The sequence below is a fragment of the Tissierellales bacterium genome, from assembly GCA_025210965.1.
Classification (GTDB): Bacteria; Bacillota; Clostridia; order Tissierellales; family JAOAQY01; genus JAOAQY01.
The window spans coordinates 57,672-115,342 of the sequence record JAOAQY010000181.1 but is presented as its reverse complement, the minus strand read 5'-3'; the positions used below and the strand labels follow the sequence as shown (position 1 = coordinate 115,342).

Here is a 57,671-nt window from a genome sequence, read left to right as displayed (position 1 = left end):
GGAAATAAAACAAAAAGTAAGTATTTGAAAAGAATTGATGATATAAGCATACTTGATAATTCTCATACTTTAAATAACTTGTTTTTTATTGATGAAGATATTGCATTTGAACTAAACAATAAAACATGGGAATATTGTGAACATAGGAGTTTAAGTCAAAGATTCTATGAACAATGTTTACAAAAAAGTGTGGAGTCTGAATTAGAAGAAATTTTAAAATCCCAACCAACGTGTGAACTGGATGTTGAAAAACTGTTTAACCGATTTAATATTATGGATCAGGATAATTTCAAGATTTCAAGTTCAGATAATGTTATAGAAGTCAATCTTTTCGATAGATACAATCTTTGTTTTGATATTGATGATCTATATTGGCTAGAAGTTATTGATCTTTTAGCTGAATAATTTTTTAAGACGATTTATTCGTCAGTTATTAGTTTTTATGAAGAGGGTCATAGTGATCCTCTTCATTTTATTTATTAAGACGGCTATCCGTCATTTAAACTTTTTTTAAGACGTTTATACGTCATTCAGGAGGAATTATTATGCATAATGTAAAGGAACTAACAAATCGTTTTTCGAGGACTGTAGAGAACGAGAGTAAAATGGGATTTTATCCAACTGATCCCGAAATAGTTAGGATGGAGATGGAACTTATTAATTTTGAAGTAACTGATATTGATAAGGTTTCTATTTGTGACTTTTCTGCAGGTGATGGTTTACAGCTATATCAAATGCGTGAATTTATTAAAAATAAGAGTCTGACACCATTTTCATATCTAAATGAGTTTGCAAAGTCAAGGTATGAAGAGGCTATTGAGAAATACTCTGAAGAGGAAAACTTCTTTTTCTGCAATAGTGATATATTTACACTAAAATGCAGGAGTAAGCAAGGTCGTAGATATGAAACTAAGACTATGGCCATCGTAAGGAATAATCCTCCATATGGTTTTACTAAAAGGTACGAAGAGAGAATAAGAACAGAAGAATTATTCTTTCTAGAAAACGATAAATATCTAGTTGAAGGAGGAATCCATATACTAGAAGTTCCTATAAATACTTTAGCACATTATCCGGGCTTGATGAAAAAGATAACATTTAGATATGAGAATATAAATATCTATAAGTTCCCGGAAAAAGTATTTAAAAAATTTGGTCAGATAGTTCTAATCGGGACAAAAAAATCAAAGAATTGTTCTGATATAGAACTTGCTGAATACTGGGTTGAAAAATTAAAGATAGGAGATATATTATCACTAGACCAAGTGAATGGACCAGTAGTAAGTTTATCTGGATCATCACTTAAGAAAGCTAAAGAAGTTAATGTATTTAGGGATGGTAAAATTGATGATATCTCTTTATCTAAGGGGCTATTTTCAGAGCTAGATAATTTATTAGCTAAAGAAAAGGAAATGAACTCTTATGGTTCTATAAAAGTTATTCAAGACGAGACAGCAATAATTGAGCGTTCTGTAGGACATAGAGCTTTAGAACTTGCTTCAGGGAAATTTAATAAAATTTGTGGTGATGTTTTAATTTACGGCTTTTCTGAAAAGAAAGTAAGAACAAACGTAGATAATGAGGATAATAAAGAAATCACCACAGAGACAGAGTATTTAGTCTCTGGTATAGAAATCACTAATAAAAATGGAAATGTTATTAGAAAAGAATCTATTAATTAGTGAATAGAGGAATAATACTTAATATTAAATTTTATTAAGACGGTTTATCCGTCATTGGAGGAATTTTAAATGACTAAGATTACAAATACTCATAACGCTATCAAGAGAATTATTATGACATTAGAAGGGTTTTTAAAATCTAACAAAATATATAACTTTGAGATTAATCATTTTGATGATCAGCTTAAGGAAATAAAACGTCATGGTTATGAAAACTTGGATTTACTGAATAATCTATATAAAACATTAATTAAAAACAGAGATAAGAGTTCAGATGAATTATATGAACTTAAGACTGAAATAAAAGAAGCCTTAGATTTTTATAATACAGAGATAGAAATTTTGTCAAAGTATATATATAAGACTTTAATTATAGGATCGTATTATTATAAAGTTAAGACTTTATTAACTGATACTTATAGTGGAGATAGTACTGTAAGGTATGTGATAGCTTCTTGTCAATCTGAACAAGAGATGAGGTCTTTATTGGCCAACCTTCAGAAAGGTACAAGAAGTATCCGTGTTGGTGGTAATTATGATAGAATCTGCTCTGTTAAGAATGGTTATAGAGCACTTTATCTTAGGACAAAGAATGAAAATATTGGAGATGGAGTTCATGCAATTATTTATAATGAATCAGATTCAATATTAAAAATTCATAAGGATAAGGATCTCGTAAATGAGGTGTACAAATTTGTACTATCAAAATACAAGACTGGTCTATTGCCTGAGTGGGGGAAATATATTTATGATAAACTTGTAGAAGAGAATATGATCAGAATTTGTGATGGTTTTGATTATACTGGAAAGGCACCAAAAGTAGTCATTTTTTATGATGAACTTGATACTAACTTTTTCATAAGGATTAAACAAGAGGGCCTATCTACTGGAAAGATTAGTTTACCAGTAGAAAATAATATAGCTTTTAATCAGGATGCTACGTTTTATGAGTTGGTAACTGAATATGTACTACCATATCTTCAGGATGAAAACTTACATTATAACGTAGGAGACAAAATAGACAGTATAATAGCAAGTAAAATAGATATAGGAAAAGGCAAGGTAGGAAAGCTATATCCAAGGCAACAAGTTATAGCTCAGGGATTTTTAGAAGCTATAAGGGATGGTAAATACGGTTTTACATTGAATGGAGACATGGGGATTGGCAAGACTTACATAAGTGGTAAGTTAGCTCTTGCGGTTGTTCATGAATTCAATAATAATTTTGTAGGTCGTATTGCTGTATATTGCCAAGGACAGCTTATTGAAAAATGGAAGAGGGAGATAATACAAGTTTCAAGACCATTAGGAATAACTCCAAGTTTTATCACTCTTAATAGTTACATGGATGTTAAAAAACTAAAGAGGAAACCTATAGGTTTAGAAGTGTTGTTAATTCCAAAAGACAAAGCTAAGAGGAACTATCAAGTTGAAATGGCTGTCAGAAAGCCTTATAACTCTTCAATAAATGATTTAAGATGTCCTGATTGTGGCGGTCATATTTATTCTAATTCAGAGTATATATTTGATATTGAGAAATGTGATGAGTATTTAAGTAGAGTTCTTAAAAATCGATCTTCTCTATATTCAAAATGTAATCACTACATTAAAGTTGATGGAAGTCCGTTAACTAAGTGGGAAATTGAAAGGATAAGAGAAAATCGAATCAAAGTACTGTATGAGGATGAGTATAGTACTAATGTTTATTTCGATGAAGATGGATATCCTCTTCAGGGCGAAGAGTTAAGAAAGGTAAAATCGTATAAAGAATCAGGTTATACGATAGCAGTAAGGAAATGTAATGCTTCATTATGGACTGCTAAGAGAAAGAAAGGTTATAATACTTTCAATGCAGTTGAAATGCTAAAAAAACATATTGGAACTAAAGCTATTGATATTACAATAGCAGATGAGGCCCATTTATTTAATAGAGAAAGTAACCAAGGGATGACTTATGCTACTCTTGTAGAAATTTCTAAAGTTGCAGTAAATCTTACTGGGACACTTACCGGAGGAAAAGCATCTGATTTATTTTATCAGTTATATAGAATGTACCCAGATAAGTTGAAAAAAATGGGATACAAATATTCAGATGTTAATCTATTCATAGATCATTATGGTAGAAGGGAAAAGACTACCAAACAGTATTATTCTGAATATAATGCTAGTGGTAAAGGGAAGAAAATATCAGGAGCATGGCAAGAAAAATCGGGTATTAGTCCTCTTCTGTATACTAATTTCCTTAGTGGAATTATGATTTCAAGAAGTATAACTGATATGGACCTTCCTATGCCGGAGTTAAAATTCTTTAAACATGAGATAAAAATGTCTGATGAGTTAAGAAAGGCATATGATAGGCTGAAACAAGCATTTGTTACTTTTATGAGAGAAAACAAAGGTGTATCTCTTGGAGGATCATATATTCACAATCTATTATCATATCCTGATAATCCTAATCAGGAGCCAATATATGTAGATGATACTAGACTAGTGGCCAATCCCGAAAAATTAGATATGGATCAGTTATTTCCGAAGGAGGAAAAACTGCTAGAAACTATAAGACAAGAAGTATCACTTGGAAGAAATACTTTAGTCTATAGTATATACAGTGGAACTAAAGGTGTAAGTAAAAGATTGCTTGATATCATAAGTAAGGAAGGTATCAAAGTGATTGAGCTTAAATCTACTGTAGCAGTAGAAAAAAGGGAGGCTTGGATTGAAAAGAAATACCAGGAGGGTTATGAAGTAATAATAACTAACCCAACTTGTGTACAAACAGGTCTTAATATTACACAATACCCTACAATATATTTTTATGAATGTGGATATGATATTAAAGTCTTGAGACAGGCAGAAAGAAGAGCTTGGAGAATGAATCAAGACAAAGTTTGTAAGGTATACTACAGTTATTATGTAGATACTATTCAGGAAGATGCTATGAAATTAATCGGTAGCAAGAAAAAGGCAAGTCTGGCTATTGAAGGTGTATTTTCTGAAGACCTTCTATCTTCAATGGGCTCCGATAGTGATGATGGAGCAAAAATGCTGTTCAATGTTCTTAAAGGCAAAATTAAACTAAAAGAAAATGAACTGGATGCATTTAACTTTGAAGAGGAAGAAGTGATAATACCTGAATACACAGAATCAGTAGAAAAAGTGGAAAAGTCAGTAGGAGATGGAGAAAGCCAACAACTGAGTCTTTTTACTTTGTCTTATGAGGATGTTAAGGAAGACAAGTATGTCAAAAAGAAAGGCATTGTAGAGGGTCAATTATCTCTTTTTGCAATGTAAATAATGCTAGTGTGGGTAAAACCTGCACTAGCTTTTATATTGTAGAGAAATGTAAAATTAAGTAATGACTAAATATATATATTGTGTTATAATAGGTTTAAATAACATTATAAGGAGGGGGACTTGATGCATTTATTGGTAATGATTTTTATGTTATACTTTGGATGGAAAATATTAATGAAATCATTAAAATGGATATTTGTAGTTGGCATTATTTTTCATGTAAGTGCTAATGTCTTCGATGTATCATTTATAGATATGATTAAGTTATTTATATAGACTTTAACCGGGGATAGTATTTAAATAATAAGATTAAAGGAGAGAGCTTATGAAAGTAATAATGAAAAAGGTAGGGGAAGAGTTAGAACCTATAGAGGTTTCTAATAACTTGTCTGAACTACAGAAATTAGTTGGTGGATATATTGAATGTATTGAATTATTTGATTCAGTAGTTTTACTGTGTGATGAGGATGGTTCTATGAAAAAGCTACCTGTCAATTTTTCTATTAGAGATGTAGCATTGGTGAGAAATGTAATTTTTCTAAGACTGGAAGATGGTGAGTTCACTAGTATTAAAGAGAATGATTTAGAGACAATTAAAGACTTATTACAATAATTTATATTGACATTAATAGATGTAGTTTTCTGGTTTAAGACAAAAAAATTGTCTTAATTTAGAAGGTTACATTGATTTTTTTTGATAGAAAAAGCACCTGTTGAGTTTTCGCAATCAAGTGCTTGACTATCGTTACTATTTATCTTTAAAACTTTATTATTAATACACTAACAAACTACCTTTCGTTAAATGGGTTTACTGTCGTAATAATCCTAAACCCACCTTCTTGACAAGTGTGATCCTTTTTTACCTTCCCTCTAGAATGTGTTTTTGCATAATCAGACTGATACTTAAATGAACCACCTGCAAGTTCAACAAACTTTGTATGGATTTCAATAGTACTTGTCCAATTCCAGACATTACCTGACATATCTAAAACCCCATATTTTGATGATCCTAATGGAAACAATCCAACTGCACACGCTCCATAATTAGGTTGGTTTACATGTCCTTTCATTTCATCAAACTCATCGCCATATGAAAACTCCCTACCAAACTCACCACGAGCCGCTTTCTCCCACTGCTTACTACTTGGCAAATCAATTATCAGATCTGTCTTTCCTTCAAACCATTTACAAAATGCTTTCGCTTCATACCATGAAACATCTACCATAGGATAATTTAAAGATTCATCAAGGCTGATTGCAAATTCTTCAAATTCTCGTATATGATTATCTTTTTTACCAAGCATCCAAAAATGCTCAGATTTATATTCCTCACTTAATACAAAAGTTCTAAACTGATTTCTAGTGACTGGGTATCTAGAAATCCAGAAACTTGGGAGTGATTTTCTTTTTTTCATTGATGAAAATAAAAAATCACCCTCAGGGATTTCAACCCAATCTATGTCTGGTAGACCAGAATCGGTTAACGATACCCCAATTCTCGGATCATCAATAGCTAATTCAGATCCTATCTCTAAGCGTGAAGCATAATCAAGATTAGGAGAGCAAATTTGCATCAATCTCTTAGCGCTATACTTTTTTCTATCGCTTACATGTTCATCTAACTTTAAAACTTTCTCTGCAGTATCTTTGTAAAGCTTTATTACTGGGTGATACTGATACAAAATGTCATTGTGGTCATTTAACTTACCATAAGTATCTATAAGTTTATTTATATCATCCCATATTAAAGGATTATTATCACGCTCATCAGTGATTCTCTTGTATGTTAGCTCACTGCTTAATCTAGCAACTTCAGTCTCGAAATACTCTCTTGCAACATTAAACTCATTTGTTTTCATCAAATCATACTTCATTTGATTTAAAGCGTCATTCATCTCCTCGTGTAATCTAAGATTTTTTACTCTTATCATTTCATTTATCTTACTAGTAAAATCGTCACAATATGTAGTAACTTTCTTATAAAATTTTTCATTCATACTAATTCCAAAAATTGTTGCTAACTCACTCATAACAGCCTTCATATCTCTAGTTGACGATATCGGTCTAGCTTTTGTAGAAATAAAAGGTGTTCCAGAAATATATTTTTCTATTGAATTTACAGGTAGAAATAAAGGAAATGTTTGCTTTTCCAAGATTGAACTAGCCCCCATTTCGGTAATACAATACTTACTATTAAAATAATTACCTGTGATAATTATTACTACTACTTCAGACAAGTTCAAGTTTTCCTCGATTTTCTTAACAATATTATCACCAGTTTTTAAACTTGTATTATCTGATGTGTAAAAAAAATCTTCCTCTTCACTAAGCTTTAGTATTTCACAAAAAAGTTCTACTAGTAAATCAACAAACTCTCTGTCTTTTGATGCATGACTAATAAATATTTTCTTCATGTAATCCCTCCATTCATTTCACCTGATTATACTGTTCTTCTATCAAATTATACCAATTATTAATATAAACTACTAGATGCATTCAGGAATTACAAAATAGTACACACTAAAAAATTAGCTTTTATTTAATTACATATATTATTTTACCAATTTCATTAAAACAATAGCAACGCTTTTTACTTACAAAAGTATCTGGTGGTTGGGATATTGCAGATGATTCTATTAGTGTAACTGATAGGGAAGTTGAATATTGTTGTATGGGATGGGCACCAGGTGGTTATGCTGATTATCAAATAGAGGAAATATCATCTCCAGGACTATCTTTTAGTGAGAAAACTGGATTTAGTGAATATGTTACAGATGATATCATTTCATGTAAGTCTAAGGCAACTCTTGAACGTGGTTCAAGTTCTTGGACACTAAAAATAAGGGTAAGGAAGTAGGATAAATCGTTTTAATCAACCATTTTAATATGAGGCGAAAAGTTTCGCCTCTTTTTTTATATTAATAATACTTTCTTGTATATATTATGATAGTTTTGCGGATTTAAAGAAGAGAAGGTATTAGATTCCTAAACTATCCAAGAATAGTTCAAATCTTTTAATAGTAGTTTCGACTACGTCTATCATTGAATCAAAAGTAGATTCGATTTCGCATGCGATATCATCAGTTTTAAAGTCAATAGATTCTTCGGAACCATCAGATGCATTACCATCCGAATTAAAAGTCATATAGCCATAGTATACTTCAATTTCTCCAGAACTAACTCTTTGTCCATCAACTGAAAACCAAATTTCTAAAGTATTAGTTTCATCATCTTCGGGTTCTAATTCTCCATCGACTTCAATTTTTATTGGTTGTCCATATTGGTTTTTCATCAATAGGATGTTGTCGATATCCATATAGTCATTGAAAATAATACTATCTAGTGAATCTTCTAACAATTGAGGGTTTCCAAAATACAGCTTAATATAATCAGATATTGAATCAATAGCATTCACTTTGTTATAAATTATAGGGAAAAATTTGTACTTATCATTATATAAATCTAATTTATCTTTGAGATCATTAAAACTAATGTTTGATAATTCATCGATAGTATCATCATAAATCTCCAAAAAATTTTGTACAACTTTTTCGTATTCCGAAACTTTAGATTCAATGAGCTGTATAAAATCTAAGGATTCTTTCATTTCAAAAATACGTTCATAGTATGCATCGCAAGAACCAAGAGGGGTTAATCCAACAGACTCTCTATCCATATTAATTTTATCCATGATTAAAGTTTTTCTTTCTTCCTCTTCCTCAATTTTCATTTCTGCCCAAAGTTCATTAATAATACTTATCTTTTCTGCCTCATGTTTAAATTCATCAAGAATAGTTTTAGTTAAGCGTATGCGATACTTTACAACTTCTTCTAATGATCTTGACTTTAAACTTTCATAAATATCTGGATGTAATATTTCTTTCTCATCTTTTTTAGTTCCTTGTGAGAAATCTGCAGTATTTCTACTAATAAAAAAAATTTTATCATTATCATTATCAATATCTATGAAATCCTTAATATTTACTAACGTTTCCACTATTAAAGCATCTGCAGATGAATCTTTATTATCTATATGTGCAGGTGCCTGTTTATATATTCTTCGTCGATCAACTCCTAGAAGCATTTCTCTTGTTTCTATTATTTCAATACAGTTTCTATGATTAAAGATAGAATTAATCTTGCCTATAGAATTTATTATAAAAATTCTTTTATGTACATCAAATTCATCATCTAGTTTTCCCATTATCTGATTTACTGAAGATAGTTGGTCGTTGAATTTTTTGAGTAAATCTACATGATTTATCCAGAATATTTCTTTTATATTTTTTCTGGCATCCTTAACAGCTTTTCCTATCTTTAATATTTCACTTTCGATGTGTCGTTTTACTTCTTCCTTAACTATTTTGGGTAGTATAATCTTTAACATATCATGTTCGAGTAATTGATAAATTTCTTCAAAAGACCCTGCTTTACTAGTATTATTTCTTGATACAATCATATCTATGTAAATATTAGTATCTAAAAACATGTATTTCATATTATCCCTCCTGCTATTTAAAATAAAAATAGATGAACATAAATGATATATGTTCATCTCATGATTAAATATTAGTCATTATATCTTGGATCTAGGTTAGCATCTATGCCAGTAACTCTTTGGTCAAGATCTTTGTTTCTTCCGTCCGAACCATACTCTTCTTCCAAAGCTTCATTTATTGCTTCCAAATTGGCACGTTTTCTCTCAATATCATTCAATTCTTTTTGTGTAAAAGTAATTTTTACAGGTTTTTTCTCATATAAGCCATAAAATCTCCCTTCGAGTACAAGACAGTAAATTTACAAAATAATAATACCATCTTTGTAATAGAAAGGTAAAGTAAAGTTTTGATAATATGTCAAATACAAAAAACTTAGTAGTGACTTTTATTAAGCGAAATTTATTATATTATTGCTAATCGAAATCTTACATGTTTTTTCTGCTTTGTTTTCTGAAGATAATTTTTTTAATAGCTGTTCTAAATTAAAATAAGAGTCAGATAAAGCAACTTCATTTAGTAGAAAAATATGATTGTTAATATCAAGTATAAGAACATTATCCTGGTACTGCTTGAATTTTATCTTTTCTATGTTTTTTATGAACTTTAGGGAAGTACTCTTAAATTCTAACTCATTTATATCGAAAATAGAATTTACTATATATAAAAGATCCTCTTCAGTTAATAGATTTATCAGTATCCATGATGAATCCAGAAATAATTCTTCCATCTGCACTGAATCGTCATACTTAGATAATCTAATAGTATAATCTATATTTGAAAAAAGTGGGGTAGGATTGATGATTAGTAGGTCTGATATATCATGGTGTTTGTTATTTGCCATGCATAGGGCTTCATATAGCAAAATGAATGAATTGATTTTATTCTGTGAAGTTTCGATAGAATACTCATTATTTTTTGAATATAGCCAATTTAAGAGCCTTAATCGTCTTTGAGTTGTATGTTTCATTATTATCCCTCCATCGTGTTATAATTATATCTGTAATAAAAAAAGACTCCATAAGAGATGGAGTCAAATTCTATAAATCCTAATAGTTAAGCTAATTTAGTATAAATAATTTTGTTTCAATTCCTGAATAGTTAAACCAATTGAATATACATATATTTTAGGATAATAAGCGATAAAAGTCAATAGAAATTATAAATTTTAAAGCTATTTAACTAATTATATATATTTGGTATAATGATAAGTATAGAAAATAGGAGGTAGCTATGAAGAAAAATGTTAGTTTGATAAGCGTCATGATTATAAGTGTCCTTATTCTTTTAATAGTTCATATTTTAGGAGTATTTGGTGGTGTTTTAGATATAGCGATTATGAAATATTATGAGGGCGATATTAAAGAAGAATTGGTTCAAGTGTTGAATGAGTCACAGGATGATATTGTTATTAACGGAACATTTTTAAACTTATATTTAGAAGGGCAAGGAAATTCAGTTATAGAAGACATTAATAATAAGAAAGTTAGATTCACAAGGAATAGCGAAGGATATGAAGTGACAGAAGATACATCAGGTAAAAAGGAATATGAGTTTCAAACTGTTAAAAAAATAGCTAAAGTGAGAAAGATTAGGAAGCTTTCTTTTTATTTTATAATTGCTATTGGTATAGGAGTATTTTATTATTGGTTAAGCAAGAGGAAAATAGTGTATAGAATAGATAAAGTATAGAGTGAATTAAGTTTCTGTATATTCAATATAATAGTGATCGATAAGTAAAGATATACTTAAGTCTAAACCAAATTAACATGAAATGGTTTAGACTTTTTTTATTCTCTTCACTGTATCTCTAATTTTTTCTAATGTTAAATAGCACCAGAGTATAGTCTGTGATTTAGGAGATAAAGTTGTAAAGTACTACAAGTTTTTTTAAAATATATGTAAGAATTATATTCCATTAGTTAGATAATGGTAGTATAATCTCGAGTTTGACACTTTAAAGACATAAAAATCGTGAGAACCGTGTATTTTAAATGGTGTTCACGATTTTTTATATGTGCAAAAACTGCGTACCTTTTTTTATTTTTTTGTGTGCTTTAAAATTTTTCTCATTTTTTTATGATCAACAATCTCAAAATCAGTTCTAAATCCAAAGTATTCATGGAGATCATCAGTTAAATCATCTCTTTTGTAAGTTGGAATATATCCATTACGATGTGATTCTAAAAAGTTGAATCCTTGTAAGGTAGTAATTATTTCAGAGCAAGTATATTTGTTTTTTAGTTTTTCGTTTAAAATTCTATAAATCATAAGTGCAATGAAACATGTAATAAAGTGAGCTAAAATCCTGTTATCGTTTTTGAGGTATACTGGTCTTGCTTTAAATTCTGATTTCATGATTCTGAATGACTCTTCTATTTGCCATCTATTTTTGTTTACTCTGATGATTTCAGCAATATCATCTTCCAAGTTAGTGCAAACTCCGTAAAAACCATCGTAGATAGCTTCATCTTCAATTAATTGAGCGTTTATTTCATGGACGTTTTTAGTTGCTCTTTCCCCGTCTTTTGTTTCGCTGGTTGTTCTAATAAGGCGTTTGAAATCATTCTGTCTGGCTTTACCAATATTCTTAGGATTCGATTCAATTAACTTTACAGCTCTTTCTATTTGCTTATAGCGAATATGCCTTTGATAATCTCTAAACTTAAAACTATGAGTTACGATAAACCGTTGTTGTAACTTATTTTCATCAATCCATCTTTCTTTATAAAAGACTTTAGCTTTTAAGTCTTTAATGGTTTCAATATCCTTAACGGTTCTATGTTCTTTAGACTCCAGTTCTTCTAATATGGCGCTGACTTGCTCAATGTTATATTCTTTCTGATCGCCTTGTAAATACCATCCATTTGGATCAAGGGCCCATTCTTTTAAGTGTGACTTCAATTTTTTTATAGATTGAGTCGTAATAAATGCTCTTCCATCTTTATCATTATATTTGCGGTTAGTTATAGAAGATAAGCCAGCATCGGTGCACACAACAAACTTTGAAAGCTTAAAATCTCGGTGTAGTTTTTCTTCAAGAGGTTTTAAGGTAACTTGTTCATTGGTATTTCCGGGAGTAATATCAAAGGCTAATGGAAGGCCGTTTCCATCCATGAATAAGCCCATTTGAACAATAGGATTAGGTCTGTGCTCTTTAGAACGTCCATACTGTTTAAGGCCGTCACTCTGAGCGATTTCAAAGAAGAAGTTAGTGCAGTCATAATAAAGAACTCCCTTGTTACGTTTTGAAACTTTACTACTATTTTTATAGAGTTGGGATTGAATATAGTCATTTTCTTTAGCGATTATATCGAGGGCTCTATAAATGTGATGAAGTTCAAAGTTAGGTTGTTCAATGAAATTCATAGAAGATTCAAAAGTAGCCAATTTAGAGTTTGGGTAAATAATTCTACTGAATATCAATCTTGATAGGATAGAATTTAAATCATAAGTAAAATTATATTTTTCAGCGATTGTGTTGCAAATCTTATCAAGTCCTAACTCATAGTATATTTGCTGTAAAAAAAGATAGCCACCATTAAATGAGACCTGTTTGCCTTTGGGAATTTGTTTTGAGTTAGAATATTTAACAATTGTTTCTTGCTTGCCAAGTTTTTCTTTTTCATTGAGTTCCTTAATGTAGGATTTAGCCCATTCATAAGGATCTTGTCCATTTAGTTTTTCACGTAATGATGCTTCGGTACCAAGTTTTTCTACAATTACAGACGTGTTGGATTGAGTTTTGGGGTTATAAACCGATTTGATTACATATAAGGATGCTGCATTTTTAGATTTCGATACTTTAAGTCTCATTGAAAACCACCTCTTATTTATATTATAACACAGTACGAGAAGGTGCGATATACTAAAGTGTGAAATTTGACAAAAAAATAAAGCTATTTCAAGCTTTTCAAAGATTTTTGAGAGATAAAAGTGTCAAACTCACGTCTAATTTTTTCTAATGTTAAATAGCACCAGAGTATAGTCTGTGATTTAGGAGATAAAGTTGTAAAGTACTACAAGTTTTTTTAAAATATATGTAAGAATTATATTCCATTAGTTAGATAATGGTAGTATAATAAGATATAAACAATTTTATTTATTTAAGCTGATTCTAGATTGAATTGGTGGAGTTTTTAGCAGAGTTATTGATAGATTTCAATAACTGGAGTTTTTATTGTTGATCCCAAGAATTTTAGTATATGATTCTGAGGGATTATTTTTTGTTTTTGAACAGTATTTGTTCGAAATTTTATTAAGACGACTATTCGTCAGAGGAGGATTTTTATGAAAATCGAAGGGTTATTTGGATTTAGTAATGTTGATAACGTTAGTTTTAACTTTTCAGCGAAAGAAAAAAAATCAGTTGAAGAGTGTATAAAGAAGATTAAAAATTACTTTGATATTTATTATCTTAGTATCGTATCTTTTAAAGGAACTATAGAGATTCATTTCTATGATAATGAAGATACTAAAGTAGGCCTATATTTAGACTTTGATAATAGAAATTCAACTTTTTTTTATGAAGGTGTATCAGGTTTCCAAAAGTATTTTTGTCAACAGGAAAACCAAGGAGAGACCTCAAAAAAATATGATGTAGCTTTCAATGTAGTAGCGAATTGGAAGAAAATAAAAGTAGAGTTGGATTCTTTCATAAATAGAAGTAAATCTATCGAAAGAGTTTGCAAAGAATTTGAGGTTTAGTTTATAAAGACGATTATTCGTCAGAGGAGGAATTATGATGAGTAGAAAGTATGATTTGAACAAAATCAGAGATAATTTTGAGGTTCGCATTCTTTATAGTGAGTCAAAAGAGATAAATGAAATGGTAGGAACGCATAAATCTGATGGAATTAAGGTGCTTGAAGAGGCTTTGAAAAAGTGTTCACAAGAGTTATACGGAGAAGCAGGTTATTATAAAACTGGCTTTGAACTATATTATTTCGGTGGTCAGATTGCCTCGGATAGATTGTATCTAGGTGATTATGATTATTCAAATAGTGGAATTCTTAGTTACCTTAGAATGAAGCATTTTGAAGTAAAAGTTCTTAAGGAAATTTTCGAATTTTTATTTTTCATATCAGAAGATATCAGCGATGATACTATAGAGTTATTAACTCAGAATGAGGATCTTGAGAAAATCAAATTTTAATAAGACGATTATTCGTCAGTGGGAGGAATTTTAATGAGTAATAAGTATAATTTAAAAAAGATAAAAGAGAGCTTTAAAGTATATATTGGTTTTACTGAAAGTAATGATGTATGTTCGGTTGAAGGATTTCATACATCGGAAGCAGTAGAATCTTTAGAGGAATTTTTAAAACTATGTTCTGATAGACAGTTTACGAAATTAGGTTACCATAAGACAGATTTCGAACTCTATTTATTAGGTTCAAAATTCTATAGTGGACGTTTGGATATAGGAGATAGTGATTATTCACATAGTGGATTATATCAGCATATAAAGAGAATGGTTCCTTTATATGATAAATCAGATGATGAAAAGAAAAAGATCCAGGAGATGTTTGATTTTTTATTTTCCTATACAGATGAACTAAGTAATACAGTTATTGAAAGCTTTTTTGATGAAGAGGAGTTAAAATTATTAAGAGTTTGCTAAGACGATTATTCGTCAGTGGAGGATTACAATGAGTATTTTCACGAAGTTCGATATAAAGAACATGGAATTTATAGTGAGTGATGAAGCCGAGGAGCAATTAGTTAATTTATTTGCAAAGTATAATTTAGCTCAAGTTAAGATGGATTCAGAATATATGTGGAGGGTTTATTTTTGGTTGTTATATTTTTTTGGCAAAGAGAGTATTATTGTCGGAAAATATAAAGAATATTTTTTAAGACGATTTATTCGTCATTAGGAGGGTTTTTATGTTAAAAAAGCATTTGTTAAGAGATAATCTAAAGGTGGAAATTATTCTAAGAAAAAGTGATAAACTTAATTTTGAAGTACTATTCTATTATAATAGTGAAATCTATAAGAAAGAACTTCTAGAGGTAGACAGGTTCTATAAAGTTATTGAAAAAAACTTGTTTTCTGATAAGTCTTTAGAGGAGATGTTATATGACTATTATCGTCAAGCTCTAAATGATTACACTCAAAAGCAAGATGTAAGTGAGAAATCTTTGGAATCTAATAATATTCTAGAGTACAAAATTGAGTTGTTAGGCTATTTAACTCATAAGACTGAAAAACTATCGTCAAATTCTCTATTATGGTTTACATCAGATTTAGTAGAACTTGAGAAGTTAGGTTTGTACACTGGTTATAAGTATTTTGTATATAAGCAAGAGATTAATGCCCCAAGTAAATATTCAATTGATTTAGAGGAGCAAATGAAGTACTTTTTATCTAGTGAAAATAAACTAGGAAATGCATCTTTAGGTATATCTAAAATGCACCGCGGAAGACCTGCGGAAATAGATATCCTATATAAGGATAATAAAGGTGATGTAAAATTGTCTATGGACTATACGTGTTTAGACCTTTATTTATCTTCACCTAAAGAAGTTTTAGATGAAGTTTCAGAAATTCAAAAAGAATGGATGAATCAATCAAAGCTTTATATAGACGAGGTTAATAATTACTAAATAAGTTATAAGAAACCCCTTTTCAGCAATTTGCTAAGGGGTTTCTTATTGCTAAAGTATTTAATAAATAGTATAATAAGGTATAACATTTTTTATTTTTTAAACTAATTCTAGATTGAATTAGCGGAATTATTAATCAGTTTATTGATAGATTTCAGTAAACAAGTTTTTTTATTTAAGATCCCATGAATTTTTATTATACATTCAGAGGGGTTGTTTTTGTTTTTTGGACGTATGTCTAAGACTTTATTAAGACGATAATTCGTCAGTAGGAGGAATTTTATGAATTTACAGGAATTAAGAAAATTAAATTTAGAGTGTTCTCAAGAACTTACTTTGTCCATGGTTGAGAAAATTAACAATGAACAAAGTAGAATTTCTAATCGAAACTGTGATATACCACAGTTAGGTGATGTTGTTTTTTGGGGTGACCGAAAATATTATATTACCAAAATTTTTACAGACAGTGGAATTTGTCATATTGAAAATTATGATGATATACCATTTATATCAGTTGTAAATGGTAATACTTCTGTTAGCACAGGAGGAATTCCTGGTACTTTTTATGAGATCATTCTTGATAGATTAATCAAGAGTGGTAAAGAGTTTAAAATGTTCAAGAGTTACTTTAACTGCTTTACAAAAAGTAGTGATAAGAAGTTAGAAGGAAAGCCTGAAGACTATCTTGTTTTCTACAAATTAGAAGTTAGCTCTTGGAATATTAAATAATTCAATTTTTTGAGACAGTTATCTGTCGTAGTAAAGTGTTTTTGAAGAGGAGTTTTTACTCCTCTTCAATTTTTTTATTAAGACGATTATTCGTCAGGGGAGGAATTTTATGAATAATTTAGTTGAGAAAGCTAGAATGAAGGGTTTTAATTCTTTAAATGATTTCGAAGTGGTATCTTTAATAACTTCTATAAATCAAGTTGATGTTCTAAGTAAGTTTAAAAGTTTTGATGACTTATTTAATAATATAGACAAGTTGAAAATAACGGAACTTCAAAGGCAGAAGCTAAGAGCACTGTTTGAAATAGGATTTAGAATGAAAAGTAAAATGGCTTTTAAAAAAGTTATTAAATGTTCTAAAGATGTAGAATCTATTTCGCTTGATATGAGAAAACTTGAATATGAAGAATACAGAGTGTTGCTTTTAGATGTTCAAAAAGAAGTTATTAGACAAACTAATATATCTGCTGACAATATATCAAGAACTTTTCCTAGAATAGTATTTAAAGAAGCAATTATAGAAAATGCTGATAGCATGATAATTGTACAGTATTCGAAGAAATCTGATATAAGTCCTTCTCAGAAGGACCTAGACCTCACTAAAAGATTAATCGAAACTGGTGAGTTGGTGGGCATTGATGTAATAGAACATATAATCATCGGAAGAGATGGTTATTATAGTTTAGCTGATGAGGGTTATATGTAGAAGATTTACCTAGTTAATAAGAAGACAATTAAATGTGTTTTTTAAGACGGTGTATCCGTCAGTGGAGGAATTATAATGGAAAATATAATGATTAATAAAATCTATTCAGTCTCGGTTGGAAAAACTATCTATCCAGAGGCTGAGGTTTTATCCTTTTATAAGGACAAGGTTCGTATAAAGGTTATAAAGGGCTGTAAAAATACAAAAGTTGGTTCAGAATTATATGTTCATAAAAGTCAAATTCTACCTCGTATTGAGGTGAATGAATCAAAGCAGTTATCCTTGTTTGAATTATTGTAAGAATTATTAAGACGATGTATTCGTCAGAGGAGGAATTATAATGGAAAAAGGTAATTATGCTAAAAGTACTCATATTTGTAGTCAGTGTGAAAATGAAACAGATTACCCGGTGATTGTAGACTGTGAACCAAAACCTGAAATATGGTGCCTACAATGTGGAATATCTGAAGGAATCACTTTTACGCTCCCAGAATCATTGGAAGGAAGTAGTGATTTAGATATAGCTCGTGACTTTTGGGGAGTATCTATTGAAAATGCATATGACAGAATTGAAGATGATGAAGATTTTAGACATCAAATGGGTGACAAAGGTATATATTAAGTTGGAAGGGTTTATAACTATAAAGGTTTTTTTAAGACGTAGATACGTCAGAGAGGAGTTAATATGATAAATACTTATGAAAGTTTAAAAGAGAGTGTTAAGAAGGTAGTTACATTATTTATGTTTGATTCTTTTGGTTTTCCAATATCAATGCAGGGCCAACTTGTGTCTGTTGACTATAACAGGAATGAACAATTTAACTTAGAAAAAATCATTGTAAAAATTGATCCTATAATTGATGATATAAAAGTTATAGAAATCAGAGAAAGACAAAAGTTCATTATCTGGGAAGGGTGTGTTCATCCGGACACTGACCAATATAAAATATCTGTAGGTTCGGATATGAGGCAAAGTTATTTCTGTTTTGATAAAAGATATATGATTGATGGATTAGATTCAGTCGAAAAGGAACCAATCATTAAAAGATTCTGATTACTAAACTTAATGCTTAAGGAACTTTAATTTATTAAGACGTATATACGTCATTGGAGGGTTTTTATGAATAGAGAGATTATAGAAAATACAGAGAGTATGTTTATTAATAGTTCAAAAAATGTAGTTGATAAAGCGGAAAAAACGAAGACATATTGTAACAACTATTTTAATTATGATAGGTATGTTGCAAATTCAATTCTAAATGACTTATCAAGTTGGTTATGTGAATCTAACAGTGTTAGTATTTCATATGACTTAATTAGAAGAGACTATGTTCAGTGGGAAAATAAGACCAATGCTGAAATAAGGTCGATGTTAGAAGAGGATAAGAAAGGTGGCCTATCTTCCTTTGTGCTTGAACTAGATGACTTTGGTGTTGATTGTACTTTCATCCATGAGAATGATGAAGAAAAATTTGAAGATGGAAGTTATTCTGGCAAAGATGGTTTATGTATATATATTGCAGACAATTTATTCTATTCTAATTACGATGATTTTTATCGTGGAGAATCCGGATATTATAATTCTGATGATGAGTTTGACAATTTAGTAAATATTAAGCCATACTTTGATAAAATAGAAAATCTTCACCAATTATCAAAAAATGAGCTGTTGGAAATTATAAAAAAAACTACTGATGCAGAAGATGATTTTCACAATATGAAGATTGATTATATATACACTCTTATTTACTCTTTAGAAAAAGAAGAGTATAAGGGATATATTAAGGATGAATTAACATTTATCAATCCAACTACTAGAGAGAGATTAGTAGCTTATAGTTCTGAAAGTTCAGCTGATGAAGTTTACTCTACCTGCCAACTACTTCAAAAGGAAAATTTCTTGGATGAAATTATTGTTCTTATTTCAGATAAAGAAAGAATAATAAAATCAATCAGAAGGGATTGGAATTAGAATTAGAAGCATACATTCTATATTATACTGATATTAAGAGACTGTTTTATTATAGTCTCTTTTTTTTAGTCACATCAATGTTGTATACTGTATTATATATGACTAAATTACAAAGGCCATCGTTTATTTGAAATGGTAGCAGGACTAATAATAGTATTTTCTATATAAATATTATAAACTATTTCAACTAAATATATATGATATAATCAAAGTATCATATTTGGAAGAGGTAGATAATTGATGTTAATAATTTTTATGATAGGATTACTAATTGGTACATTTGTTAATACATGCATAGAAAGAATCCCGTATGAACATGGAGATAGTTATATTTATTCAGTATGTCCAGTATGTTATGAAAAAATCAAGTTTCCTGAAAATATTCCTTTCATAGGACCATTTTTTAATACTTGGAAGTGTAATAGTTGTGGAACGAGATTGTCTGTTAGGAAACTAATTATAGAGCTTATAAACGGTGTTTTGTTTTTGCTTGTTTACTATACATATGGTAATTCATTATCTTCATTATATTTTATGATAATGTGTTCTATACTATTAATAATTTTTGTAATAGATTATGATCACATGATAATTCCTTACAGGCTGAATTTTATTCTTGGATTTATGGGAGTAATAAATCTAATCATAGGTATAAATTCTGTAGGAGTAAAAAATGCATTTTTAGGTGCAGGGCTAGGTTTTGGTTTGTTCTTATTAATAGCAATCGTTACAAAAGGAGCTATGGGTGGTGGTGATATATTATTAATGGGTGTACTTGGATTAAACTTTGGCTATAATATTATATGGTTAATCATTATGTTATCATTTTTAATTGGTGGCTTTTTTTCATTACTAATATTACTTACTGGGATAAAAAGTAGAAAGGAATCTATTCCATTCGGGCCTTTTATAACTATTAGTACAATCCTTGTCATATTACATGGTAACAACATTTTAAGTATGTATTGGAGTATAATGTCGTAAGTTACTGTTGAATGGATAGAAGGTAAAGTTGGTATCATAAGGACAATAATTTAAGATTTATAGTAAGAAGAAGAACAGAAGTTACTAGCTGGTCTTTTTTCGCATCCTTTTAATTTCTATGAATACCATTTACTAGTAAAGGATAATTCCTTATGATATTATTAATTTAAGTGTAAAGGAGGCGATAACATGATATGTTCTAATATTGAGTACGGTGTTTATATTGATTCTAGAGAGAAGGACAATGATAGACAGTTTATAGAAGTACTTTTTGAGGAATTTCATCAAGAAGGATTTATGATACAAGATATTATTGTTAATAAAGATGCTTTAGTAGATAGTGTGAAAGTAGATGAATATGTGGTAAGGCCAAAATTAAAAAATAAAAAAAATAATGAAGTTATAGTAGTATTATCGGATTGTATAGTATATCAAATCGGAAGTAAAATTGAAAATGGTAAATTAAGAGAAGTAAATAATGATACCGAAAGAAGTAAAAATATTATTCATAGGATTATAAATAAATTAGATAACAAAGTAACTAAAGTTAGTTTTACGAGTGAGTCTTTTGTAGAAAACAAATTCTTAATAGATCCTAAAGGGTGCAATAGCTTTTTGAGTGGATTGGCTTCTTTAAAGAGGGAGAATAAAGTACAGTTTAATGAGCAAATGGGCGATGATATAATCAATATATGTCACAATTCTTTTATGTATGATAAAATTATGAAATTCTATTCCAAAATGAATAGTCAAATATTTGAATTCAAAGGTACCAGGATCAATAATGATTTTAATATAGAAATTTTAAATGATGAGAATTATTATGAAGAGGAAATAAACTCTTATTTTGATAAGTTCATAGAGCTTAATAATAAGATAAATAAGGAGATAAGATATGAGTGATTACGATAAATTCATACTCTTTAATAATAAGGAAAGTAAGAAAGAATCAGTTTTTAATGATCTTTCTGATGATAAATCTAAAGAAAAATTAGAAGTAAAAGATATTGTTTCAGTTCATGATATTTTTGATAAATCGCATTTTAAGATAGTTAATACAATTGATAGTGCAGAGAAAAATAATGAAGATTTAGTTAGTATATTATTGGATGAAATCAAGCACAATAATGATTTTGAACATGAGCTACATAGAAAACAACAAAGTATAAATAATACTAAGGAATTAAAGTTAAAAAGGTCTTTATTACACCACGAAAAGAGTTTAAAACTCAGACCTGAATCCAAAATATTGAAAGTTTATAATAGTGAAACAATTGAACAACGTAAAGAGGATTTCAATACTCTATTTATGGAAGGTGCTATATTAAATAATTATAAGAATACTCATCAGAATAATAGTAATGTTGAAGGTATCGTTTTATATGAAGAGAAGGATAACTATATTGATACAGTATATATAGAAGCAGAAAGAATGAGTAAGGAAATTTATAGGAAGATACAAAGGGAAGAATTTGAAGTTGGATATTTTTCAAAAACTGGACAGTATTTTAAGGAGAAACTAGAGGCGAACAGGTTAATATCAATGACTGCACTGAATAAATGCTTAATGGATAATTTTGAGAAAAGCGATATAGTGTATGGGATTTTTTCTATTATTTCTGAATTTGAGTATGAAGAAATGTATCCTGAAGCTGTATCAATGCTTCTAAATGGCGGTGTGTATGATGATGATAATGTAAAGGAAGCCGTTGTAAGAATTTTTGAACATTGGTGTAATGAAGATTCTCTTAGGTTAATACAAAAAGTTAAATTTTCGGATCCTTGGCTAGAAGATTACAAAAATGAAGTAATTGAAGATATAAAGGAGAGTATTTAATATGATTGCTCTTATCAGAAAAGTAGATAGTGGAAAGTGGAATAAACATATGGATAAATATGTTAGTGATAAAGAAATTGCTCCATATCCAATTACAAATGATATGAAAACATGTAAAGACAATACGTTGTCAGTTTGGGAAGTTGATATGTCAAATAGAGATGAATTCGAAAAAGTTATATTAGCTATCGCATCTATTAGAGAAAGAATACAAAATTTAGACTTAGCAATTATTAGAAGAGATGATATAAGGGATAAGGGATATATTATTGATGATTTCCCTGGAGAATCTCGAATTGATAAATATAATGATTTTCATAGAAATTTGAAGGACCTAAGAATGGACCAAGTTATAAGTTTATCTGAAGATATAATCTTGTCATTGAAGAATAAAGTTGCAAATAATGTTGATATAATAAAGCTTATAAATGATGATGGAAAGATTAAAGAACCTAAAGTTATAAGGATAAGAGAAAAGCAACTCCTCGAAATGTTTATTAAGAGAATTGAGGACCATGAATTCTCAGAAGATGTTTTAGGAGAAAAGTTTAGGAAACAGATTAATATGCATATTGAAAAATTAAATAAAAGAAATGTGAATTGATAAAAGGGTGATAATGTCATCCTTTTTTTATTATAACAAATATACTAAATATATATATTGTGTTATAATTACATTAAGTATTATGTATTAAAGGAGGGGATTTTATAGTTTGGTGGATAAGAGTCTATGAATATAAATACGAAAGAGATAAAGATTTAAAGGGGATCATGTTAGATGAGTTCTATTTAAAAGATGTATCCTCTAGAGATGAAGCTAAGAAACATATTAAAGAAAAGTATGATGAAGAGTTTTATAATGGAATTAAGTTCGCAAAACCAAGGAAGAAAGACGGTGTATACAGTATACTTATGAAGAGCGATAACTCTTTTTATCACAGATTTTATGATAAAATTGATACATATTGCTTCATGTGTCATAGTAAAATTGAGGGTAAAGAAGCAGACTACTATAAAAAAACGATTGAAAGTGAAGATTACTATTTTTGCTCAAGGGAATGTAGGGATAAGTATAAGGCAACTGTTTCTAAATATAATGAAGGAGAATATCAAGTAAAGTGTATTCCAGATAACATGTATGGTTATATTTACTTGATGTACAATAAGTGTACTAATATTTACTATATTGGCCAGACACAATTCCTGCCTTTTTTTAGATGGCAAGAGCATATTAAGACCGGAGGGAAGGGTCATATATCAGATATGGTCTTTAGTATTTTGGCAGAGGTTGGTAAAGATTTACGATTAAGTAATGATGAGAACCAGGATCTACTTAATGATATTGAGTCTTGGTGGATAAATAAATTTATAGAAGAAGGGCAAGAAGTTTATAACTTAACTATACCTAAGATAAAAAACTCAGACCTAATAAAGAGGTTTAGGAAGATGATTAAGATGGAAGAGGGGTTAATAAATGAAAATATTTGATAGTATTTTTAAGAAGGATGAGAGTGATACTCATAACGAGAAGGTTGATAATATCGTTGAAATTTTATTTAGTAAGAGATTAAACTTAAAACAGAGGCATGGTTTGTTGATAGGAACTTCAGGTTCGGGAAAAAGCTTAGCTTGTCAAATGGAAATAGAAAATATTATAAAGAGAACTAATGATAAAGTGATAATACTGAATGATGATACTGATTATAAGCAGTTCAGTGAAAACTATGAAGATGTGGAATATGTAGAATATTACGATAAAAATTTCAGCTTTGAAAACCATTTATCAACTGAATCTAGAGTAACGATTATAGAAGCTTCCAATAGAGATATAGACATAAATAAAGCAATGGACTATATGATTAAAAAGATGAAGTTTAATAAAGCAAATAATGAAAGTACCTGGCTATATTTAGATGTAATTGACATCATATATGATAAGGAAATTTTCTTTAATTTAATATACCAATGCAATGAGAATGACGGATATTTGACTATAGTCGATTTTGATGTAGAGGAATGTATCGCTAAACTATCATCAAGAAATATTAACCAGTTCTTTGAATACATTAGAATTTTTGTTTTACTCAGACGTAATGATGTTTTGAATAAGTTAGCAGAACGACTTTCTATAGATTCTAGTCATTTAGACTTTGATTCTGTTGAAAATAGCTATGTAATAATAGGGAATGAGCACTCGCTTATAAATCATGTTATATAGATGTTTGAAATTATATTTTTATGAGTACAATAATAATAACTTTGTGGTTAGGAAATGATGAAGGTAGTTAGATATCATATATTAGCTAAAATAGAGTTTTTATATATTATTGATGAAAAAGGTGAGTGATTTTGAAAAAATCAAACGATAGCAATTTTAATGATAATATAATTGGAAATAAGAAGAGATATATTGTTGATATTCACAATCATCAGGGGGAGTCAGTATATATTAGTGGTGATGAGTTTCATAAGTTAAAGATTAATAATGTTATAGTAACTTCGGTAGAGCTTGCAAATTGGCACATTAATAATAATATAGAGTTAGGTAAAAATTTTAGTTTTTATAACATTAATGATATCTATTCCTGGACTAATTTGCTGATAGAAGAAATCAAAAATTCATTAAAGAAAAATAGAAAACTAGATAAAGTGAGTATAATATATCTTGAGAGTGAGGAAATAGTGAAAAGATTGCCAACGGACCCAGTACTTAAAGAGTTATATGAGATTATTATTTCAAATTGTAGTATAGTTGAAAAAGTAAAAGAGTTATAAGCTATATCTATACTGTACAATAAAAAAGGCATTAAAAAAGCACTCGTTTTAGAATTAACGAAGTGCTTTTTTAGTGATTAATTTCATTTTTGTGCATCAATTATATTATAAGAGAATATGGGCTACTATTTTAAAGATTCCCCTAATAATACAAATTGAATATGAAGAAAACAAAAAAGTCCTTGGCTTCCCGGCGTAGATCCTTTACTGAAATCTCCATGTGAAATTCATGTTTATTATATCACTTTTTATGTTTATAACAAAAACTTAAAAACTCACCGAGACATTCCGTCCTGTGAGCGATGATAGGTAAAGGAAAACCTCACTATCAGTTAAATTATAACACTCGTTTTTGGGTATGTCAATTATAGTTCCAAAAATTTTCAGTTTATTAAAAAGCATCCAAACCAACTTAAAGAAATTAGTTCTATGACAATTTTGTTTCTAGGCAAAAAAAATAAAAGTTCCTCGCCTGCCAGCATCGAACTTTTATTAATAGTAATTATATTAATACTTCTACTAAATCAGTATTAATACATATAAAGTCGTGAGTTTCGCGACTTTTTTGTTTTTTGCATAATTTAATGCATCTCTTAATCAATAGAATACCATAAAATATCTACAATGTATACTAACCATTCTTAGTAATAAACATAATTCAGACTCTAATAATATTTTTTGAGGGAGGTGAAATTATGAAAGAAGAACATATTTTTGTTCTATGTCTTTTAACAATAATGCGAACATTTCAATTTCTTGAAAAGCATCCAGAACAGCTTAAAGAAATTAGTTCTATGACAATTTTGTTTCTAGACAAAAAAAATAAAAGTTCCGAGCCGGTAAGCATTGAACTTTTATTAATTATTCTTATATTAATACTTCTACTAAGTCAGCATTAATCTATAGATAATATAACATAAAGAATGTAGCTAATCAATACTAACTCAGGATTATTATGCACTATTCATACTTTGGTGAAGTAAAATAGGAACACTATGTAATGATGTTACTGGAGAGGAAGGGGAAACGTTTGTTTATATTAGACATCAAATACTATTAATAAAAAGCCATGGACAGCACGTAAAAACACTTTAGACTTTCACCAAGTATTTAAGCAATCACTCATGAGCTCATGGAGTAGAAGAGTACAATTTGAAAAAGTAATCAATAACTTCTTAGAAAGATTAAATGTTCGCTAAAATTATTACTTAGTACAGACTTGTGGCCCTGCAGACATAAAAGAATCACCAAAAAACTATGCGACACTGCCTATAGTAAATTTCTCCTTACCTACTTTGACATACTGGTGCGAATATTTCAGCAAATGCCACCTATAATTTTCATTCAAAAAAAAATCTTTTCTCTTTCTTTTTTCCCTTTTTAATTTTCTTTTTATTCTTTTTATTTTTTTGCCGGGGGAGGTGAGGGGCGAAACTACGGTGATTCACATGATCTATGGAAACTGTTTTTCATCTATAGGCAGTGTCGCATAGTTTTTTAATGTGGTTTGTAAAACCCCTCACACTTATGCATATATCCTATATAACTTTGCATCCGTGAAGAGGGGCCATTTCTAGCTCTCTATATATTTAATTTTGTATTCTAATGGTAAGTTAATTTTGCTCTTAATTTCTTTTTCCATATTTACAAACTCTGAAGAGGATATTCCCTCCAGGAACACTATACCTTCATATGTATATATTGTCGCTTTTGGAGAACCAGGACCTTTTAGATTCTTAATATCTAATCTACATTCAGATATCTTAATTAATTCAATAGTATCCTTTTTTAGTACTTTTAGTTCATAACCTAGAATACTAATTATCTTATCAAAGACTTCAAGCGGAAGCTTATTTTCTCTCAAACTCCTCTGAACACTTTGATATGATCTTCCTATGAATTCTTCATTGTCCTGGACTAAATCTTTGATGGTTCTGTACTTTTCATTATCAAATGCTATTATTCTCAATAATTCATCTCTCATATTCAAAATTCTGGCACCTCCTTTTATTGATTTTATATTAGCATATTATCCTTTTATTTACAATTGAAATTGTATATTATAGCCGTAAAAAAGTAAACAATCAGCACAGTTTAGTATACAAATTCGTATATTATAAGTGCTTTTTGTATACAAAATTGTATATTCTGAATATACAGGTTTTTATGCCATTTTTTATGTCTTTTTATTGCTTTTACATTTTATTTATTCTAATTGGTCTATTAACTAATGTGATATAATTCTATCGAAAGGAGATGTTACTTTGAGTGACTGTAGAAGAAGAAAAATGGAAGAAATAATTTTTTATGCACATAAAGACCCTAGCAAACAAACCTTATTAAATCTAATTGATAATTCAAAATTAGGAAGTACATATCGTCTAAGTAAGTATATTAATGAACCTATGTTACGTTCAACTAAAAAAAATGGATTTGATTTTCGTATTGCCTACGAATTTACTGATCAGTATTCTAATAAGTACTACCTGAAGAAAGAAGAAGCGATTTTCTTTTCATATTTCAATACTGTAGTTAATGCAAAACCAAATGTTTTTTCAGATGGTTTCATCGGAATTGGTGAAGACTTGAGAAAAATGAAATCAGTCATTGTTTCTCCAGACATTTATTTAAGTTATGATGAAGTAATTGAAATTTTTGGGAACTTGGATAAAATGAAAAAATTGTATCACTAGCTTATTATAAAAAGCTCATCTAACTTACTTTTACCACACGGTATAAGAGAGGAGATGTGCTTTTTATTATATTATCCTATAAAACCTTTATATAAGTTTTTCCGTGTATCAGTTAGCTTATATATTGATGGATTCATTATTTCTATTGTATACCTTGCTATTAACTCTAAGATAATGTTCACATTATTAATATGACTATAGTTTCCTTCATAGTCATATGTTATAGCAAAATTGCTTTTTCCTCCATGTGCTACTCTATTTCGTCCTGTTTCATAGATAATAGCTCCAAGACTTTTATTCTTCAAATATTTATGATTGGACCATTCTTTAATAATTTTTTTCGACTCCTTCTTTAAAGCTATTAAAAAATTGCTATGTTCATTCTTTATTTTATAATCACCAGGGTTTACTTTTCTTGCCCTATATGGCCTAACCATATATAATGTTGAAAATTGATGATTCATGGCTTTATTGTAGTAGTATTCTATTGCATCTCTAGGATTATATTTCGGGGGTCTAATTTTGGGTTGATAATGAACAGCTGCTGCATACTCAAATACCCTATATAGAAAAACACACCTTGGTAATGGTTCAAATTGTTTTAAAGAATCATGGTATGAATCTAACATCTGTGGATGTGATAACTCCTCAATTTCAATCAAAGGAAAGTACTTTCTATTTTTGAAAACTGGTCTACATAGATAACTAGTTGAATGTAACTCTTTATTAACATATTCCTTATGTCTCAATGTCAACATATCAGTCAAATCAAAATTCTCATATAACACATCCAATTTATTATTAAAATAAGGATTATCAGTGCTTATGTATAATGGTTTACCAAAGTAATATGCAATTATATTAAGAAGGGCTCGTTTTTCATTCACCTTTGTGTCTTCAGGAGATAGTAAACCAAAAGTATGTGGAGCTACTCTATCTATAACTATACTCTTATATAAATATATATCACTATCATATCTAGACTCAAAATCGGAGCCGATAATTTCTGGATTGCTCAAAGTGAAAAAAGTTGGATATTTATTAAGCATATACAAGTTTTTCTTGGTATCCTCAATTACTCCTTCGAAAAATTGCAAAATAGTACTTCTAGCATCGTTCTGTTCAAACCTTGGCTTGAGTGAATCGTTAATTTTTACTGAACCACTTTTTATTGAAATACAAGCTCTTCTAGATACTTTCAATTTGCTATTATAGATTTTTTTTAAGCACAATATATACTCATTATCAGTAATACTATCATTACTTCTGTGTTTGTTTAAATCTACAATAATTTGCCTATAACTCCTTATTGAATAATCTCCGAGATAAACTGAAAGTGTATAATTATTTTCGTCTAAACACTCAAATGGATTATTCTCAATTGTATTCTCAACTACAATTATTCTTTCTTCTATTCTCTTCAGCATTAACATCTCCTATTTATACATATTTCCTTAATTATACAATAAAAAACTAATGCTCAATAACTTTTCGAGCATTAGTCACAATTAATCTTACTTTATTACTTGTCATACTTCACTTTAACTATAGGTTTATTCAATTTTGATAGATTTTGAAGGATATCAATAGCTTTTCGCACCATAGAATCCCCTTGATCTACTAAATATTTGTGATTCTCAATCGCTTCTAGTTCAATTATTCTGAATACTTTTTTGAAAATATTTACATCATAACTACCATCTAGTTTAACTGCTATCTTATTGCCAGTACTTAAAAGAATATAATTAATGTAATTAACAACTTCAACAAGTTCTTCCTTTTCCTCTTCAGTGCATTCCAAATAAAATCTCTGGCATTCACCATCCTTAACTAGATTAATTCTTTTTTTTGAATCGATGGCACTTTTGACTAAACTAAAAAGGGCCCCATAATTGTCGTGTAAAACTAAACCATGGCCTAGTGATTTAACAACTATATTTCCTGAGATCTCAAGAACCTCTTCATTGGTTACTAATTTTGCTGAATTAAAAATTGGATCCGCATCTAAGTTACTAACTTCAATATAATTTTCGACAAATCTTAAAAAAGGTATTTCTATTAGTTTAGTATCTCTACCTAGGAAGTACTTTATAAGATTATTTTCATAAAATTTAATTTGCCTCTTCAATTTAAGTATTTCATCGTCCGAATAAGAACTCAATCTTTCAACTTTCTTGCCAGATAAGTCCTCTAAAATATTTACAAGTATTTCAGCGTATCTCTGCTTTTTAGCCTTCATATTTTCACCTCAATTTTATTTGTTTCTTATGTCACTATTATAACACAATATATATGTTTAGTTATAACATTTTTATTATTGACTATTACATTTTTATTACTTAAAATTTAATTATGAATGGAGGACAACAATGAAATTAATCATCTGCGAAAAAAGTAATGTAGCGAAAAAAATAGCAAAAGCTCTAAAATGTACAAAGTCAAATAACTACTATGAAAATAATGACTACTTAATAGTAAATGCGAGAGGTCACTTATTGGAGCTATATGACTGTAAGGATTATGATGATAAATTTAATATTTGGCAACTAGACGATTTTCCATATATCCCTACAGTCTATAAGTACAAACCAATAGACGAAACAATCAAACTATTAAACACTATTAAGCAACTTGTAGAAAGAACTGATGTCACAGAAATTATCAACGCATTTGATAACGATAGAGAAGGTTCCAATATATATAGAACTTTACATGAATATTTAGAAATTAAAAAGCCTGTTTATAGAATATTGGTTAATGAATGGACTCCTTATGAGATCAATAAGGCTCTTCATAATATGCTTACTAATGAAGATTCTTTACCCCTGCAAAAGGCAGGAGAGTGTAGACAGCTTACAGATTGGACCATTGGAATAAATCTCACTTCAGCTGTAACTACAAAATATACAGTGGGTAGGGGAATTCCATTATCAATCGGTAGGGTTATTCTTCCTACTTTATATCTGATATACCAAAGGACGTATGATATTGTTAATTTCTCTCCGGAAACACACTATGAGTTAGAAAGTGAATTTAGTTTTGGAGAAAATAGTTTCAAGGGAACTCTAATAAACAATGAGGGGAATAAGAAGTTCCAGGAGAATGAACTAAACTTGATCAAAGGTAATATACTAGATAAAACAGCAGTAGTTGAAGATATAACAAAGAAAAATTCATCAACTTCTCCTAAGTCTTTGTTTAATTTAAGTGATTTGCAAGGCTATATTACTAGTAAGTATGATAATTGGACTTCTACTAAGGTTTTAAAAGTCTTGCAGGGAATATATGAAAATGGATATGTTTCTTATCCAAGAACTAAATCTAGACATCTAGAGAGTACACAAGAATTTATTAGCCAAACTAAAAATGTACTAAATGCCCTAAAAATATCAGAATGGTATAAACAATATACAGATGAGATTATTTTTACAAAATCTTATAAAGTTTTTGACTCTAGCAAGGTAGAAAGTCATGGTGCAATAATTCCAACATACATCGTTCCAAATGAACTTAATCAAGATGAAAAAATTCTTTACTCGGAAATATCAAAGAGATTTGTATCACATTTTATGCCTAATTCAGAGTATGAAAATACAGATATCACAATTAAATGTGAACAACATATTTTTATAGCCAAGTATAAAAAGAATATAAAAGAAGGCTGGGAAAAACTATATCTAAGCTCTAAAAGTAAAACAGTTCCGTATCTAAAAAAATTAGAGAAGGGGAGAGTTAGTAATTGTGATGTATTGGAAAAACAATCATCTCCACCGAAGCCTTATACTGAAAAGTCACTACTTACCGCTATGGAAGTGTGTGGCAGGAAAATAGATGGTGATATTACATCAGAGAGTAATTCAGATATCCTTAGAGACGTACTAGAAGGGTATGAGATAGGGACACAAGGAACTAGGGGGGCTATTATAGACCGCTTGATTAGAAGTGGCTATGTAGAAAGAAAGGGCAAGAGTTTTAAAATTACAAAACTAGGCATAAATACTATAAAAACTTTATCTTTTGTAAGTTTTATTAAACCTGAGTTTACAGGTCAAATAGAAAAAGCACTTAATAATATTTCAAAGAATAAACTTTCTGCAGAAGTTTTTATGAAAAAGATTCATGACTTAGTAGTCAGGGATGTGGAGAAAATAAAAAGTTCTCCTGATTTCATATTAAAAGACTATATTAAAGAAGAAAAGGAGTTGATAGAAATGAATGAAATAGGAAAATGTCCTATATGTAAAAAACCCGTAATTGATAGTAGCAAAAGTTTTGCCTGTAGTGGGTGGAAGGAGGGTTGTAATTTTAAGATTTGGAAGGATAATAAGTTCTTAGAAGGATATAATGCTAAGATTAAGAAAACTGATGCTAAGAAGCTTTTAGAGTCTTCTGAAGGAACTGTAATTAGAGCAAATTCAACTTATATCAATTGTAGGTTGATTAAAGATGGTTCAGATTATGTTGTAAGATGCACAATAGAAGATGCATCCAAACATGAAATAGGACCCTGTCCTAAATGTGGAAAACCTGTTATAGAAGGTAGTAAGGCATTTGGTTGTTCTGATTGGAAAGAAGGGTGTGACTTCAAAATTTGGAAGACTAACAAGTTTCTTGAGTTATTCAAAACAAAAGTCAGCAAATCTTTAGCTAAAGAATTATTAAATAATCCTGGTATTACTAGGATAAGCATTGGATCAACATTTATTGACTGTAAACTAGTACAGAATAATGGTAACTATTATCCTGATTTCAAAGTTGATGAAAGTGAAAAAAAAGGCCTAGGCATCTGTCCTGACTGTAAGGGAAAGGTCATTATTTCTAAATCAAGTTACAAATGTGAAAATAACTGTGGCTTTACAATCTGGAAAAACAACTTTAAACTAAAAGAGTATAAGAAGAAACTATCTGAATCAATAGTTAAAAAACTCTTATCAGATAGAAAAATTCCTATAAAAGGACTGACATCTCCAAGGACACAAACAAAGTTTGATGCAGAGCTTGAATTGGTAAAGAAAAATGATAAATGGTATGTTAACATTGTTTTTGACTATAATTAAACAGAAAACATAGAACAGGATGGTGATGTAAATTAATAAATTTATGAACATAATATTTGGTAATAACTATTCATTGTATAAAGAAATGATAAACCAAAAGATTTTGTTTACAGCTATTCAAATGTTCTTACTTGTAACTTTGGCATGTATATTATTACAAGATTATGAAAAAACATTAAATAAGGATAATGATTCATTTGATAAATGTCTGCCTTTATTTGTGACGAGTTTTGTAATAATAAATTATTCTTTGATATTTTATTACTGGTGTATCGTAATAACTCCATGGCAATGGTTAAAACAATTATTAGGAAGTGGGCTTGTCTACATTTTATTACTTCCGGGAATCGGTTTACTTATCAAGTATTTCGTTAGTATAATATTAAACCAAAAAGAGAAGAAGAAGATTAAGGATAGATTTAAGTATGGAAAAGACAAAATACTCTTTACTAAAGTGACCACACTTACTACTTTGTTAACTATTATATTAGTCTCATATTACATATCAGATTATACAATAACTTACTTTGTAATGTCTATAGTAGTTGGCAAATATTGTTATTTCGACACAAAAATTATACTTCCACCGAAAGATAAAATTATAGCAATATTTTTAGAAAATGTTATTATAGTTTTTACAGGTGTTTTTGTTCTTGCTATGATTTTTGCTCCATATGTTTTAGTGGAACATACTAAAAACTTAAATATTGCAATATCTTCATTTATAGGAGGTGTTATAGGAATTCTGATTTCTATATTGGGTTTAAAGTTAGTTATTAGAGGTCATAGTAAATTTAATAAAAAAGGAAAACTAAAATCAGTTAGTCAATAATCTAATATATTTAATGTCCAAAATATATAAAATCAGACTAAAAATATAAAGCATATTAATCAAAAAGAGATAATCACTAGATTATCTCTTTTTATCATTATATTTAAAACCTTTCATAGCTATTTTTTTGCTTTCATCACTCATTTCTGCGTAAAACTTTCTTGTAGTTTCTACAGTAGAGTGGCCTAATACCTCTGCAACAAGCTCAATATTCCCATACAATTCTAATAATTGTGTAGCAAATGTTCTTCTGAAAGTATGAGGTGTGACTTTAACGTCTAAATTAGACCTTACAGCATACTTATTTAATGCAATACTAACACTTCTTGAATGCATTCTTTTCTTTTGATTAGATAAAAATAATGCATCCTTATATTGATCTGGAATATCTTCCATACTTATTTTTTTTCTCCATTCAATATATTCACTTATTTGAGGGATTATCTCATCTGGTACACCAATTTTTTCTTGATCTCCACCTTTTCTTTCAATTATCATAGCTTCTTCAACAATACTGACATCAGAGATATCTAACTGTATTAACTCAGATATTCTTATACCAGTGAATGCTAACAACATAAGCATGGTTAAGTCTCTTAATTTAACTTGCTTATGCCTTTTAAGTAAGCGTGTATCATTAGGATCTATTCCGATATCATCTACAATAGTGCTCAGAAGTAGGGAAATATCCTTCTCTGATAAACGTTCTTTAATTTTCTTCTTCTTCTTAATTGATATCTCTACATATTTTGTAGGATCTTGAATTTTGTATTTTCTACCAAGATACTTATATAGCATACGAATGCTAGCAAGTTTTCTTGATTTACCTTTTTTGGAGTTTGTAAAATTCTGAACAGTTTCCTCACCATCTTTCTTAATAAACTTCTTGTTATATGATGTAAGATACTCTAAAAATCCCCAAATATCGCTTTCAGTTATATATTCATTGCTCATATCATCAACAGTAAGCTCACTGATTTTTGTTTTCTCTATTTCGGGGAGAAGTAGCATGTATTCAAAAAATAGGGTATAGTCCTTTAGGTAGGCTATTTGGCTACTTATAGCTAGTTTTTCATGTAAAGACCTAATGAAATCAACAACAAACTCTGGCATAGTTCTTAATCTTCTAGATAATTCTTGATACTTTTTATTTTCAATATCTGGCTTCATAAAAATCTCCTTATCATTGTAAAAAAATGTTAACTTTCAGAAAATGTCGTTTTTCGGAAAGTTAACATAATATAATTATGAGTAGTTTTGACAGGGGAGTCATTACTCTTCTATTATCTTTTCTTTGAAAATTTTCATAATTCTAATCTTACTCTCATAATCTAGTAAAAAATGATTCTCCTTCTTAAGTAAATACTCAAAGATTGAATTAATTATTAATAAACCACAAACTACAACAAACAGTAGCCACATTTCTATGTTTACTCCTGTTGCCATGATTGTTATGATTGCTATAGCAAACCCGAATATAAACGTAATTAATGAACCTTGTAAACTATTCAGTTTTTCAACACTTAACTCCTTTTCAATCTTTAATAACTCATATTCAGTTAGCTTAATATGATATTTATCCTCTGAAGTAGCAGTTATATTATATTGATCCATAGATTTCTTTATATTTTTAACAACTTCTTCATATTTCTCTAATGATATTTCTTCCATCAAAATCATTCCTTCCTAATATTAATTCTGCATTTTCTTCAAGAACAGCAATTTTTAGGATATATTCTTCAAATAACTTCTTGTCTTTGTCTACATCTATCTTCTTTCTAACAGAATTAATAATAGTTAATAAAATTCCACTTGCAAAAAGTAGATACTTTTGCAGATTAGGATACTCTACTAAGTAATAGAGTGGTACAAAATAAAACATTATCCCCACAACTATTAGCGTAATAATAAAATATATAGCCATATCGAAAACTACCGGAAAAGAAATATTTTTATTTTCTAGCAGAGACAATCTTGCTCTATTGATAATTATAGCTTCCTCGTATTCTTTTTCATTTGTTATTATACTTTTATATTCAGATAATAACTTATGGTACTCTTCATTAAATTTACTACGTTCCATCATTGTTCCTCCTGAATCCTGTTATCCTTTAAAGTTCTAAGATAATCATATTTATAATAAATATCCATTCCTTTGTTTACATCCTTAACAATTTGTATCTTTTGAGCTATATAGAATATTGCTAAAGGTACAAAAATTAAGAATATAGATTTAGTAAAAGCAGATATAATAAATGTTATAATAAATAGCAGTCTGATACTAAACCATCTCTTATCAGGATATACATTTAAATACATCTTATTATATTTCAACCAAGTGAGTTCGTTAAGTCCTTTGTTTAAATCAAAATCCTCAAGTGAGTTGCCATACTTGCTTTGTGCCTCTGAAAGGGATTTTTCTCTACTGGACATTGCTCTATTTTTATTCATCTAAGTTTCTCCTTTCAGTTTTTCTATTACTCCTGATGGCTTTAATTCTTTGTAATGCGAGTGAACGTAGTACATTTTCTGAGTATGTTGTTTTATTTCGAAATATATTTTTCTTAATATAGTAAACGTAGTAAATTATTGAAATGATCATAATTATAATAGGTGCTGTAACATGAATATACTGACCTAAAATAACAAATAAACCAACTATTACAATCCGTAAAAATTGTGACTTAAAACTACCGCTTAGAATATCACTGTGCTTATTCCTGCCAACTTTTAGCCCTTGTTCAAAATTTTGTGACCATATTTCTGTTTCGTTTTCTGTAGTGTTGTCCTTATCCAATAATACAGAATACTCATCAAAGAATTTTCGGTAATTTTCCAAAATTTCTGCATCTGATATACTTATACTTGTATCAAAAAAACTCAAATTAACACCTCCACATATTATATACTTATTATACCATAAAAACTCTATTGTGTGTTGTAAAGTTTCAGAAAAGATACGTTTTCGGAATGTTTTTCCTTAGCTTTCTTTACCAATCTATTTTTATTGGACTCTGCCCCTATTTATAATATATCTAAATACTTTATCCTCTATAAGCCTTTTGATTTCTCTTAAATTACTATGAACCATGAGTTCCTCTACGTACTCATTAATATTAAATTGTGATATATCAACTTGTAATCGCTCTTGAATATCATTTAACAATTCTTCAGAATAATTAATAATGAATCCTTTTTTAGTTATATTATTTAATTGCTCAAAAAAAACTTTCATATCAAATCTTGACCTTAATGGTTCTGGTATATGATTCTTAAAAGTTGTTTTATCTAAATTCGAGGTGAAAATTATAGTGTATCCATTTAAGTCATGAATTTCTCCTTTTCTATCTGTAAATTGTCCGTCCTCTAACAATTCATAGAAAAAGTTATATACGGTAGAGTCCGCTTTTTCAAACTCGTCTATTAAAATGATCCTTGAGTCAGAACTCTTAATTTTATTAATAAGCTCTCCTCCTTCATCGCTTCCGATATAACCTAATGGCGAACCAATTAGACTGTTTAAAACACCTTGTGATGAATAATTTCCAAAATTAATTTTCACCTGATTTTCATTAGGATACATTATTTTTGATAGCATTCTTGCTACTTCTGTTTTACCGATTCCAGATGTTCCACAAATGAATATTGACTGAATTTTTCTTCTTCCTAGCTTATTTAAATAATAAAAGTTGATAAATGAAATTTTTAAGTCTTCTTTAAATTTGTTATGTCCATAAAGCTTCTTTGAGAACATATCACAGTTTTCGACTATCTTTTCAATTGACATTTCTTTCTTCTCTACTACTTCCTCTACTTCTACTAATGTCTCTTTCATTTCAACGATATCTGATAATGATTTCACTTCATCAAATACAAAAGGAAAACTTGCAATAATATCTTCTACTTTTGATTCATCTACTATATACAATATTTCTTTAACTTTAGGAATTTCTCTAAAAAATGTTTCTATCATAAAACAGGAAAACTTATTTTTAACTAGATCTTCCGCAAGACTTGTTAAATCAATATATACAATATCTTCAACCTCCATAATTTCTGATAAATTCTTTAGAGTCATATTTAAGTACTTATCAAAAAATATCGAAAAACTGATTAATGATTCTTTCTGAATCACATCTTTTATTATTGCTACATCCTTATAACTATATAATACCGGTTCGAAAGTATATGTTTCACTACTTAGATTTTTGTTATCTGATAAATCAATTACTTCATCGAAGAAATTAAATAGATCTTCTACTAATTCTTTATGAAGGTCTTTTCTAATTGAGAAAAAGGTTTCATAGTCTAGTTCCGATAATTTTTCGTATATCATTCTTTCTACATCTGTGAAGAAATATTTACCTTTCTTTTTATCCTCATATATACCTGTCAAATCTATTATCTTATCATCATAACCATATCCATATTTAGACTCATAGTTTTCTAAATAGGTTGAACTAAAGCTTACCACACTACGATTCTTATATTCTTCTTCAACTTTTTTTAAATTATTTTTATCATAAACTATCAAATTACAAATCATCTCTAGTCCTCCGTAATATTGATTTCTTGAATTATTGCTAGAACATCTATATAATGATAGATCCCTTCTGTTTTTTTGTGATGCATGTTAAACTCTTTAAAACTATCATTTGTTCCTACAATACTTTTATCTGGTATAGGAAACTCACTCGATGATAAATCATCCCCTTTAGCTGTTACACTAATTACTTTTGGAGTACTTTGATTAGTATCTGACATAGATTGTAAAAACTTTGATGAAATGCTATTAAACCCACTAAAATCAACTTCATCCCTGTATATTCCGACTACACTAAGCTCACCAAATTGTAGATCACTATGAGAGTAGTCATTTTCAAAATGTTCCTTCTTGTTATACGGGAGCCTAATTATATAGTTCTTGTTATCTACAGAAAATGTATAGTCAAAAGTAAAATCACTTAACATTTCTTCTATAACTCGATTAATATTTAAATCTAACTCATCAGGAAATAATTTTTGGTTCATATTACTATCTTTAAACACATTTAGAAATGTAATAGTATCATCAGCATTTATTTGTTCTAAACTTATATTATTAAAAAGAACAAGATCTCCTTTTTCTGCAGAATTATTATCTTTATTATTTTTTTTGACATAAGAATATATTTTCTTCAACATAATAGATTTAGTTATCTTTACATCGAATTTTTCGAACACAGTTTTCTTAAAATTCTGCTCATGCTCATTATGTACACCAAATACATTGTTCTTCTTACCAAACGATAAATTTCTTCTGTTCTTTATCTTCTCCTCTGAATCTCTTTGATTTTCAACAGATTTCATAATACGATTATCTATAAGCATAGCAATTTCATGTACTTTTGAAGTATTTATATAGAATAAATTAAAAAGGCCCTTAGCAGATTTGTTTCCTTCTCCCTGCTTCACTTTATTATTAATAATCTCTTCTTTATAAATTAATAAAATAAACAATGTGAAAACCACTGATATACATTTGCTGTAACCATTATATAAAGACTTAATGATTGGAAAATTAGAATATACAGCTAGTATTATTATTGACAAGGCCGACCCATAAATTATGTCATAATCCTTTGATAAATTTTTAAATATATGTTTAAAAATGTATAATATACCCAATGGTAAAATTATTATCCATCTTTCTACTGATGTTCCTACTAACAAAACTATTATGTTATACGATTCAATCGTAAACCACGAAGGTATAAATAACCATAACACCGTTTTTAACAACTTATATAATTTACTTAATAATGTTCCTTCTACTATTCTCATAGACATTATCTTCACCTCTCATAATAAATTTCTCTATATTGAAAAAATATAAAATAGCTTCAATTAGATTATTAATCACTCCTTCTGCACCTTATAATCCTAAGATTGTTCTAATTACTATTCTATCTATAGCACTCACTTTAATCACTACTTTTCAAAATAGTTGATTCCAAAGAATGATGTTTATTTTACATTAGAAATACTATTTACTTATTTTGTATAGATTTTAATGAGTAAACGTAGAAAGAGCCATTGGATTTCTTTCTATAAATCCAATGGCATTTTTCATTACATATAGCAAATTTAAGGTAAAACTTTCCATAGTCTTAATAATCAATTATTTCTGATTATGAAACTAAATAATTTGTTGATAAACTCTCTATGTATGCCTTATAATGTTTCATTGCTTCTTCATTACTTCCTTTTTCAATAAGTTCAACAGAGTATTCTACTAAATCCTTAAAAATAGACGTCCAAATTTCAGAATTATTATCTAAGGTGTTGATTTTATCTGTTATTAATGGTGCGATATTATAATATTTGTCAATCAATACCTCACCATCTACACGAGATTTCATATAAGTGTCCCGAAACCCTCGTAAAATTGTCAACTCATAGCAATCATCCGGCAGACCCAATGATTTTACACAAGCTGTTGTAATAAAGCATCCGGATCCTGAACTTGAACCTGGTGTTTCACTATCTGTAGTTTTTCTAACATGACCGTTTTCATGTACATGAGGTGTATCTACTCCACCGTGAGATTTTCCAATACCATCATATCCTTTAACTTCTTGAAATCCACTTGGATTACGGCTATTCTGCTCATAAGTTCGATAATTTGTTGTTGTACCATCAGAATCCTTTTTAAATGTAGAATGATCCCCAGTAGCCTTAGCACTTGGTCCAAGTTTATTTGATGATCTACTCATAATATTCCCTCAGAATTCTATACTATTTTCTATAAGTTATATTTTTGTTCATTATATAACTAACTATATATTAACATTTTTTTCAATTAAAACAAAATGAATTATAATAAAAACTCATAAGAGCTCAGATTTTTAGGATTCAAACAGACTTAAAAGTATTGGTTTAATACTATTAATATTGGTTTTTCTGCTATAAAAGTAATAACACCACTAAAAGTGTAACTATACAATATAGTGGCATTCTACTATTTCAATATTAATTTTGATTATTCCTTAGTAAAGTAAATGTGCTCTATTTTCATATGTCTCGATTAAAGCAATATCTTTAAGTGAAAAAATCCCTAATATTTCATCCTCTTCATCTAAATAATCTGTAGGATATAATGTTAACTCCTTATTTTCACTCAATAATGTTGGTATACCGATTATTGTAGTTCTGTCTTTTAAAGTCAATCTACAAGTCCATCCCATTTGAATGATTCTATTAATCCATTTTATTAAACCTTTATTTTTTGAATTATCATCTTCAGTTTCAAAATTTAGCATTTTTATTCCCTCTTCAACTATAGTAATCTATTGAAAGAAAACTATAAGTAATTCTTAAGAATACTTGTTTACATTATTTTTATTACCATCTCTTCTTTTTTATATCCCTAGTTTCTCTACCTCTTTGTGTTGAAATAGCACCGCCTGATGCAAATCTTGACATGCCACCACTAATAGAACTAATACCAGATTTATGAACACGTCCATGAGATAACTTAATTAAAGTAATTACGATTATCAATGGAACAATTCCTACCATGCTCAAATCTCCACTTGTTACTTTGACAATGCTGTAAGTAATCGTATTATGATAATTATATGAACTATAAATAATAAATTTTAATGAAGTAAAAATTAGAAATAGTGTTGTAAGAAGTAATATCATAGGATGATTAGTGTTTTTATGTGAACTAACTACTAACAATCCCAAATCAATAGTCACCAATAAATAAAATAAATCGGTAAATAGAAATATAGTGCTTATTAAATAATCAGGAATTGATATCCCTATATAGACTAAATAAAAAATAATTATACTAACAACTAATAATGTTAAATATGCCAAAATTACTGACCTTTTCCTTCTCATAATAACCTCCATTATACTTTCTTATTAAATCTATTAACCACATTACTACAGTTTTCATTTAATTAAAATATTCTACTCTATTCCAGTAAATTTTTATCACGGGCTAAATTAAAAAGCTCTTGTATCTCCCATATTTTTTTAACTGGAATTAACTTACTATATTTTTTAAAGAAATCCCTTTCAAACATTCTTATGCAGTCTCTTTTGTAATCCTCATATACTTTTACTTTTGAATAATATAGCTCTGCTACTAGTTTCAAAGTATTATCTATCATTTTTTTATCAGAAGTACTTAACGGTACAGAAATATCATACACATCTGAATGATAATCTCTTATGCCTAATATCTGGTATAATTTATCCAACGAATTCCATATGCAAAATTTTTGAACTTTTCGTATTTCATCTGGTTTTAAATATATTATTGAAGTTATATAATCAATTAATAAATCAGCAAAAATATCTCTTCGTTGATCGGTATGTTCTGGCATTGGCTGAATAGACAACTCTGTCATCAAACCGAAATTTTCTTCTAGTATAGTATAATTATAATCTTTAGGAGCTTTTCCTTCTTGGACTAATAATGATGATTGATATTTTAAAATAAAGCCTTCTAAATCACTATTATATCCTGACTTAACGCGGTACAATTCTTCTAAGAATACCTTTCTGAATGTATTTTGTTTACCTTTTATTAATTCGAATATCGGTATAAGATTTTTTGTTGAGAAAGATAATGCCCTCACCAATTCTGGGTCAATTATACCTAGATTCTCTATTTGATAAATACCATAGTCTTTAATAATGAATTCTTGTAGATTTTTTATATTCCGGTTAGTGTTTATGGCTTCAACTATATAATCTTTACGACTGGTATTCTCTATTTCAAATGGTTGACTTTTTTCTATTTCTTGTCTTATTTCAATTAAAGTATTGTACTGTTCTTTAATTCTAATAATGTCATTTTTTAATGTAGAGTATTCTTTCTTAAGATTCTCCAATTTATCTTTATCGCTCTTTAGACGTAAGTATTGCTTCTCTTTTTCCTTATAATCTTTATAACTGTTATAAAAATTTATAAAAGGTTCAATAAATGATAATTTCATATTGTTACCTTCCTCCCCCTAATGATTCAACTTAAACTTATTAACCATAGTACTACTGATATCGTTAGAATTTCTCTTACTGCTAACCATGAAATAAATGTTGGGTACTTTCTTTCAATTTCAAGTGCACTGTCTCCTAAAATGCTTAAATACTTTATACATTCATCATAATTAGTTGTCTCTAGATCAATATAAGAACTTGTATTTTCAATCTCATATTTAAGTTCCTTCAAATAATCTTTTTTTGAAATCACATTTAGTATCCATCTTTTCTTCTCATTAAAATCTTTAACGATTTCACTTTCTAACTCTTTGGTAGCCAAGCTATTATGATTTTTTACTATCTTTTTTCTATATCTATATATTTCTCTTATTAATTGATTTAAGGCTATTATCTTCTTTCTAGTCTTCATTGGTATAATTAATTGCATGATATCTTTGCCCCCTATTTTTTATATTTATCATTAATTCCTATAAACTTATAGATTACACCCTTCATATCTTCAAGTATTCCTAGCTCATACTCCAGTTCAGAAGTATAGATCTTCTTTACCCATGGGTTTCCCTTTTCATGTCCATACCCTTTAAATATATATCCTCGACCATATAAAACATCCTTGAAATTATAACTATTATATGCCAGTATATATCCCTTAGATTCTACTTCAAAGTCCCTACTCTTAAAACACTTTAGATTTTCCTTGGCAACTATTTTTGAAACAAATGTAAATTCTTCAATTACTTCATCTGAAGATAATTCTCTACACCATGATTGTTCTATAGGAACATATTTATACCCTCTTCTACTCCATGTTTCTTTAAGAATATATGAGTTATTAATTTTAATGATGTATGTATCTGGTTTATACTCCTCTTCTGGAGCAAACTCTTCTTCTATTGGTCCATGATGTTTTATTAGGATCCTGATGTCTCTAATGTGTTCTAAATCATCATTTACTATAATTCCCATTCTAATTGAAGTTTCTAATAGCTTTTTATATATCTTATAAAAGCTTTTCTTATGTCCTGTTGTCGAGAATAGACTATACTCTACATTGTGAGCTAGTTCATGAACACACGTTTTTACTATATTATTAGTTTTTCTACTATGATTAAACACTTTAATTTCAGACATTGAACCATCCTGCGGATACGTCCAATGTCCATGTTTAGAATTAAGTTCCTTATTTATAAGAGTAATCCTATACTTATTAAATTCAACCCCTGGATATGTTCGTTCAGCTATTTCATCCAACATATGTTTTACCAATAAATTTAACATAGTTACTCACCTCTTATTACTGCCCCACATCTCATTTGATAAAATAATCCTTGTTTAGAGCTTTATTTATCGTTTTACCTAGGACAAATTCTTTATTAACCTCTGATTCTAGAAGGTTTACGCTCTCCGTGTGTAATTCTAACCTCATCAGCATTCATACTTTTGAAATCAATAATATTACTCAAATCTTCTTCATCGCTAACCTCTTCATCACAAAACTTAAACGCACTAATCCATTCTTTAATAGCTGATAAGCCAATGACATTCTCCTCATAAAGTGCTTCATGGTTCTTACTAGTAAACGTAATTTTTGATTGTAACAAATCATATAGCTTTTCACTGCAAACATCGCAAATCTTTATTGAAAATATATGACTGTGTTTATCTTTAATGCTATCTCTTATTGATAAAGAGACTTCTAAATTTCCTAACTCTCCTGGTACCATAAAAATAATATTAATTTCACCTTTATTATCCCTGACCCATACATCTAAAAAATCTATGTATTCAAAATCATTTCTAACTATATTATCTAATGATTTTAGTTCTTCTATATTTTCTTTAACAATATGCATATTATAACAACCAGTAAACATAACAACCTCCTTCTAAACATACGTTTGCTTTATAAAACAATTATAACACAATATATATATTGTGTTATAAGATTTTATAATATTAAGTTTTATTTTGTACTATGATCAATATTACTTAATTAATATAAGTAAATTTATATTTTCGTTTGTTTAATTCTATTACTCATGCTAGACAAATACGAATCGTTATATAAAGACAATATCATTGTATCTACATTATCTATATCACTAATATCAATTAATTTACTCTTATTTGGTGATATTTTATACTCCTTGCCATACCATATTTTTTCTACTCCAGGAATATTAACAACAGTTTTTCCAGAGTAATAAAAATCTGGTAGCGATTGTACAAAATTTTTATCATCCGAAAGTGATTCTTTTTCTACATATGTTCTTTTAAAAAAAGACAGTTGCAGATCTATAACTTTACCCTTATATACATTAAAAACGGTAGGAAACCTTGTTATAATGCCATGATATATTACATATAACGAACCCTGATATATTTGGGTTTTTATATCAAAATTGTGGTATAGTAACCGTTGAACTATCATTGGTATGTATTCTCTATTATAATTATCTTTTAAATTTTCACTTAAATACTTACTTGTTTTTTCTAAAAACTGCATGTCTATTCTTCTTAAGCTCCTTAAGGCCTGTCTTCTACTACTAATATTGCCCATTATAAAACCTCCATATATACTACTATATTTATTCATAATGTTATTTTAACATAGTTTTATGAGAATTTACTTTTACTTTACTCAATTCTTTTTTTCAGATGGTAGTATATAAAAAAGGCATATTGCAGTAATTTTTTTCCTTGAAAGGAGATGTTAAAATGAAACTTAAATCTGTATTATCAATATTACTATTACTTATGTTATTCACAACAAGTAATACATACGCTGAATACAATGGAATCAACTTCACCGGGACTGAGAAAATCACATTTGATAATCAATCTGATTTTCTATACTTTGAGTTTGACGAAGTATCTAATGCAAAAGAGTATGTTATAGCCGTAAAATCAAATGAAAAAAAAAGTCGGAAAAAAATTAATAGTATATACTAAGAATCCATATGCCAAACTTACTGCTAAAGATTTAAAGCTCTCTTCAAGAAGAACTAACAATATAAAAGTTTGGGTTGGAGCATATAACTATAATAATGAAAAAATTGCTCAAAGAACTACTTACTATTCTGCTTCTAAATCTACTACCACTGAAAAACTTAGTAACCTTAAAAATGATATTGAGGAAGTATATCAAGAGTTACTTGAACAACTTGAGCAAGTAAAAGAAGATATAGAAAAGGTTGAATTTACTATTCAAATTTTAACTGAGGTACTGGATGTTGCTGATTCAAGTTTAGAAATGAGTAATAACTCAATTGACAAAGGTATTCTAGACGGTTTAGATTCCATTAATGGCCTCTCTATAGTTAAGGGGATAGATGCTAAAATCGAAGTTCTAATATCTACCTTATCTATGGCTCAAGACTTGGAAGATGCTTTCAATTATAGTAACCAGTCTAGAGAATCTCTTGATAACTATCATACAAAAAATATTTGGCTCTATAGAGATATGCAAGATGCTATCTCATCATACGAAGAACTAAAATTACTTCTTGATGAATTTTATAATCTGAGCAACGAATATGAAAAGTTAGATTATAGCTCAAGAAAAATAAACTTCTATGATTCAATTTACAAATATCTATAATACTCATTATATAAAGAAAGAACAATTCCAATAGAAATTGTTCTTTCTTACTTATATACTTTTAAGATTACTGACAATAGGATTGAAAATAAATATAAAATCCTTGTCCCCAAGAATCTATTAGCCATTTGACTTTGTAATCAAACTTTTTAATCAAATGCTCATAAGCTTTCGAGTTAAGCAACTTATCAATACATTCTTCAGGTTTGTTTAATCTTTTAAATTCTTCTACCTCACAGAGATCTAGTGTTTCATCATCTCCGTAAAACAATGTAGGTAATATAAATTCATATATATCCTCTTCATCTGTTTTTTCAAAAACATCACGAATTTCAACCACCGTACTAGACGACCAATCAGTTCCATCTGTATCTTCATCAGCAGTTTTTAAATAATAACAATCATCATATGGAACATGACATATTTCATAATTCCTTATACAATATAGTGATTCACTCATTCTACTTATCTCCTATTTTATACTTCATAACTATCAAATGTTATGGCCCTCTTGTCTGTTACGATAACCTTCTAAAAATATTATCGTTATTGCTGATAATGTATATGCTAGTGCAACTGTTTTGATACTAAATATCATTTCGTTATATGTTATAACTCTTTCAACAATAGGTATATTGATTTTATAACCCATTTTATACATTATAATTAAAGACCCACTTATAGCCCCTACTGGTAAAGTACTACTTAAAATAATATTACTATTTCCGTCCTTAGTGTTAATAGTTGCGAAAATTAACGCAAACTGTAATATTACACCCAAATCCCAAATCGTAGATATATACCATCCAAGGGCTAACATAAACAGTCCTAAAATTATGACTTTTATTTCTTTATTTCTCATAGCATAATTCTCCTCTTTATTCTCTTATTTTAACTTATAATTTATTTTACCTGGCTATATTATATACAGTCACACAATTTCTGCCTTTAGCCTTAGAAATATATAGAGCTTTATCAGAACACTCTATAAGCTTTTTACTGCTCAGTGCGTCACGAGGATATTCTGACATTCCAAATGATGCTGTAACAAAACATGTTTCTATCTTACCATCAACTTCCATTGAAACAGGCATTTTAGATAAACCTTCTCTTAGAATTTCTAGTCTAGGTAATATTTCTTCATTCTTAGATCTAGGGAAAAATAACATAAACTCTTCTCCACCATACCTAGCTATATAATCTGTATCTCTAAGGTTATCTTGAAAATACTTAGCTAAACACCTTAATACCTCATCACCAAAAAGATGGCCATAGGTATCATTGAATTTTTTAAAATAATCTATATCTAACATTACAAGTGTATAGGAATCCCCAGAATTAATATGTATTTCATTTTCCTCTTCCATATGTCTAAGCATATATGCTCTATTATATATCCCTGTTAAACCATCTTTAAGAGCCATAGAAACAATCTTATCATCATAAATAAAGTTTTGAACTACCATACTGGTATTTTCAATAATTATATTAAAAAAGTCCTCTTCAAAACCTTCCCGTGGATTCGTATTATTTGAATTTTCTATTACTAAGGCACCTATCATACCTTCATTGCTTTTTAATGGAATCATATAGTAATATTTTATCCCTCTTCTTTTTGCAAAATCATATTCTAATTCCATATTAGAAGAGGAATAAGCAATCGCCTCTTGACCTGCAGTAAAATTATTTATACTTCTTCTAGTAAAAATTTCTAACTTTTTAAGTTCTTCAGGTTCTCTAATATTTGATGAAACAACATTGAAGTCAGAACGATCATCTACCAATAACAATGTGCAATAATCTACATTAAAATAATTACAAAAGACACTTACCAATTTATCACATGATTGTTTTATAGGAGCCTTTTCCATTGATACAGCAAGTATTTTAGAAAGTATTATATTCTTTTCAGTATCCACAGCTTTTTCTCTATAAATTTTACTGTCCGCATCTATCTTCTTTATTAAATTATCTTTCTTTTTTAGTACCATAGTTTGTATAAGTACCACTGCTGATAACCCTGCTACTGTATATAACATTAGTCACTCCCCCATAGAAAATAATCTTTTCTATCACCATTTTTCGCTGTCCATCTACTACTAATATTATTTCTTTTGCACATTGTATATGCTTCTACCCCTAAATAGGCCTTTGTTTTCTGTAGATTTTCTTCTGAAACTTTTTGATTAACATGTTTATTGTCTAGCCATCCGAAGAAATATATTTTATCTTCATTATTTCTTGTATCATGTCTTATACCATCACTAGGTAAATACTTTTTAGTGCTGTCTACATTATGAGGAATTTTTCTATTTAACAATTCAAAAAAGTAGAATGGCTTAAACTTTCCATCTTTACTAAATTTTAGTTCAAGAATTTCACAAAGTTTTAAGTATTCTTCAATATACTCTGTAATTTCAAATCCCTTTTTTACCTCTTTTTCAAAATAGAAGTTTTTTTCTAAAACTCCAAAAGATAATTTATTTGGGATACAATCGATAAAGTATAACACTTCAAATTCTACTTTATTATAAACAAATTTAAACTTACATCTCTCCAAATTATTTTTACGCATATCAGCATACAATGGTTTTAATCCATCTAATATCATATATATCACTCTCCCATAATTTTTTTGTATACCATATCATAATTTATCTACATCAATAATTTCAAGTTTTATTTATTATCTTTATTCAAATTCTCTAACCCAAAGGCTATAAGCTCATTTAATAGCTTATTATTTGAGCCGTCATTATTCTCTTTATATCTTTTATACTTAATTGTGTTATCTAGAGTTAATTTTAGTAATACACTTTTCTCAACAAGCTCTTTAATTACTATGCTCTCCTCTTCTTCTGATAATTCATATTCAATTTCACTCTCAGATAATGATAGTAATAATTCGTTATAGAACTTATTAGGTGCATCCCGATAATCAATTTTATCAATTCTCATTTCAGTAAAAGTAACAATGATCATGTTTTCTCTAAGAACAACTTCATAATTTATTTCAGCATTCTTTTCCTTAATCTTTCTTAATATATCAGCATTATCTTTATCTAATCTTAACGATATTTTCATGTAGTCCTCCTTTCTATTTAGCTATCTCTTTATACGCCTGAAAATTCTCCTTACATTAGGATCGCAATCACATAAAGCATCATAGTCTTCAGCAAAGTCTCTACAAAAATACATTAACCGATTATCATCAGACAATACATAATCAAGTACAGTATAATGACTTAATTTATCTAAAATATCATATTTAGGTTTCAATTTGTTAGTCTTTAGTAAATACTTTAGAACTTCTTCCTTTAAAAAATATTTGTTCTTATATACATCGTAAGAAAGAGGAAATAATTCTCCTTCAGTAATTGATTCTCCAAATTCTCCTTTTGAACCCCAAGTATGTAAGGTACTTTTTGCAACTGCACCATCACCATACCTATCTAATAACATATTAATACTTTGATATGATATATATTTTTTTAATTTCTCCTGTTCTTTTATGATCCCTTTTAGAGTATCAAAAATAGCTTCAGCTTCTTCTAATTTCTTTTCTAATTTTTCAAACCCCTTAACAAATTTCTGATTCTTAATGATTTCTTCTGCTTCATCTTTGCTAAGAATTTCAGTATCTTCAAATATATCTAATACCCTTCGCTCCAAATCCGAAGAATCTACTTTATTGAAATTAAACATCACTTTTACATTCCCTTCTTAAAACTAAGTCTATGTTCATATTAGTCAGCATAACTAACTAACATATTTGACAATATTTCTTTCTGATTTCTTGATGAGTCTTTTACTTCCGTAATAAATAATTCATAGGTCAATAAATTTTCTTTTATACGATCCGATAAATCATCATATCTATAACCTGCGAATAAATAATCTGAGAACTCATTTAATACTATTTCAGAATTTACAAAACTAAGTATTATAGCAATTAATTTTTCTCCATAAATTATTTTTCTTATTATCTTCAATTCATCTGGTATCGTCTCCAAAGTTAGAATTATTTGTGGAAGTGGCACTCTATGAATAATGCAACTTATTACTTTATAAATTTCTTCATCTGTAATAGTCGATATGCTTTCTTTATAATCGATATCTATTTGATTGCTATTATACCAATTTAAGAAATCTAATACGCTGTAGATTCTCTTACTGATTTTATCTCCATAATCTACTTCAACATTTGTATAATTAGAGCAACTTGTTTTATCCATTAATATCTCCTCCATTTCTGAAATATATGTATGTGTTCGTTTTAAATACTACTAATATTATATCATAAATCTTATCTACTATATATAATGTTTCTTGTTTGATAATGTTATTCCTTAAGGTTATAAAAACCGAATTTTTATACAAAACTATAATTTCTTGTTAGCTGTTTTGTTTTTTTGTAGGAATTAGAATATAATATTCATAAAGATAAAGTAGGGAGGGAAATATGAACGAAAAAGAATGTATCTATGTAGGTCTAAATAAAGCAGAGCCTGTTATAATTTATAACTTTTTTGATGATTCGAATAAAAGTTCTAATACCATTTCAATTGGAACATCAGGAAAAGAAAAAGATCATAAAATATATATAAATAATGATATTATAAAGTAGAAAGTCTATAAGATTAATCATATTGATTTCATCTGTTATTCTGGGGCTGTGAAGCCCCATTTTTAATCTAATCATAAATGCTATAATTTTCATGCATTCCAATACTTAGCTTTCACTATTATTAGAAAATCCCTTTTCACTGCTCCCTTTTGGTACGTATATATCAATACGCATAACTATACCATTGGTTTCGGTAAATTCTCTATACCTCTCATCAATTGTATTCATAAATATTTTTGAATCATCTATTCTTTTTTTCCATGTTATTCTTATATGAGGTGTATTAGTATTTTCATCATATTCATAGTAATTAACATCATCTTCGCTAAATTTTACTGCTTTGCTACACCCCTCTTTTAACGTTTTTAACATTACAACATATTCTTCCTCTTCTTCAACTTCTCCAGAAATACTAAGAATACTTCCTAACATAGAACCTTCCAATTGCGTATCCTTATTTATAGATTCTATCTCTATATCTTCTTCAAATATCACCGTATTTGAAGAGGACTGGTAATCAAAAAAATGATATAAAATTGATACTATAATGATTACCACCGCTAAACCCATTTCTATAGATAATTGATTTGAACTTCTCATATAACTCTACCTCACCTTTTCAGTTTATATTGTTACCACTATCTTTCTTTATCAAGTTAATTTACTTGAACTTTTACTACTTCAAAACAAAAACCCTGGAGGCATAAAAAACACAAAACCAATATATGGAAAAATAAATAATGCCATGATAAATAAAACAAATCCGATAAGTTGTTTGTCTATTAGATAACAAAAAAGAATAAATGTAATACATGAAAGTATGAATATGGCTGTTGTTATAGCTCCTTGACTTGGAATATAACTATAATTCATATATTCTCCTCCCTTTATTTAGTTTCGAAAACCATTTTTACTAGTTTATTACTCATTGCCTAACCTATAATTATTTTAACTACAAAGTACACAAAATAATTTGTAGTAATATATGAAGAAGTTAATACCGCTCCTACACCAATAGAAAATTTTATAATATCAGATAAATCTTCATTAGACTTGATAAATATTTTTTCGAAAAGCATCTTTATGACTTTATACAATACAGCACTAAGTAATATCGTAGCTAAAAGAATAGATATTTCAACAATTGTGTTATCTAAAAATCTACCTTTGTAACTTTCATTTAATTTCTCCATGTACTCACCAAAATCATCATATAATGATATATTAGGTTTGAGTTTTTTCTCCCTACTTTGTTCTATCAAATAATATACGTTTTCTATATTAAAGATTTTTGTGAACTTAATAAGAAGAAGAAGAATTAAAACCACTGATAAACATACTATAAGAAAAAGTACTTCCATATCATCACCTTCTTTCTTAAAACTTTAATATCAATAACCTATGAGTTGTTTTGTTTTTCAAATCCTCACCCTCCTTTTTGCACTTTGTAATATATATAATTTCGTTTTATACAGATATAATTTTACGATATAAATCGAATTATGTCAATATATAACGTTGTAGTTTTAATTCTTGCCATAAACATTGATAAAACTAACTTTCGCTATATAGAATCAATTTTACAAAACATATTGATAATTTCCGTTATCAATATGTTTTATAGTTTTTCCAATAAATTAGTGTTATAATAATATATAAAGGAACGTTAGTTCTGATAAATTGATTATTAATCATAATTTTACTAAATATAGGTTTATAATGATAATGTTCCAAAATAGTTCTATATATGGATAATTGCTAATTATGTGATTTTTTAATTTTAATGAGCATTCAATAAAACCGGAAATATTAGATAGCGGTATTTGTACATCGTCAAAGACTATAATTAAAATTGCTTTTAACCTGTTCAATAATTATCCCACAGATACTTTACTCAATTGCTTTGATGGTTTAGATGATTACAATTTTAGACTTGTTATGAATGCTATATTATTAAGATTAAGTAGAAAGGAGTATTTGAAAATAGATAATTATGGACCTATTAATAAAATATAAAAAACTAATGAGAACTTTAAATATCATATGTATTCCATCTATGATAATTGGAGTTTCAGCTATATGGTTAAGATATTGTTATTCCCACTTAGACACTATTCAAAATGATTTGTATTGGCATATCGGTGGAACATTAATATGGGTTGTCAGTATATTTCTATTTAGAGAATACTCTATACAGGCCTTAATGGTTGACACTCAACTACATAAGGAAAAACTTCGTTACTCAGTGAGAAGAAACACTACAGATGTAAAACATAGAAATAAAAATAACAATTTATAGGAGTGATTTTAATGAAGCAAATAATTACATACTTCGGAAAGCAAGTATGGGCTGAATGTGATAGAAAATGCAATAAGGCCTGGGGCAAATCAAGTAGACCTAAATATCTATTAAACAAAGAGGATCCAGATGAATTTTGTTATGCAACTGATGATGAGTTAGGCCAAGCACCATTAAATCCCGGAACATACGAGAACGGTGAAGCCAAACAATATTTCGGTAGTGAACTTAATACCTGGTGCATAAGAGAATGCGAGCGATGTTCTAAAAGTTCAAGTCTCGAAGAGGATCCGATATTATCTGATTTTAGCAAAAGAATTTATAATAATATAGATAAACACATCATTGAAGGGGAATATGTATTTGCATATTTATATAGAGCCGATGGTATGCATTCACCTATGATAAAGATTAAAAGTGATTATGTTAGTGTGTTTGAGCTAATTAAGCGTACTTCTAATTGTACAAAAGTAATATTTACTGACAGAGGTGACAATTTAGTGATGGAAGTAATTGATGGCCAAATATATCGTTCTCTCTCTGAACAAATATATAATTATTATCAAACTTATATTCCACAAGAGAAGTTTGACTTACAGATACTCCATTGGGGAGTGGAAGATTCAAAAAATAGAAGAGAAATTATGGAGCCATTTTTGATTGAAAACTTCGGAATTGAAAAATTAACTAAATAAAGGAGTTAAGTATGAACACAATTAATAAAAATAGTACAGAAACGTTCTGTTTCGCAGGTTTCGGATTATTTATAATAAATATGGCGATTATCTTACTAATTATACACAACAGTATAGAAATAGTATTAATTGTAATGTCTATAGCATCAAAAGTTCTATATTATATCGAAGCCAGTTATTTGATATTTGGATTGGTGAATATCTTAATGTTGTCTAAGAGACATAAATTAGCTAGTAATGGAAGTGGTGATATAGATATTACAGGTATCACTAACAATAGAAAGGCGATTTCTATAGCAACTTTAGTTGTATTTCTTTCAATGGTAATTTCATATGCTTTATTGTTAGCAAACATTTAATTAGAAAGATAAGCTTTAAATAATGAGGTGATATTTAATGAATTTACCTATTAATAATATTCAGTCTGTTCAAAATGAGTATAGTAATAACGATCAGGCTATTTTGAAGATGTTTTATAGAAACTTAAAATCTGAGAATACCAGGAGGAGTTATAAAACTGCTATATCAACTTTTTTCAATTTCGTAGATAAACCATTAGCAGAAATAACTCTTAATGATATTCAAGATTACCTTGATACTCTAAAAGAATCTAAAAAAACTACACAAAGTCAAAGGATTAGTGCAATTAGTTCTTTGTATTCTTTTTCAATAAAAATCGGTTACCTAAGATACAATCCGTTTCTAGTGGTTAATAAACCTAAGCCCTCTTCTCGCCCGATAGAAAAATTTCTTAGTGAAGAGGAAATTAAAAAGATTTGGGAAGTATTAAAAGAAAAGAAAAGAAATGCTGTCATTGGTTCTCTTCTTATTACTACAGGACTTAGAGTAGCTGAATTATGTAATATTAAAATGAAAGACTTTTTCACTGATGACTATGGAAACATAGGCATTTATATATATGATACTAAAGGTGAGAAAAATAGAGAGATCAAAGTTAGGCCAGATGTATTTGAATACATTTATGAATATGGAGACTCATTAGACCGTAAAATAAGTATTCCTGATATTAAAAACAATGAGTATCTTTTAACGACAAGAACTAATAATAGAGTTACTGAAGACTATATAAGAAAAATTATTAAAAATGCTAGTGCTAAGGCAGGTATTAATAAGAATGTAAGCCCTCACTGGTTTAGACACACATCTGCATCTCTTTCAATTAAGAACGGGTGTGATATTGCAAAGGTTACTGAAAACTTCGGATGGAGTAGTTTAAAAGTAGCAAAGAGATATTTGCATAACATGGATAGGCTTACAAATACATCTGTAGATTATGTCCAAGTTAGCTTGGATTAAAGGGAGTGTTGTAATGTTAGAAATGAAGCGTTTATCAATTGATGAAGTTGATGACTATTTAGAGAAAAGAAATGATATAGAGTACCTTCCTTCTGGAAGAAGTGAAAAGTACGAACAATACTTTTTATTTACTGAGAAAAATGTAGATATTGGTTTTTTAGCAATTGATACAGAAGAGGACAAATTTATAGATAAAATATGTCATTTCGAAATATTTAATGGATTTAGGAGAACTGGTTACGGTACTAAAGCCGTTAAATTAATTATAGAAAATTTTGGTCCCATAATAGAAGCAACCCCTGCTAATACAGAAGCTGAAATTTTTTGGTTACAATGTGGGTTTAAAGAAAGTTCTGGGACATTAAGATACTATATAGTATAAAGGAGGCAATTATGGATCCCATTAACGATAATTTTTCAAACCCCTTAGAGTTTTTTAGATTAAATTTTCCTATGATAATAACTTCATCATATTTTCTTGGAGCAATAACTTTACAATATCCATACTTAAGTGAATTTGGATTTATAAATTATTCAATAGTAAGTTATTTTTTATGTGGCACTATTGTATTAGCAATCACTGGTGCAGTATTTCCACTATTATGTATTCTTGAGATTATGTATTTGCTTCTGTTAAACAAACTGAATCAAAAAATTGAACAAGAAGATAATATAAAAAGTATTCATTATAAGATCTATAAAAACATTATCAACTTAGTTACATGTTTATGCTTAATATACATGCTTTTTTACAGTTTAAATAATGCAAATAACTTGTTACTAAACATTTGCTGTTTCTCTATATCAATTTATTTCATATTGCGGTATTTAGTTTTCAGGAAAAATATCATGTTTTCATGGAAAAATTATATTAATGTAATTATAACCTTAACTCTAACTATAGTTCTCTTTAGAACACCAATCAGATATTACACTGCTAGAACTGTTACTATTGAAGAAAATAATACTAGTAAAATAGTAGAACTAATTTACATCAATAATGATAAAATATGGTATTATGACGGAACACAATATATCTATAGGTTAATGGATTCTGATACAATGATTATTTATTAAGAATTAAAAATTTAATACTGCAGTTGAATTAATGTCTACTTTAATTATTCTAAAAAGAGCTCTTTCATATGGAGCTCTTTTTATTTTTTTGTTCTTTAAGCATCATCTACTAAAACTACAACTTGCTGTTAGTATACATATATATTATAATAAGAACATAAGTTCGCATTAAACTTATAATTCTTACTATACGGAAGTGATTCAATGTCTATTTATTTTTTAGTTGATATTAATAATGCCTATTTATCAATGCATGCAGTTTACCTACTACAACATGGCCATAATATAGATATTAGAAAAATACCTGCAGTAATAGGTGGTCAGGAAAGCTCACGACACGGTATAGTCCTTGCTAAAAGCGATATATCAAAACAATTAGGAGTTAAGACAGGTATGACTCTATGGGAAGCTCGTAATCTATGTCCTGATTTAATTTGCATACCACCAAGGTATGATATTTATATTAAGTCCAGTAGAGCTATGAATGATATTCTTAAATCTTATTGTGCTCATGTAGAGCCATATTCTATAGATGAAAGTTTTCTTTCTTTTGAAGGTCATGGGCTTTTGTACAATGACTATATAGAGTTAGCACACAAAATTAAAGAACACATTTTTGATGAATTAGGCTTTAGTGTTAATATTGGCATATCTTACAACAAGCTACTTGCAAAGGTTTCTAGCGGTTTTAAAAAACCTAATATGGTACACACTCTTCTCGATGAAGAGGAAATAAAAAGAAAGATGTTTCCATTAGATATACGAGAATTACACGGTATTGGTGCATCCACTGAGAAGAAGCTTAGAAGATACGGCATTAATAAAATTCAGGATATTGTCAACTATGGTCCTGAGTTCATGAGAGATATACTTAACTCTTATGGTGTCAAACTTTATAACTATTGTCTTGGTATAGACCATTCAATTATCAATGACCCTAAACATAAAAAAATAGAATCTATAGGGAATAGTTCAACTTCCCGTTTTGATATAACTAACTATCGCGATGCCTATAATTTGATAACATCATTATCAGAAACTATTGGAGCACGGTTAAGAAACAGAAATATGAGAGCCTTTCTAGTTTCATTATCAATTAAAGATTCAGACTTTAAAGTTATTCGAAAACAAATCAAATTGAACCTTTCAATAGCTTCTACTAGTGATATCGTTAAATACGCACGAAAACTGTTTAATGAACTATGGGATAATAAATCACCTATAAGACACATCGAAGTTCGTGTTGCTCAACTAGTTCCACAAGATACTCCAAGACAAATGCTTTTGCTTGAAGAGGATAGTCCTGATGACAAAGGAGAGATTATTGACAAAGTTATTGATGAATTGAGGGACCGATTTGGCTCTAAATGTATTATGCGAGCAAATATT

The 57,671-nt window shown here is 28.7% G+C and carries 71 protein-coding genes (2 of these 71 cut by a window edge); 38 read left to right on the top strand and 33 right to left on the bottom strand.

Annotation, left to right across the window (positions count from 1 at the left end; all coding sequences use genetic code 11):
- The 5 genes from N4A40_13110 to N4A40_13090 all read left to right on the top strand — a co-directional run.
- On the top strand, positions 1-405 hold the 3' portion of the coding sequence (locus N4A40_13110; GenBank protein MCT4662795.1) for a hypothetical protein. The gene continues 279 nt to the left of window position 1, outside the view; 405 of the gene's 684 nt are visible here — the last part of the coding sequence; the start codon falls outside the window, past its left edge; it ends in the stop codon at positions 403-405.
- 140 nt (positions 406-545) lie between these two features.
- Positions 546-1,682 carry a DUF6094 domain-containing protein gene (locus N4A40_13105; protein MCT4662794.1) on the top strand — a complete coding sequence of 379 codons (1,137 nt, stop codon included), beginning with the start codon at positions 546-548 and terminating at the stop codon, positions 1,680-1,682.
- Between the two features lie 69 nt (positions 1,683-1,751).
- A complete protein-coding gene (locus N4A40_13100; GenBank protein MCT4662793.1) occupies positions 1,752-4,973 on the top strand; it encodes a hypothetical protein in 3,222 nt (1,073 codons plus the stop codon).
- A 126-nt stretch (positions 4,974-5,099) separates the two neighbouring features.
- Positions 5,100-5,252, top strand: coding sequence for a hypothetical protein (locus tag N4A40_13095; protein MCT4662792.1), 153 nt, complete (start codon positions 5,100-5,102; stop codon positions 5,250-5,252).
- 49 nt (positions 5,253-5,301) lie between these two features.
- Positions 5,302-5,589: a DUF3846 domain-containing protein gene (locus N4A40_13090; protein ID MCT4662791.1), complete on the top strand. Its 288-nt coding sequence runs from the start codon at positions 5,302-5,304 to the stop codon at positions 5,587-5,589.
- Between the two features lie 175 nt (positions 5,590-5,764).
- Here N4A40_13090 and N4A40_13085 read toward each other — a convergent pair whose 3' ends face one another.
- On the bottom strand, positions 5,765-7,390 hold the full coding sequence (locus N4A40_13085; protein ID MCT4662790.1) for an SUMF1/EgtB/PvdO family nonheme iron enzyme: 1,626 nt from the start codon (positions 7,388-7,390) through the stop codon (positions 5,765-5,767).
- Between the two features lie 257 nt (positions 7,391-7,647).
- Between N4A40_13085 and N4A40_13080 the strand changes: the two genes are divergently transcribed.
- Positions 7,648-7,833, top strand: a complete 186-nt coding sequence (locus N4A40_13080; protein ID MCT4662789.1) for a hypothetical protein — start codon at positions 7,648-7,650, stop codon at positions 7,831-7,833.
- A 120-nt stretch (positions 7,834-7,953) separates the two neighbouring features.
- Here the strand turns inward: N4A40_13080 and N4A40_13075 are convergent, their stop codons facing one another.
- From N4A40_13075 to N4A40_13065, 3 genes are all read right to left on the bottom strand, one after another.
- A complete protein-coding gene (locus tag N4A40_13075; protein MCT4662788.1) occupies positions 7,954-9,474 on the bottom strand; it encodes a PIN domain-containing protein in 1,521 nt (506 codons plus the stop codon).
- 71 nt (positions 9,475-9,545) lie between these two features.
- On the bottom strand, positions 9,546-9,692 hold the full coding sequence (locus N4A40_13070; protein ID MCT4662787.1) for a hypothetical protein: 147 nt from the start codon (positions 9,690-9,692) through the stop codon (positions 9,546-9,548).
- 171 nt (positions 9,693-9,863) lie between these two features.
- Positions 9,864-10,442, bottom strand: coding sequence for a hypothetical protein (locus N4A40_13065; GenBank protein MCT4662786.1), 579 nt, complete (start codon positions 10,440-10,442; stop codon positions 9,864-9,866).
- A 263-nt stretch (positions 10,443-10,705) separates the two neighbouring features.
- Between N4A40_13065 and N4A40_13060 the strand changes: the two genes are divergently transcribed.
- Positions 10,706-11,164, top strand: a complete 459-nt coding sequence (locus tag N4A40_13060) for a hypothetical protein (GenBank protein ID MCT4662785.1) — start codon at positions 10,706-10,708, stop codon at positions 11,162-11,164.
- Between the two features lie 348 nt (positions 11,165-11,512).
- On the opposite strand, the gene N4A40_13055 is transcribed toward N4A40_13060, so the two are convergent.
- Positions 11,513-13,288, bottom strand: a complete 1,776-nt coding sequence (locus tag N4A40_13055) for an IS1634 family transposase (GenBank protein MCT4662784.1) — start codon at positions 13,286-13,288, stop codon at positions 11,513-11,515.
- Positions 13,289-13,762: 474 nt separating this feature from the next.
- On the opposite strand from N4A40_13055, the gene N4A40_13050 reads away from it, so the two are divergent.
- The 19 genes from N4A40_13050 (at position 13,763) to N4A40_12960 (ending at position 25,983) form a co-directional block, all read left to right on the top strand.
- A complete protein-coding gene (locus N4A40_13050; protein ID MCT4662783.1) occupies positions 13,763-14,179 on the top strand; it encodes a hypothetical protein in 417 nt (138 codons plus the stop codon).
- Between the two features lie 37 nt (positions 14,180-14,216).
- Positions 14,217-14,627, top strand: a complete 411-nt coding sequence (locus N4A40_13045; GenBank protein MCT4662782.1) for a hypothetical protein — start codon at positions 14,217-14,219, stop codon at positions 14,625-14,627.
- A 33-nt stretch (positions 14,628-14,660) separates the two neighbouring features.
- Complete coding sequence (locus N4A40_13040; protein ID MCT4662781.1) at positions 14,661-15,095, top strand: hypothetical protein; 435 nt, start codon at positions 14,661-14,663, stop codon at positions 15,093-15,095.
- 28 nt (positions 15,096-15,123) lie between these two features.
- Entirely contained in the window at positions 15,124-15,351 is a 228-nt protein-coding gene (locus N4A40_13035; protein MCT4662780.1) for a hypothetical protein, read from the top strand.
- Positions 15,352-15,361: 10 nt separating this feature from the next.
- Positions 15,362-16,081 carry a hypothetical protein gene (locus tag N4A40_13030; GenBank protein MCT4662779.1) on the top strand — a complete coding sequence of 240 codons (720 nt, stop codon included), beginning with the start codon at positions 15,362-15,364 and terminating at the stop codon, positions 16,079-16,081.
- 282 nt (positions 16,082-16,363) lie between these two features.
- Complete coding sequence (locus N4A40_13025; protein MCT4662778.1) at positions 16,364-16,810, top strand: DUF4121 family protein; 447 nt, start codon at positions 16,364-16,366, stop codon at positions 16,808-16,810.
- A gap of 109 nt (positions 16,811-16,919) precedes the next feature.
- Positions 16,920-17,516: a hypothetical protein gene (locus N4A40_13020; GenBank protein MCT4662777.1), complete on the top strand. Its 597-nt coding sequence runs from the start codon at positions 16,920-16,922 to the stop codon at positions 17,514-17,516.
- A gap of 75 nt (positions 17,517-17,591) precedes the next feature.
- Positions 17,592-17,816, top strand: coding sequence for a hypothetical protein (locus N4A40_13015; GenBank protein ID MCT4662776.1), 225 nt, complete (start codon positions 17,592-17,594; stop codon positions 17,814-17,816).
- Positions 17,817-17,856: 40 nt separating this feature from the next.
- Positions 17,857-18,138 carry a hypothetical protein gene (locus N4A40_13010; GenBank protein MCT4662775.1) on the top strand — a complete coding sequence of 94 codons (282 nt, stop codon included), beginning with the start codon at positions 17,857-17,859 and terminating at the stop codon, positions 18,136-18,138.
- Positions 18,139-18,201: 63 nt separating this feature from the next.
- Positions 18,202-18,570: a hypothetical protein gene (locus N4A40_13005; GenBank protein ID MCT4662774.1), complete on the top strand. Its 369-nt coding sequence runs from the start codon at positions 18,202-18,204 to the stop codon at positions 18,568-18,570.
- 66 nt (positions 18,571-18,636) lie between these two features.
- The gene (locus tag N4A40_13000; protein ID MCT4662773.1) at positions 18,637-19,488 is read left to right on the top strand and encodes a hypothetical protein; all 852 of its coding nucleotides are present in this window, start codon (positions 18,637-18,639) and stop codon (positions 19,486-19,488) included.
- 255 nt (positions 19,489-19,743) lie between these two features.
- Positions 19,744-20,472: a prepilin peptidase gene (locus N4A40_12995; protein ID MCT4662772.1), complete on the top strand. Its 729-nt coding sequence runs from the start codon at positions 19,744-19,746 to the stop codon at positions 20,470-20,472.
- A gap of 189 nt (positions 20,473-20,661) precedes the next feature.
- Entirely contained in the window at positions 20,662-21,375 is a 714-nt protein-coding gene (locus tag N4A40_12990) for a hypothetical protein (GenBank protein MCT4662771.1), read from the top strand.
- Entirely contained in the window at positions 21,368-22,309 is a 942-nt protein-coding gene (locus tag N4A40_12985; GenBank protein MCT4662770.1) for a hypothetical protein, read from the top strand. The genes N4A40_12990 and N4A40_12985 overlap by 8 nt, the downstream gene beginning before the upstream one ends.
- 1 nt (position 22,310) lies before the next feature.
- Entirely contained in the window at positions 22,311-22,913 is a 603-nt protein-coding gene (locus tag N4A40_12980; protein MCT4662769.1) for a hypothetical protein, read from the top strand.
- Between the two features lie 167 nt (positions 22,914-23,080).
- Positions 23,081-23,797, top strand: a complete 717-nt coding sequence (locus tag N4A40_12975) for a GIY-YIG nuclease family protein (GenBank protein ID MCT4662768.1) — start codon at positions 23,081-23,083, stop codon at positions 23,795-23,797.
- Positions 23,784-24,527 (top strand): hypothetical protein, encoded by a 744-nt coding sequence (locus N4A40_12970; GenBank protein MCT4662767.1) that lies wholly within the window; start codon positions 23,784-23,786, stop codon positions 24,525-24,527. Before N4A40_12975 ends, N4A40_12970 begins: the two co-directional genes overlap by 14 nt.
- A gap of 131 nt (positions 24,528-24,658) precedes the next feature.
- On the top strand, positions 24,659-25,084 hold the full coding sequence (locus N4A40_12965; protein MCT4662766.1) for a hypothetical protein: 426 nt from the start codon (positions 24,659-24,661) through the stop codon (positions 25,082-25,084).
- Between the two features lie 695 nt (positions 25,085-25,779).
- Complete coding sequence (locus N4A40_12960; protein MCT4662765.1) at positions 25,780-25,983, top strand: hypothetical protein; 204 nt, start codon at positions 25,780-25,782, stop codon at positions 25,981-25,983.
- A 674-nt stretch (positions 25,984-26,657) separates the two neighbouring features.
- On the opposite strand, the gene N4A40_12955 is transcribed toward N4A40_12960, so the two are convergent.
- Positions 26,658-27,074, bottom strand: a complete 417-nt coding sequence (locus tag N4A40_12955) for a hypothetical protein (GenBank protein MCT4662764.1) — start codon at positions 27,072-27,074, stop codon at positions 26,658-26,660.
- A 298-nt stretch (positions 27,075-27,372) separates the two neighbouring features.
- Here N4A40_12955 and N4A40_12950 point away from each other — a divergent pair, with 298 nt between their 5' ends.
- Positions 27,373-27,777 (top strand): hypothetical protein, encoded by a 405-nt coding sequence (locus tag N4A40_12950; GenBank protein ID MCT4662763.1) that lies wholly within the window; start codon positions 27,373-27,375, stop codon positions 27,775-27,777.
- 71 nt (positions 27,778-27,848) lie between these two features.
- On the opposite strand, the gene N4A40_12945 is transcribed toward N4A40_12950, so the two are convergent.
- Together N4A40_12945 and N4A40_12940 are read right to left on the bottom strand one after the other, a co-directional pair.
- Complete coding sequence (locus tag N4A40_12945; GenBank protein ID MCT4662762.1) at positions 27,849-29,204, bottom strand: hypothetical protein; 1,356 nt, start codon at positions 29,202-29,204, stop codon at positions 27,849-27,851.
- A 95-nt stretch (positions 29,205-29,299) separates the two neighbouring features.
- Positions 29,300-30,016: a hypothetical protein gene (locus N4A40_12940; protein ID MCT4662761.1), complete on the bottom strand. Its 717-nt coding sequence runs from the start codon at positions 30,014-30,016 to the stop codon at positions 29,300-29,302.
- Positions 30,017-30,146: 130 nt separating this feature from the next.
- Between N4A40_12940 and N4A40_12935 the strand changes: the two genes are divergently transcribed.
- Both N4A40_12935 and N4A40_12930 read left to right on the top strand, forming a co-directional pair.
- Complete coding sequence (locus N4A40_12935; protein MCT4662760.1) at positions 30,147-32,834, top strand: DNA topoisomerase; 2,688 nt, start codon at positions 30,147-30,149, stop codon at positions 32,832-32,834.
- Between the two features lie 43 nt (positions 32,835-32,877).
- Positions 32,878-33,666 (top strand): hypothetical protein, encoded by a 789-nt coding sequence (locus tag N4A40_12930; GenBank protein MCT4662759.1) that lies wholly within the window; start codon positions 32,878-32,880, stop codon positions 33,664-33,666.
- 81 nt (positions 33,667-33,747) lie between these two features.
- Here the strand turns inward: N4A40_12930 and N4A40_12925 are convergent, their stop codons facing one another.
- The 15 genes from N4A40_12925 to N4A40_12855 form a co-directional block, all read right to left on the bottom strand.
- Complete coding sequence (locus tag N4A40_12925) at positions 33,748-34,836, bottom strand: tyrosine-type recombinase/integrase (GenBank protein MCT4662758.1); 1,089 nt, start codon at positions 34,834-34,836, stop codon at positions 33,748-33,750.
- A 102-nt stretch (positions 34,837-34,938) separates the two neighbouring features.
- Complete coding sequence (locus N4A40_12920) at positions 34,939-35,337, bottom strand: hypothetical protein (GenBank protein MCT4662757.1); 399 nt, start codon at positions 35,335-35,337, stop codon at positions 34,939-34,941.
- On the bottom strand, positions 35,309-35,749 hold the full coding sequence (locus N4A40_12915; protein ID MCT4662756.1) for a hypothetical protein: 441 nt from the start codon (positions 35,747-35,749) through the stop codon (positions 35,309-35,311). Before N4A40_12915 ends, N4A40_12920 begins: the two co-directional genes overlap by 29 nt.
- Entirely contained in the window at positions 35,749-36,117 is a 369-nt protein-coding gene (locus tag N4A40_12910) for a hypothetical protein (GenBank protein MCT4662755.1), read from the bottom strand. Before N4A40_12910 ends, N4A40_12915 begins: the two co-directional genes overlap by 1 nt.
- Positions 36,110-36,550: a hypothetical protein gene (locus N4A40_12905; GenBank protein MCT4662754.1), complete on the bottom strand. Its 441-nt coding sequence runs from the start codon at positions 36,548-36,550 to the stop codon at positions 36,110-36,112. Before N4A40_12905 ends, N4A40_12910 begins: the two co-directional genes overlap by 8 nt.
- A 120-nt stretch (positions 36,551-36,670) precedes the next feature.
- Positions 36,671-38,212, bottom strand: coding sequence for an AAA family ATPase (locus N4A40_12900; protein ID MCT4662753.1), 1,542 nt, complete (start codon positions 38,210-38,212; stop codon positions 36,671-36,673).
- A 2-nt stretch (positions 38,213-38,214) separates the two neighbouring features.
- Positions 38,215-39,495 (bottom strand): hypothetical protein, encoded by a 1,281-nt coding sequence (locus tag N4A40_12895; protein MCT4662752.1) that lies wholly within the window; start codon positions 39,493-39,495, stop codon positions 38,215-38,217.
- Between the two features lie 341 nt (positions 39,496-39,836).
- Positions 39,837-40,421 carry a polymorphic toxin type 24 domain-containing protein gene (locus N4A40_12890; protein MCT4662751.1) on the bottom strand — a complete coding sequence of 195 codons (585 nt, stop codon included), beginning with the start codon at positions 40,419-40,421 and terminating at the stop codon, positions 39,837-39,839.
- Positions 40,422-40,694: 273 nt separating this feature from the next.
- Positions 40,695-40,967 carry a hypothetical protein gene (locus N4A40_12885; protein ID MCT4662750.1) on the bottom strand — a complete coding sequence of 91 codons (273 nt, stop codon included), beginning with the start codon at positions 40,965-40,967 and terminating at the stop codon, positions 40,695-40,697.
- A gap of 82 nt (positions 40,968-41,049) precedes the next feature.
- A complete protein-coding gene (locus N4A40_12880) occupies positions 41,050-41,556 on the bottom strand; it encodes a hypothetical protein (GenBank protein MCT4662749.1) in 507 nt (168 codons plus the stop codon).
- Positions 41,557-41,633: 77 nt separating this feature from the next.
- Positions 41,634-42,662 carry a hypothetical protein gene (locus N4A40_12875; protein MCT4662748.1) on the bottom strand — a complete coding sequence of 343 codons (1,029 nt, stop codon included), beginning with the start codon at positions 42,660-42,662 and terminating at the stop codon, positions 41,634-41,636.
- A gap of 26 nt (positions 42,663-42,688) precedes the next feature.
- Positions 42,689-43,093 (bottom strand): hypothetical protein, encoded by a 405-nt coding sequence (locus N4A40_12870; GenBank protein ID MCT4662747.1) that lies wholly within the window; start codon positions 43,091-43,093, stop codon positions 42,689-42,691.
- 14 nt (positions 43,094-43,107) lie between these two features.
- Entirely contained in the window at positions 43,108-43,944 is an 837-nt protein-coding gene (locus tag N4A40_12865; GenBank protein MCT4662746.1) for a hypothetical protein, read from the bottom strand.
- Positions 43,945-44,039: 95 nt separating this feature from the next.
- Positions 44,040-44,540, bottom strand: coding sequence for a hypothetical protein (locus N4A40_12860; GenBank protein MCT4662745.1), 501 nt, complete (start codon positions 44,538-44,540; stop codon positions 44,040-44,042).
- A gap of 134 nt (positions 44,541-44,674) precedes the next feature.
- The gene (locus N4A40_12855) at positions 44,675-45,226 is read right to left on the bottom strand and encodes a hypothetical protein (GenBank protein ID MCT4662744.1); all 552 of its coding nucleotides are present in this window, start codon (positions 45,224-45,226) and stop codon (positions 44,675-44,677) included.
- A 158-nt stretch (positions 45,227-45,384) separates the two neighbouring features.
- Here N4A40_12855 and N4A40_12850 point away from each other — a divergent pair, with 158 nt between their 5' ends.
- Together N4A40_12850 and N4A40_12845 are read left to right on the top strand one after the other, a co-directional pair.
- Positions 45,385-45,618, top strand: coding sequence for a hypothetical protein (locus N4A40_12850; GenBank protein ID MCT4662743.1), 234 nt, complete (start codon positions 45,385-45,387; stop codon positions 45,616-45,618).
- Positions 45,578-46,267: a hypothetical protein gene (locus N4A40_12845; protein MCT4662742.1), complete on the top strand. Its 690-nt coding sequence runs from the start codon at positions 45,578-45,580 to the stop codon at positions 46,265-46,267. Before N4A40_12850 ends, N4A40_12845 begins: the two co-directional genes overlap by 41 nt.
- Before the next feature lie 67 nt (positions 46,268-46,334).
- Here the strand turns inward: N4A40_12845 and N4A40_12840 are convergent, their stop codons facing one another.
- The 7 genes from N4A40_12840 to N4A40_12810 form a co-directional block, all read right to left on the bottom strand.
- Positions 46,335-46,727, bottom strand: coding sequence for a hypothetical protein (locus tag N4A40_12840; GenBank protein MCT4662741.1), 393 nt, complete (start codon positions 46,725-46,727; stop codon positions 46,335-46,337).
- 33 nt (positions 46,728-46,760) lie between these two features.
- Positions 46,761-47,129, bottom strand: coding sequence for a hypothetical protein (locus N4A40_12835; protein MCT4662740.1), 369 nt, complete (start codon positions 47,127-47,129; stop codon positions 46,761-46,763).
- 46 nt (positions 47,130-47,175) lie between these two features.
- Positions 47,176-48,306, bottom strand: coding sequence for a GGDEF domain-containing protein (locus tag N4A40_12830; protein MCT4662739.1), 1,131 nt, complete (start codon positions 48,304-48,306; stop codon positions 47,176-47,178).
- Positions 48,306-48,878, bottom strand: coding sequence for a DUF6037 family protein (locus tag N4A40_12825; GenBank protein MCT4662738.1), 573 nt, complete (start codon positions 48,876-48,878; stop codon positions 48,306-48,308). Before N4A40_12825 ends, N4A40_12830 begins: the two co-directional genes overlap by 1 nt.
- A 68-nt stretch (positions 48,879-48,946) precedes the next feature.
- The gene (locus tag N4A40_12820; GenBank protein ID MCT4662737.1) at positions 48,947-49,351 is read right to left on the bottom strand and encodes a hypothetical protein; all 405 of its coding nucleotides are present in this window, start codon (positions 49,349-49,351) and stop codon (positions 48,947-48,949) included.
- A gap of 21 nt (positions 49,352-49,372) precedes the next feature.
- Positions 49,373-49,972 (bottom strand): hypothetical protein, encoded by a 600-nt coding sequence (locus N4A40_12815; GenBank protein ID MCT4662736.1) that lies wholly within the window; start codon positions 49,970-49,972, stop codon positions 49,373-49,375.
- A gap of 41 nt (positions 49,973-50,013) precedes the next feature.
- A complete protein-coding gene (locus N4A40_12810) occupies positions 50,014-50,502 on the bottom strand; it encodes a hypothetical protein (protein ID MCT4662735.1) in 489 nt (162 codons plus the stop codon).
- 227 nt (positions 50,503-50,729) lie between these two features.
- Here N4A40_12810 and N4A40_12805 point away from each other — a divergent pair, with 227 nt between their 5' ends.
- Positions 50,730-50,894 (top strand): hypothetical protein, encoded by a 165-nt coding sequence (locus N4A40_12805; protein MCT4662734.1) that lies wholly within the window; start codon positions 50,730-50,732, stop codon positions 50,892-50,894.
- Between the two features lie 105 nt (positions 50,895-50,999).
- Here N4A40_12805 and N4A40_12800 read toward each other — a convergent pair whose 3' ends face one another.
- The 3 genes from N4A40_12800 to N4A40_12790 form a co-directional block, all read right to left on the bottom strand.
- Entirely contained in the window at positions 51,000-51,494 is a 495-nt protein-coding gene (locus N4A40_12800; protein ID MCT4662733.1) for a hypothetical protein, read from the bottom strand.
- Positions 51,495-51,575: 81 nt separating this feature from the next.
- Entirely contained in the window at positions 51,576-51,767 is a 192-nt protein-coding gene (locus N4A40_12795) for a hypothetical protein (protein MCT4662732.1), read from the bottom strand.
- 59 nt (positions 51,768-51,826) lie between these two features.
- Entirely contained in the window at positions 51,827-52,255 is a 429-nt protein-coding gene (locus N4A40_12790; GenBank protein MCT4662731.1) for a hypothetical protein, read from the bottom strand.
- Between the two features lie 949 nt (positions 52,256-53,204).
- On the opposite strand from N4A40_12790, the gene N4A40_12785 reads away from it, so the two are divergent.
- The 6 genes from N4A40_12785 to N4A40_12760 all read left to right on the top strand — a co-directional run.
- Complete coding sequence (locus N4A40_12785) at positions 53,205-53,888, top strand: hypothetical protein (protein ID MCT4662730.1); 684 nt, start codon at positions 53,205-53,207, stop codon at positions 53,886-53,888.
- A gap of 11 nt (positions 53,889-53,899) precedes the next feature.
- Positions 53,900-54,247 (top strand): hypothetical protein, encoded by a 348-nt coding sequence (locus N4A40_12780; GenBank protein ID MCT4662729.1) that lies wholly within the window; start codon positions 53,900-53,902, stop codon positions 54,245-54,247.
- Between the two features lie 37 nt (positions 54,248-54,284).
- Positions 54,285-55,205: a tyrosine-type recombinase/integrase gene (locus N4A40_12775; GenBank protein ID MCT4662728.1), complete on the top strand. Its 921-nt coding sequence runs from the start codon at positions 54,285-54,287 to the stop codon at positions 55,203-55,205.
- 13 nt (positions 55,206-55,218) lie between these two features.
- The gene (locus N4A40_12770; protein MCT4662727.1) at positions 55,219-55,587 is read left to right on the top strand and encodes a hypothetical protein; all 369 of its coding nucleotides are present in this window, start codon (positions 55,219-55,221) and stop codon (positions 55,585-55,587) included.
- Between the two features lie 11 nt (positions 55,588-55,598).
- Positions 55,599-56,282, top strand: a complete 684-nt coding sequence (locus tag N4A40_12765) for a hypothetical protein (protein ID MCT4662726.1) — start codon at positions 55,599-55,601, stop codon at positions 56,280-56,282.
- 204 nt (positions 56,283-56,486) lie between these two features.
- Positions 56,487-57,671 carry the 5' portion of a DNA polymerase IV gene (locus tag N4A40_12760; GenBank protein ID MCT4662725.1) on the top strand. It continues 78 nt past the right edge of the window, so the window shows 1,185 of its 1,263 coding nt (coding positions 1-1,185); it begins with the start codon at positions 56,487-56,489; its stop codon lies beyond the right edge, outside the window.

Excerpts from the sequence above, each read along its gene's own strand:
- N4A40_13105 (MCT4662794.1), top strand. The coding sequence starts at position 546 with ATGCATAATGTAAAGGAACTAACAAATCGTTTTTCGAGGACTGTAGAG.
- N4A40_13100 (MCT4662793.1), top strand. The coding sequence starts at position 1,752 with ATGACTAAGATTACAAATACTCATAACGCTATCAAGAGAATTATTATG.
- N4A40_13095 (MCT4662792.1), top strand. The coding sequence starts at position 5,100 with ATGCATTTATTGGTAATGATTTTTATGTTATACTTTGGATGGAAAATA.
- N4A40_13090 (MCT4662791.1), top strand. The coding sequence starts at position 5,302 with ATGAAAGTAATAATGAAAAAGGTAGGGGAAGAGTTAGAACCTATAGAG.
- N4A40_13085 (MCT4662790.1), bottom strand. The coding sequence starts at position 7,390 with ATGAAGAAAATATTTATTAGTCATGCATCAAAAGACAGAGAGTTTGTT.
- N4A40_13080 (MCT4662789.1), top strand. The coding sequence starts at position 7,648 with ATGGGATGGGCACCAGGTGGTTATGCTGATTATCAAATAGAGGAAATA.
- N4A40_13075 (MCT4662788.1), bottom strand. The coding sequence starts at position 9,474 with ATGAAATACATGTTTTTAGATACTAATATTTACATAGATATGATTGTA.
- N4A40_13065 (MCT4662786.1), bottom strand. The coding sequence starts at position 10,442 with ATGAAACATACAACTCAAAGACGATTAAGGCTCTTAAATTGGCTATAT.
- N4A40_13060 (MCT4662785.1), top strand. The coding sequence starts at position 10,706 with ATGAAGAAAAATGTTAGTTTGATAAGCGTCATGATTATAAGTGTCCTT.
- N4A40_13055 (MCT4662784.1), bottom strand. The coding sequence starts at position 13,288 with ATGAGACTTAAAGTATCGAAATCTAAAAATGCAGCATCCTTATATGTA.
- N4A40_13050 (MCT4662783.1), top strand. The coding sequence starts at position 13,763 with ATGAAAATCGAAGGGTTATTTGGATTTAGTAATGTTGATAACGTTAGT.
- N4A40_13045 (MCT4662782.1), top strand. The coding sequence starts at position 14,217 with ATGAGTAGAAAGTATGATTTGAACAAAATCAGAGATAATTTTGAGGTT.
- N4A40_13040 (MCT4662781.1), top strand. The coding sequence starts at position 14,661 with ATGAGTAATAAGTATAATTTAAAAAAGATAAAAGAGAGCTTTAAAGTA.
- N4A40_13035 (MCT4662780.1), top strand. The coding sequence starts at position 15,124 with ATGAGTATTTTCACGAAGTTCGATATAAAGAACATGGAATTTATAGTG.
- N4A40_13030 (MCT4662779.1), top strand. The coding sequence starts at position 15,362 with ATGTTAAAAAAGCATTTGTTAAGAGATAATCTAAAGGTGGAAATTATT.
- N4A40_13025 (MCT4662778.1), top strand. The coding sequence starts at position 16,364 with ATGAATTTACAGGAATTAAGAAAATTAAATTTAGAGTGTTCTCAAGAA.
- N4A40_13020 (MCT4662777.1), top strand. The coding sequence starts at position 16,920 with ATGAATAATTTAGTTGAGAAAGCTAGAATGAAGGGTTTTAATTCTTTA.
- N4A40_13015 (MCT4662776.1), top strand. The coding sequence starts at position 17,592 with ATGGAAAATATAATGATTAATAAAATCTATTCAGTCTCGGTTGGAAAA.
- N4A40_13010 (MCT4662775.1), top strand. The coding sequence starts at position 17,857 with ATGGAAAAAGGTAATTATGCTAAAAGTACTCATATTTGTAGTCAGTGT.
- N4A40_13005 (MCT4662774.1), top strand. The coding sequence starts at position 18,202 with ATGATAAATACTTATGAAAGTTTAAAAGAGAGTGTTAAGAAGGTAGTT.
- N4A40_13000 (MCT4662773.1), top strand. The coding sequence starts at position 18,637 with ATGAATAGAGAGATTATAGAAAATACAGAGAGTATGTTTATTAATAGT.
- N4A40_12995 (MCT4662772.1), top strand. The coding sequence starts at position 19,744 with ATGATAGGATTACTAATTGGTACATTTGTTAATACATGCATAGAAAGA.
- N4A40_12990 (MCT4662771.1), top strand. The coding sequence starts at position 20,662 with ATGATATGTTCTAATATTGAGTACGGTGTTTATATTGATTCTAGAGAG.
- N4A40_12985 (MCT4662770.1), top strand. The coding sequence starts at position 21,368 with ATGAGTGATTACGATAAATTCATACTCTTTAATAATAAGGAAAGTAAG.
- N4A40_12980 (MCT4662769.1), top strand. The coding sequence starts at position 22,311 with ATGATTGCTCTTATCAGAAAAGTAGATAGTGGAAAGTGGAATAAACAT.
- N4A40_12975 (MCT4662768.1), top strand. The coding sequence starts at position 23,081 with ATGTTAGATGAGTTCTATTTAAAAGATGTATCCTCTAGAGATGAAGCT.
- N4A40_12970 (MCT4662767.1), top strand. The coding sequence starts at position 23,784 with ATGAAAATATTTGATAGTATTTTTAAGAAGGATGAGAGTGATACTCAT.
- N4A40_12960 (MCT4662765.1), top strand. The coding sequence starts at position 25,780 with ATGAAAGAAGAACATATTTTTGTTCTATGTCTTTTAACAATAATGCGA.
- N4A40_12950 (MCT4662763.1), top strand. The coding sequence starts at position 27,373 with ATGGAAGAAATAATTTTTTATGCACATAAAGACCCTAGCAAACAAACC.
- N4A40_12945 (MCT4662762.1), bottom strand. The coding sequence starts at position 29,204 with ATGCTGAAGAGAATAGAAGAAAGAATAATTGTAGTTGAGAATACAATT.
- N4A40_12940 (MCT4662761.1), bottom strand. The coding sequence starts at position 30,016 with ATGAAGGCTAAAAAGCAGAGATACGCTGAAATACTTGTAAATATTTTA.
- N4A40_12935 (MCT4662760.1), top strand. The coding sequence starts at position 30,147 with ATGAAATTAATCATCTGCGAAAAAAGTAATGTAGCGAAAAAAATAGCA.
- N4A40_12930 (MCT4662759.1), top strand. The coding sequence starts at position 32,878 with ATGAACATAATATTTGGTAATAACTATTCATTGTATAAAGAAATGATA.
- N4A40_12925 (MCT4662758.1), bottom strand. The coding sequence starts at position 34,836 with ATGAAGCCAGATATTGAAAATAAAAAGTATCAAGAATTATCTAGAAGA.
- N4A40_12920 (MCT4662757.1), bottom strand. The coding sequence starts at position 35,337 with ATGGAAGAAATATCATTAGAGAAATATGAAGAAGTTGTTAAAAATATA.
- N4A40_12915 (MCT4662756.1), bottom strand. The coding sequence starts at position 35,749 with ATGGAACGTAGTAAATTTAATGAAGAGTACCATAAGTTATTATCTGAA.
- N4A40_12910 (MCT4662755.1), bottom strand. The coding sequence starts at position 36,117 with ATGAATAAAAATAGAGCAATGTCCAGTAGAGAAAAATCCCTTTCAGAG.
- N4A40_12900 (MCT4662753.1), bottom strand. The coding sequence starts at position 38,212 with ATGATTTGTAATTTGATAGTTTATGATAAAAATAATTTAAAAAAAGTT.
- N4A40_12895 (MCT4662752.1), bottom strand. The coding sequence starts at position 39,495 with ATGTCTATGAGAATAGTAGAAGGAACATTATTAAGTAAATTATATAAG.
- N4A40_12890 (MCT4662751.1), bottom strand. The coding sequence starts at position 40,421 with ATGAGTAGATCATCAAATAAACTTGGACCAAGTGCTAAGGCTACTGGG.
- N4A40_12885 (MCT4662750.1), bottom strand. The coding sequence starts at position 40,967 with ATGCTAAATTTTGAAACTGAAGATGATAATTCAAAAAATAAAGGTTTA.
- N4A40_12880 (MCT4662749.1), bottom strand. The coding sequence starts at position 41,556 with ATGAGAAGGAAAAGGTCAGTAATTTTGGCATATTTAACATTATTAGTT.
- N4A40_12875 (MCT4662748.1), bottom strand. The coding sequence starts at position 42,662 with ATGAAATTATCATTTATTGAACCTTTTATAAATTTTTATAACAGTTAT.
- N4A40_12870 (MCT4662747.1), bottom strand. The coding sequence starts at position 43,093 with ATGCAATTAATTATACCAATGAAGACTAGAAAGAAGATAATAGCCTTA.
- N4A40_12865 (MCT4662746.1), bottom strand. The coding sequence starts at position 43,944 with ATGTTAAATTTATTGGTAAAACATATGTTGGATGAAATAGCTGAACGA.
- N4A40_12860 (MCT4662745.1), bottom strand. The coding sequence starts at position 44,540 with ATGTTTACTGGTTGTTATAATATGCATATTGTTAAAGAAAATATAGAA.
- N4A40_12855 (MCT4662744.1), bottom strand. The coding sequence starts at position 45,226 with ATGGGCAATATTAGTAGTAGAAGACAGGCCTTAAGGAGCTTAAGAAGA.
- N4A40_12850 (MCT4662743.1), top strand. The coding sequence starts at position 45,385 with ATGAAACTTAAATCTGTATTATCAATATTACTATTACTTATGTTATTC.
- N4A40_12845 (MCT4662742.1), top strand. The coding sequence starts at position 45,578 with ATGAAAAAAAAAGTCGGAAAAAAATTAATAGTATATACTAAGAATCCA.
- N4A40_12840 (MCT4662741.1), bottom strand. The coding sequence starts at position 46,727 with ATGAGTGAATCACTATATTGTATAAGGAATTATGAAATATGTCATGTT.
- N4A40_12835 (MCT4662740.1), bottom strand. The coding sequence starts at position 47,129 with ATGAGAAATAAAGAAATAAAAGTCATAATTTTAGGACTGTTTATGTTA.
- N4A40_12830 (MCT4662739.1), bottom strand. The coding sequence starts at position 48,306 with ATGTTATATACAGTAGCAGGGTTATCAGCAGTGGTACTTATACAAACT.
- N4A40_12825 (MCT4662738.1), bottom strand. The coding sequence starts at position 48,878 with ATGATATTAGATGGATTAAAACCATTGTATGCTGATATGCGTAAAAAT.
- N4A40_12820 (MCT4662737.1), bottom strand. The coding sequence starts at position 49,351 with ATGAAAATATCGTTAAGATTAGATAAAGATAATGCTGATATATTAAGA.
- N4A40_12815 (MCT4662736.1), bottom strand. The coding sequence starts at position 49,972 with ATGTTTAATTTCAATAAAGTAGATTCTTCGGATTTGGAGCGAAGGGTA.
- N4A40_12810 (MCT4662735.1), bottom strand. The coding sequence starts at position 50,502 with ATGGATAAAACAAGTTGCTCTAATTATACAAATGTTGAAGTAGATTAT.
- N4A40_12805 (MCT4662734.1), top strand. The coding sequence starts at position 50,730 with ATGAACGAAAAAGAATGTATCTATGTAGGTCTAAATAAAGCAGAGCCT.
- N4A40_12800 (MCT4662733.1), bottom strand. The coding sequence starts at position 51,494 with ATGAGAAGTTCAAATCAATTATCTATAGAAATGGGTTTAGCGGTGGTA.
- N4A40_12795 (MCT4662732.1), bottom strand. The coding sequence starts at position 51,767 with ATGAATTATAGTTATATTCCAAGTCAAGGAGCTATAACAACAGCCATA.
- N4A40_12790 (MCT4662731.1), bottom strand. The coding sequence starts at position 52,255 with ATGGAAGTACTTTTTCTTATAGTATGTTTATCAGTGGTTTTAATTCTT.
- N4A40_12785 (MCT4662730.1), top strand. The coding sequence starts at position 53,205 with ATGAAGCAAATAATTACATACTTCGGAAAGCAAGTATGGGCTGAATGT.
- N4A40_12780 (MCT4662729.1), top strand. The coding sequence starts at position 53,900 with ATGAACACAATTAATAAAAATAGTACAGAAACGTTCTGTTTCGCAGGT.
- N4A40_12775 (MCT4662728.1), top strand. The coding sequence starts at position 54,285 with ATGAATTTACCTATTAATAATATTCAGTCTGTTCAAAATGAGTATAGT.
- N4A40_12770 (MCT4662727.1), top strand. The coding sequence starts at position 55,219 with ATGTTAGAAATGAAGCGTTTATCAATTGATGAAGTTGATGACTATTTA.
- N4A40_12765 (MCT4662726.1), top strand. The coding sequence starts at position 55,599 with ATGGATCCCATTAACGATAATTTTTCAAACCCCTTAGAGTTTTTTAGA.